The organism is Bradyrhizobium sp. BWA-3-5 (assembly GCF_032917985.1).
Classification (GTDB): domain Bacteria; phylum Pseudomonadota; class Alphaproteobacteria; order Rhizobiales; family Xanthobacteraceae; genus Bradyrhizobium.
This window is the reverse complement of the sequence record NZ_CP136626.1, coordinates 5,250,399-5,308,069: the sequence shown is the minus strand read 5'-3', so window position 1 is coordinate 5,308,069 and position 57,671 is coordinate 5,250,399. Positions and strand designations below refer to the sequence as shown.

General features: G+C 59.4%; 43 protein-coding genes and 12 pseudogenes (2 of these 55 cut by a window edge). 36 read left to right on the top strand and 19 right to left on the bottom strand.

Annotation, left to right across the window (positions count from 1 at the left end):
* On the top strand, positions 1-1,013 hold the 3' portion of the coding sequence (locus RX331_RS25515; RefSeq protein ID WP_317252567.1) for a porin. Its footprint begins 493 nt before the window's first position; the window shows 1,013 of its 1,506 coding nt (coding positions 494-1,506); its start codon lies off the left edge, out of view; its stop codon occupies positions 1,011-1,013.
* A 743-nt stretch (positions 1,014-1,756) separates the two neighbouring features.
* Here RX331_RS25515 and RX331_RS25510 read toward each other — a convergent pair.
* Positions 1,757-2,860 (bottom strand): annotated as a pseudogene (locus tag RX331_RS25510) (IS110 family transposase).
* A gap of 1,285 nt (positions 2,861-4,145) precedes the next feature.
* On the opposite strand from RX331_RS25510, the gene RX331_RS25505 reads away from it, so the two are divergent.
* Positions 4,146-5,195 carry an SDR family oxidoreductase gene (locus RX331_RS25505; protein WP_317252566.1) on the top strand — a complete coding sequence of 350 codons (1,050 nt, stop codon included), beginning with the start codon at positions 4,146-4,148 and terminating at the stop codon, positions 5,193-5,195.
* A gap of 906 nt (positions 5,196-6,101) precedes the next feature.
* Here RX331_RS25505 and RX331_RS25500 read toward each other — a convergent pair.
* From RX331_RS25500 to tnpC, 3 genes and pseudogenes are all read right to left on the bottom strand, one after another.
* A pseudogene (locus RX331_RS25500) lies at positions 6,102-6,794 on the bottom strand (IS110 family transposase); the annotation flags it as partial.
* A gap of 22 nt (positions 6,795-6,816) precedes the next feature.
* Positions 6,817-6,975: a transposase domain-containing protein gene (locus RX331_RS25495; protein ID WP_317258245.1), complete on the bottom strand. Its 159-nt coding sequence runs from the start codon at positions 6,973-6,975 to the stop codon at positions 6,817-6,819.
* Positions 6,958-7,682 (bottom strand): annotated as a pseudogene (gene tnpC / locus RX331_RS25490) (IS66 family transposase); the annotation flags it as partial. The gene RX331_RS25495 and the pseudogene tnpC, both read right to left, overlap by 18 nt.
* Positions 7,683-7,830: 148 nt before the next feature.
* Here tnpC and RX331_RS25485 point away from each other — a divergent pair.
* The gene (locus RX331_RS25485) at positions 7,831-9,204 is read left to right on the top strand and encodes an IS1380 family transposase (protein WP_317252564.1); all 1,374 of its coding nucleotides are present in this window, start codon (positions 7,831-7,833) and stop codon (positions 9,202-9,204) included.
* A 33-nt stretch (positions 9,205-9,237) separates the two neighbouring features.
* On the opposite strand, the gene RX331_RS25480 is transcribed toward RX331_RS25485, so the two are convergent.
* The 4 genes and pseudogenes from RX331_RS25480 to RX331_RS25465 form a co-directional block, all read right to left on the bottom strand.
* The gene (locus RX331_RS25480) at positions 9,238-10,044 is read right to left on the bottom strand and encodes an IS66 family transposase zinc-finger binding domain-containing protein (RefSeq protein ID WP_410708014.1); all 807 of its coding nucleotides are present in this window, start codon (positions 10,042-10,044) and stop codon (positions 9,238-9,240) included.
* 69 nt (positions 10,045-10,113) lie between these two features.
* Complete coding sequence (tnpB, locus tag RX331_RS25475) at positions 10,114-10,467, bottom strand: IS66 family insertion sequence element accessory protein TnpB (RefSeq protein WP_126261795.1); 354 nt, start codon at positions 10,465-10,467, stop codon at positions 10,114-10,116.
* Positions 10,464-10,886 (bottom strand): IS66-like element accessory protein TnpA, encoded by a 423-nt coding sequence (gene tnpA, locus RX331_RS39025; protein WP_247474335.1) that lies wholly within the window; start codon positions 10,884-10,886, stop codon positions 10,464-10,466. Before tnpA ends, tnpB begins: the two co-directional genes overlap by 4 nt.
* A 79-nt stretch (positions 10,887-10,965) precedes the next feature.
* Positions 10,966-11,316, bottom strand: a pseudogene (locus RX331_RS25465) (IS110 family transposase); the annotation flags it as partial.
* 157 nt (positions 11,317-11,473) lie between these two features.
* Here RX331_RS25465 and RX331_RS25460 point away from each other — a divergent pair.
* Positions 11,474-11,905: pseudogene (locus RX331_RS25460) on the top strand (lysylphosphatidylglycerol synthase domain-containing protein); the annotation flags it as partial.
* Position 11,906: 1 nt separating this feature from the next.
* Positions 11,907-12,098: pseudogene (locus tag RX331_RS39020) on the top strand (IS3 family transposase); the annotation flags it as partial.
* 156 nt (positions 12,099-12,254) lie between these two features.
* Here the strand turns inward: RX331_RS39020 and RX331_RS25455 are convergent.
* Positions 12,255-12,695: pseudogene (locus RX331_RS25455) on the bottom strand (transposase); the annotation flags it as partial.
* Between the two features lie 168 nt (positions 12,696-12,863).
* Between RX331_RS25455 and RX331_RS25450 the strand changes: the two are divergent.
* The 4 genes from RX331_RS25450 to RX331_RS39015 all read left to right on the top strand — a co-directional run bounded on the left by RX331_RS25450 (position 12,864) and on the right by RX331_RS39015 (position 16,393).
* Positions 12,864-13,966, top strand: a protein-coding gene (locus RX331_RS25450; protein ID WP_317252562.1) for an IS3 family transposase whose coding sequence is annotated in 2 segments (ribosomal slippage) — positions 12,864-13,125 and positions 13,125-13,966 — 1,104 coding nt in all. Because the reading frame shifts where the segments join, the coding sequence is not laid out codon by codon here.
* Positions 13,967-14,130: 164 nt separating this feature from the next.
* A complete protein-coding gene (locus RX331_RS25445; RefSeq protein WP_317252561.1) occupies positions 14,131-14,682 on the top strand; it encodes a dTDP-4-dehydrorhamnose 3,5-epimerase family protein in 552 nt (183 codons plus the stop codon).
* Positions 14,679-15,905, top strand: a complete 1,227-nt coding sequence (locus tag RX331_RS25440; RefSeq protein WP_317252560.1) for a class I SAM-dependent methyltransferase — start codon at positions 14,679-14,681, stop codon at positions 15,903-15,905. Before RX331_RS25445 ends, RX331_RS25440 begins: the two co-directional genes overlap by 4 nt.
* Positions 15,906-16,105: 200 nt before the next feature.
* The gene (locus RX331_RS39015; protein WP_410708013.1) at positions 16,106-16,393 is read left to right on the top strand and encodes an NAD-dependent epimerase/dehydratase family protein; all 288 of its coding nucleotides are present in this window, start codon (positions 16,106-16,108) and stop codon (positions 16,391-16,393) included.
* Positions 16,394-16,804: 411 nt separating this feature from the next.
* On the opposite strand, the gene RX331_RS25435 is transcribed toward RX331_RS39015, so the two are convergent.
* Together RX331_RS25435 and RX331_RS25430 are read right to left on the bottom strand one after the other, a co-directional pair.
* Complete coding sequence (locus RX331_RS25435; RefSeq protein ID WP_317252559.1) at positions 16,805-17,839, bottom strand: IS110 family transposase; 1,035 nt, start codon at positions 17,837-17,839, stop codon at positions 16,805-16,807.
* 453 nt (positions 17,840-18,292) lie between these two features.
* A pseudogene (locus RX331_RS25430) lies at positions 18,293-18,473 on the bottom strand (transposase domain-containing protein); the annotation flags it as partial.
* A gap of 45 nt (positions 18,474-18,518) precedes the next feature.
* On the opposite strand from RX331_RS25430, the gene RX331_RS25425 reads away from it, so the two are divergent.
* Positions 18,519-18,776, top strand: coding sequence for a hypothetical protein (locus tag RX331_RS25425; RefSeq protein ID WP_317252558.1), 258 nt, complete (start codon positions 18,519-18,521; stop codon positions 18,774-18,776).
* A 486-nt stretch (positions 18,777-19,262) separates the two neighbouring features.
* On the opposite strand, the pseudogene RX331_RS25420 reads toward RX331_RS25425, so the two are convergent.
* A pseudogene (locus RX331_RS25420) lies at positions 19,263-19,691 on the bottom strand (ATP-binding protein); the annotation flags it as partial.
* A gap of 441 nt (positions 19,692-20,132) precedes the next feature.
* On the opposite strand from RX331_RS25420, the gene RX331_RS25415 reads away from it, so the two are divergent.
* Entirely contained in the window at positions 20,133-22,196 is a 2,064-nt protein-coding gene (locus tag RX331_RS25415; RefSeq protein WP_317252557.1) for a recombinase family protein, read from the top strand.
* A gap of 17 nt (positions 22,197-22,213) precedes the next feature.
* Here the strand turns inward: RX331_RS25415 and RX331_RS25410 are convergent, their stop codons facing one another.
* Together RX331_RS25410 and RX331_RS25405 are read right to left on the bottom strand one after the other, a co-directional pair.
* Positions 22,214-22,561 (bottom strand): ATP-binding protein, encoded by a 348-nt coding sequence (locus RX331_RS25410; RefSeq protein ID WP_410708010.1) that lies wholly within the window; start codon positions 22,559-22,561, stop codon positions 22,214-22,216.
* Positions 22,561-23,196 (bottom strand): Mu transposase domain-containing protein, encoded by a 636-nt coding sequence (locus tag RX331_RS25405; RefSeq protein ID WP_410708009.1) that lies wholly within the window; start codon positions 23,194-23,196, stop codon positions 22,561-22,563. The genes RX331_RS25410 and RX331_RS25405 overlap by 1 nt, the downstream gene beginning before the upstream one ends.
* Before the next feature lie 166 nt (positions 23,197-23,362).
* On the opposite strand from RX331_RS25405, the pseudogene istA (RX331_RS25400) reads away from it, so the two are divergent.
* Both istA (RX331_RS25400) and istB read left to right on the top strand, forming a co-directional pair.
* Positions 23,363-24,910, top strand: a pseudogene (gene istA / locus RX331_RS25400) (IS21 family transposase).
* Positions 24,911-24,927: 17 nt separating this feature from the next.
* Positions 24,928-25,704 carry an IS21-like element helper ATPase IstB gene (gene istB / locus RX331_RS25395; protein ID WP_317258244.1) on the top strand — a complete coding sequence of 259 codons (777 nt, stop codon included), beginning with the start codon at positions 24,928-24,930 and terminating at the stop codon, positions 25,702-25,704.
* Between the two features lie 136 nt (positions 25,705-25,840).
* Here istB and istA (RX331_RS25390) read toward each other — a convergent pair.
* A pseudogene (gene istA / locus RX331_RS25390) lies at positions 25,841-26,745 on the bottom strand (IS21 family transposase); the annotation flags it as partial.
* Positions 26,746-26,906: 161 nt separating this feature from the next.
* Between istA (RX331_RS25390) and RX331_RS25385 the strand changes: the two are divergent.
* The 4 genes and pseudogenes from RX331_RS25385 (at position 26,907) to RX331_RS25375 (ending at position 30,314) form a co-directional block, all read left to right on the top strand.
* Positions 26,907-28,127 carry a tyrosine-type recombinase/integrase gene (locus RX331_RS25385; RefSeq protein WP_317252556.1) on the top strand — a complete coding sequence of 407 codons (1,221 nt, stop codon included), beginning with the start codon at positions 26,907-26,909 and terminating at the stop codon, positions 28,125-28,127.
* Positions 28,128-28,389: 262 nt separating this feature from the next.
* A pseudogene (locus RX331_RS39010) lies at positions 28,390-28,638 on the top strand (tyrosine-type recombinase/integrase); the annotation flags it as partial.
* 133 nt (positions 28,639-28,771) lie between these two features.
* Positions 28,772-29,068 (top strand): hypothetical protein, encoded by a 297-nt coding sequence (locus tag RX331_RS25380; protein WP_317252454.1) that lies wholly within the window; start codon positions 28,772-28,774, stop codon positions 29,066-29,068.
* Entirely contained in the window at positions 29,058-30,314 is a 1,257-nt protein-coding gene (locus tag RX331_RS25375; protein WP_317252555.1) for a tyrosine-type recombinase/integrase, read from the top strand. Before RX331_RS25380 ends, RX331_RS25375 begins: the two co-directional genes overlap by 11 nt.
* 461 nt (positions 30,315-30,775) lie before the next feature.
* Here the strand turns inward: RX331_RS25375 and RX331_RS25370 are convergent, their stop codons facing one another.
* Positions 30,776-31,840 (bottom strand): threonine aldolase family protein, encoded by a 1,065-nt coding sequence (locus RX331_RS25370; RefSeq protein ID WP_317252554.1) that lies wholly within the window; start codon positions 31,838-31,840, stop codon positions 30,776-30,778.
* A gap of 200 nt (positions 31,841-32,040) precedes the next feature.
* Complete coding sequence (locus RX331_RS25365; RefSeq protein WP_317252553.1) at positions 32,041-32,856, bottom strand: Crp/Fnr family transcriptional regulator; 816 nt, start codon at positions 32,854-32,856, stop codon at positions 32,041-32,043.
* 393 nt (positions 32,857-33,249) lie between these two features.
* Here RX331_RS25365 and RX331_RS25360 point away from each other — a divergent pair, with 393 nt between their 5' ends.
* The 5 genes from RX331_RS25360 to RX331_RS25340 are packed head-to-tail and all read left to right on the top strand — an operon-like array spanning position 33,250 to position 38,736.
* Positions 33,250-34,167 (top strand): NAD(P)-dependent oxidoreductase, encoded by a 918-nt coding sequence (locus tag RX331_RS25360; RefSeq protein WP_317258243.1) that lies wholly within the window; start codon positions 33,250-33,252, stop codon positions 34,165-34,167.
* 16 nt (positions 34,168-34,183) lie between these two features.
* Positions 34,184-34,549 carry a RidA family protein gene (locus tag RX331_RS25355; RefSeq protein WP_317252552.1) on the top strand — a complete coding sequence of 122 codons (366 nt, stop codon included), beginning with the start codon at positions 34,184-34,186 and terminating at the stop codon, positions 34,547-34,549.
* Between the two features lie 4 nt (positions 34,550-34,553).
* Entirely contained in the window at positions 34,554-35,804 is a 1,251-nt protein-coding gene (locus RX331_RS25350) for a pyridoxal phosphate-dependent aminotransferase (protein WP_317252551.1), read from the top strand.
* Positions 35,801-37,465 carry a thiamine pyrophosphate-binding protein gene (locus RX331_RS25345; protein ID WP_317252550.1) on the top strand — a complete coding sequence of 555 codons (1,665 nt, stop codon included), beginning with the start codon at positions 35,801-35,803 and terminating at the stop codon, positions 37,463-37,465. Before RX331_RS25350 ends, RX331_RS25345 begins: the two co-directional genes overlap by 4 nt.
* On the top strand, positions 37,465-38,736 hold the full coding sequence (locus RX331_RS25340; RefSeq protein ID WP_317252549.1) for an FAD-binding oxidoreductase: 1,272 nt from the start codon (positions 37,465-37,467) through the stop codon (positions 38,734-38,736). Before RX331_RS25345 ends, RX331_RS25340 begins: the two co-directional genes overlap by 1 nt.
* 173 nt (positions 38,737-38,909) lie before the next feature.
* On the opposite strand, the gene RX331_RS25335 is transcribed toward RX331_RS25340, so the two are convergent.
* Positions 38,910-39,650 carry a GntR family transcriptional regulator gene (locus tag RX331_RS25335; protein WP_317252548.1) on the bottom strand — a complete coding sequence of 247 codons (741 nt, stop codon included), beginning with the start codon at positions 39,648-39,650 and terminating at the stop codon, positions 38,910-38,912.
* Positions 39,651-39,955: 305 nt separating this feature from the next.
* Between RX331_RS25335 and RX331_RS25330 the strand changes: the two genes are divergently transcribed.
* From RX331_RS25330 to RX331_RS25320, 3 genes are all read left to right on the top strand, one after another.
* Complete coding sequence (locus RX331_RS25330) at positions 39,956-40,939, top strand: ornithine cyclodeaminase family protein (RefSeq protein ID WP_317252547.1); 984 nt, start codon at positions 39,956-39,958, stop codon at positions 40,937-40,939.
* A gap of 185 nt (positions 40,940-41,124) precedes the next feature.
* Positions 41,125-42,147 carry a mandelate racemase/muconate lactonizing enzyme family protein gene (locus RX331_RS25325; protein ID WP_317252546.1) on the top strand — a complete coding sequence of 341 codons (1,023 nt, stop codon included), beginning with the start codon at positions 41,125-41,127 and terminating at the stop codon, positions 42,145-42,147.
* A 252-nt stretch (positions 42,148-42,399) separates the two neighbouring features.
* A complete protein-coding gene (locus tag RX331_RS25320) occupies positions 42,400-43,518 on the top strand; it encodes a succinylglutamate desuccinylase/aspartoacylase family protein (RefSeq protein WP_317252545.1) in 1,119 nt (372 codons plus the stop codon).
* A gap of 651 nt (positions 43,519-44,169) precedes the next feature.
* On the opposite strand, the gene RX331_RS25315 is transcribed toward RX331_RS25320, so the two are convergent.
* Positions 44,170-44,907, bottom strand: a complete 738-nt coding sequence (locus RX331_RS25315) for a GntR family transcriptional regulator (RefSeq protein WP_317252544.1) — start codon at positions 44,905-44,907, stop codon at positions 44,170-44,172.
* Positions 44,908-45,760: 853 nt separating this feature from the next.
* On the opposite strand from RX331_RS25315, the gene RX331_RS25310 reads away from it, so the two are divergent.
* From RX331_RS25310 to RX331_RS25260, 11 genes are all read left to right on the top strand, one after another.
* Positions 45,761-46,201, top strand: a complete 441-nt coding sequence (locus RX331_RS25310; protein ID WP_317252543.1) for a Zn-ribbon domain-containing OB-fold protein — start codon at positions 45,761-45,763, stop codon at positions 46,199-46,201.
* Between the two features lie 22 nt (positions 46,202-46,223).
* Entirely contained in the window at positions 46,224-47,369 is a 1,146-nt protein-coding gene (locus tag RX331_RS25305; protein ID WP_317252542.1) for a thiolase family protein, read from the top strand.
* Positions 47,370-47,483: 114 nt separating this feature from the next.
* Positions 47,484-48,587: a DUF2817 domain-containing protein gene (locus RX331_RS25300; protein ID WP_317252541.1), complete on the top strand. Its 1,104-nt coding sequence runs from the start codon at positions 47,484-47,486 to the stop codon at positions 48,585-48,587.
* Between the two features lie 31 nt (positions 48,588-48,618).
* Positions 48,619-49,419 (top strand): SDR family NAD(P)-dependent oxidoreductase, encoded by an 801-nt coding sequence (locus tag RX331_RS25295; RefSeq protein ID WP_317252540.1) that lies wholly within the window; start codon positions 48,619-48,621, stop codon positions 49,417-49,419.
* Positions 49,420-50,896: 1,477 nt separating this feature from the next.
* A complete protein-coding gene (locus tag RX331_RS25290) occupies positions 50,897-52,534 on the top strand; it encodes a class I adenylate-forming enzyme family protein (RefSeq protein WP_317252539.1) in 1,638 nt (545 codons plus the stop codon).
* 76 nt (positions 52,535-52,610) lie between these two features.
* Positions 52,611-53,495, top strand: coding sequence for a transporter substrate-binding domain-containing protein (locus RX331_RS25285; protein ID WP_317252538.1), 885 nt, complete (start codon positions 52,611-52,613; stop codon positions 53,493-53,495).
* 12 nt (positions 53,496-53,507) lie between these two features.
* Positions 53,508-54,227 carry an amino acid ABC transporter permease gene (locus RX331_RS25280; RefSeq protein ID WP_317252537.1) on the top strand — a complete coding sequence of 240 codons (720 nt, stop codon included), beginning with the start codon at positions 53,508-53,510 and terminating at the stop codon, positions 54,225-54,227.
* Positions 54,224-54,871: an ABC transporter permease subunit gene (locus RX331_RS25275; RefSeq protein ID WP_317252536.1), complete on the top strand. Its 648-nt coding sequence runs from the start codon at positions 54,224-54,226 to the stop codon at positions 54,869-54,871. The genes RX331_RS25280 and RX331_RS25275 overlap by 4 nt, the downstream gene beginning before the upstream one ends.
* A 100-nt stretch (positions 54,872-54,971) precedes the next feature.
* On the top strand, positions 54,972-55,730 hold the full coding sequence (locus RX331_RS25270; RefSeq protein WP_410708319.1) for an amino acid ABC transporter ATP-binding protein: 759 nt from the start codon (positions 54,972-54,974) through the stop codon (positions 55,728-55,730).
* Positions 55,731-56,352: 622 nt separating this feature from the next.
* Positions 56,353-56,739: an SDR family NAD(P)-dependent oxidoreductase gene (locus RX331_RS25265; RefSeq protein ID WP_317252534.1), complete on the top strand. Its 387-nt coding sequence runs from the start codon at positions 56,353-56,355 to the stop codon at positions 56,737-56,739.
* Positions 56,740-57,056: 317 nt separating this feature from the next.
* A protein-coding gene (locus RX331_RS25260; protein WP_317252533.1) for an MFS transporter crosses the window boundary here: on the top strand, positions 57,057-57,671 show its 5' portion. 1,071 nt of this gene lie beyond the right edge of the window; 615 of the gene's 1,686 nt are visible here — the first part of the coding sequence; its start codon is at positions 57,057-57,059; its stop codon lies beyond the right edge, outside the window.

Below are 57,671 nucleotides of genomic sequence, written 5' to 3'. Positions count from 1 at the left end.
AGGCGGTATCGCAGTTCTCCACACCTTGGATGAACTATCCCGGGAATAACTTCGACGGCCTTCCGGGCGCCGGCGGCTTCAACCCAGTCAACCAGTTCGCCTATACCGCTAACTTCGGCCAGGGCCTCTCAGTCTCGTTCTCGGCCGAGGATCAAGTCCAACAAGACACGACTAATATCTGGAACGTGAGCGGCGCGACGGCCGCAGGTCTCGCCACCGGTGCGTACGGTGCCAACGACATCGGCGGTTCGCGAGCTCCAGATCTAATCGCGATGCTTCGTGTTGACCAGGCTTGGGGGCTCTTCCAGGCGTCGGTCGCCGCTCACAATAATCACGCTGCTTACTACGGTGCCACTGAACTCACGGGCCATCCTGATGACAAATGGGGTTGGGCTGGTCAATTGGCCTTATCGATTAAGAACATCCCAACTGGTCCTGGCGATACCATCAACATGACAGGCGTGTATACGAACGGTGCAAGCCGTTACAACTTTCAGCAGTATATGCCGACCACCTACGCGATGTACGGTGGTACGAGCATCGCGGGCGCTTACCAGAGCGTCGGCCTTGCTAGCGTCTCTGACTCTGTGTTCGTGACTGGCTCCGACCAGCAGCTGACCACGACCTATGGCTTCAACGGGGCCTACAACCATAACTGGGATCCCCAGTGGAACACCGCGATCTACGGTGGGTGGGGTTCTGTGCGGTACAACGACACGGCCAAGGGCTACATCTGTGGTGCCTTCGTCGGAGCTCTCGCGCTCTCGACCGGAGTTGGCGGTTGTAACCCGGACTTCAACTACGCGGTTGTTGGTGCGGTCACGCGCTGGACCCCGGTCAGGGGCCTGACATTCTCGGCCGATCTGACTTACACCATGCTGGACCAGAAGTACGCGGCCGGAAGCACGGTGGCGCTGCCGACGCAAGCAGGTATCGCCAAGCCCGGCGCCACCTACGAGCTCAAGGACCAGAATACGGTGAGCCTGCTGATCCGAGCTCAGCGCAACTGGTGAGTCTTTGTCAAACTAGCGGAAGGAGAAAAGGGACGGCTCAATAGATCAAATTGTAACCTCCAAGAAGGCCTCCGGCATGCCCGCCGGGGGCCTTTTAAGATCAAATTTCCAGATGTATGAAAACACTGGAGGCAGGACGTCGTGCCGGGCCACAGTCGCAAGCCGCCGCCGGCCATTAGGACCGAAAGACTTGTTCTGGTTGGCGCGAGGCTGATGTGTAATCCACAAAGGGATCCAACAAAGCGCGCTCTTTGGTTCTGCCATTGGGAGCACTCCTAGGAGAGGTACTCTTGCGCTCCTCTGCAAGGAAGTTGCGCTCGGTCGTTGCGCCCGCCGCCCTGGTCTTCGTCCGACGGCGGTGGCCGCCATTCTTCAGCACAAAACTCTTCATGTTGGCCCAGGCCTCGATGCGTGTGCCATCGACCGCTTCGCAAACGACTTCTTCAGTAGCCTGTCTCTCATGTTTGCTGTCAAGGGACCCGATCAAGCGGAGCCGCTCCCGGTTCAGCGCCCGGACGCTAGAATTCGAAGGTGCCCACGGTAGGAGGCAGGACCAAAGACGACGGTTGATCAAGCTCTTATGCGCGGGTTGGCTACCGCATGACCGCGGTTTCGTCTTGGGGCTGCCTCGGTCTAGGGAGCGAGCGTCGGCAATGCCGGCTCATAACACATAACAGGCCACGAGGATTCCCCACCGCGCCCTACCTCCTGCCCTGGGCACCGATATGGTCCAGCAGCGCTCTTCAGGCGCCCGGCCCGGTTTGTACTTGACGAGTGATCGCCCACAGGAAGCCGACCATCTCGCGTGCAATGGCGGTGGTGACGATCACCTTGGGTTTGCCGGCCGCCGACAAGCGGCGATAGCGGGCGCACAGCCTGACCTGGGCCTTCCAGGCGATATCGCGGATAGCTTGAGGCAGGCGCTCGTTGCGGTCATGGAGCTTGCGACTGACGCGGGCTTGCATGCGATAGGTCCATGCCCCCCTCGATCAGAGCCCGCCTGGCCAGAGCGTTGCCGGCCTTGGTGATGCCGCCGCGTCGGATGGTGGCGCCGCTCGAATGCTCCGACGGCACGAGACCGAGAAAGGCCATCAACTGGCGGGGATTGTCGAAGCGGGAGAAGTCGCCAACCTCGGCAACCACCGTCACGGCAACGATGAAGGCGACGCCGCGCATCGCCTGCACGGCCTCTACGAATGGCGTCATCGACCATTGTGGCGCCAGCTCCTCGATCCGTTTGGTCAAGCGGTCCAGACGGGCTTCAGCATCGGTCACCGCATGAATATAGTCCTGCAGAACGATTTGGCTCGCCGGGTGATCGAAGCGCACCGTGGTGAGCCAGCGACGATAAGCCAGAGGCCAACCGTTCTTCCCGGCATAGATGCGCCCATGTCGCAGCAGGAAGCCTTGGATATGTTGCCGCGCCTTGCCGAGCACACGCATCGACGTGACGCGGGCTCTCACCAAGTCGCGCATGGCGCTGCATCCGGAACCCACACCACTGTCAGCTCGCCGCTCCGGTGCAGCTTGGCCAGCATCGCCGCATCGCGCCGGTCGGTTTTAACGCGATCCCCGGCCTTCATCGGGATCAGTGAGGGGCCACCACGATGCAGTTGTGCCCAGTCCCGTCAGTTGTCGATGCAGCCCATATCCGCACGGTCCGGCTTCGTAGCAAAAACTTACCTGTCGGCCACTCTTGCCAAGCTTCTTCGCCAGCTTGGCAATTTGATCAGCGCGATTAGGGATGATGCCCAAGTTGCGAACTTCCCCGCCGCGCATCGCTTCGCCACTGCAACCGAAATCGTCGCCTTGTACACATCCAGCCCCACGAAAATGCTATCGTTCATCAGGCCCGCTCCCCATGCTTAAGGCTCGGCGCAGGACCATCCGGCGCAACCCTCGATAAGAGCTTGCCGCGGGGCGGGCCGCCCGTCACCTCAGAGGGCAAACATAGGGTCTAGTCCTGCCTGACCGGGAGAGGGATTACAAGATCCGTTCGGCGGCTCACAAGCCAAACCACGCTCCGTGGCGCCGAAGAGCGCAATTCGTGTCCAATTTCTGACAGAGGCACAACGCCCGTCGGATTCACAACACCGGCCGTATGGGGGCACGATGGAGGTTTTCACAGTGTAATAGACGTTTATTGCGCGCTGACGGCGGTGGCACGGCCGTTGCTGGTGAGGACACAGCAACATGGAGTGAGGGCTGGTGCACGCACACGTGCAAGACGAGCGATGCTCACCTTCTTGACCCGTGTGACCCGTTTCTGACACACAGACAAGCTTGCACATAAAGTCGCACAACGTTTGGCAATAGCTTTGGAGAGCAACATGGTCTTGCGCATTGAGTCCCCGGCTCCTCCGATCAAGGCGATTTATGCCAAACTTCGGCCGCTGATCGCGGCGAAGGACTGTAGATTTTCGGCAGTCGAAGAGGCCGTCGCGGTGATGCTGGACGACATCAACTTCCGCGTGCTCCATGCGGATCTGTTGCGTCACAAAATGCACGACATGCAACCGGCTTGGCGGTCATGCGCCAATTGGTTCGCGACGCGATCAATCGAAAATCCGAGGTGTGGATGGCCGGAGCGATGCGCGAACTCTTCGGCCCGGCGAAGGACAACTCCTACTTCCCGACTGCCAAGTGCTTTAAGATGGGGTAAGGATCTGTCCGCACACATCCTGGCAATGAATCCTCCGCAACGCGACGACGTATGGGGCGGTCGCTCAGTATTACGAGAGCGGCAACAAGGATCGCGCGATCAAGTTGGTCGAACTCGCACTGAAGTGGCTGGGCGGTCCGGAGCCTATCCAGGACGAAATAAATGGCACGTCCTGTCGGCGTTGCTCCAGGCCCTGGCCAACTAAAACGGTGAGAAGGCTTGTTACGGAGGTTTTGTTCGGCTCCGCAGGCCAATTCTCCTGAAGTGCCAAAGCGACAGCCGCCGGCGCAGGAAAAAATGGAAGAAGGGCTGATGATCGGAATTTGTTTACTCCAGGATCTTCGTGACGCCTAAGCGTCGATATTTCCTTCGCCCTTGACCGCGATCGGCGCCCATCGCCAAGTCCGGTGCGAATGGTCTCGGAGGCCTGGGCGGGCAGGGCGCCGTGGAAACAATGGTGAGGAAGTAGTATGCGCATTTTGATCACTGGCAATATGGGATACGTAGGGTCGGTGTTGACCCGGTTTCTAAAGTCGAAGAATCCCGGAATCGAGATAATGGGCTATGATTCCGGGTTTTATGGCCATTCGTTGACTGGCGCGGAATCAATGCCCGAGGCTTGCCTAACACGGCAATACATCGGCGATGTGCGCGAACTAACGCCTGCGATACTCGATGAAGTGGACGTTGTGGTTCATCTGGCTGCCATCTCGAACGATTCGATGGGCAAAGAGTTTGAGAGCGTTACTACCGCAATAAATCGTGCGGCAAGTGTTCGAATTGCCAAATTGGCTGCTGCCCATGGCGTAGGAAATTTCGTCTTTGCCTCATCATGTTCCATGTATGGCGCAACGGAGGGAGGGCCGCGCAGAGAAAAAGATCCTACCAATCCACTGACCGTCTACGCGCGCTCTAAAATTGGCACGGAGGACGACCTGCGGCAAATTAACCTCAACGGGATGGTCTTTACATCGCTTCGTTTTGCGACTGCGTGTGGGATGTCAGACCGCCTCCGGCTTGACTTGGTCCTAAACGATTTTGTGGCCTGCGCTGTAAGCAGCGGCGAAATCACGGTGCTGAGCGATGGTTCGCCGTGGCGGCCTTTGATCGACGTCGAAGATATGGCGCGAGCGATTTATTGGGCGATTTGGCGCCGTCCAGAAAATGGCGGGACTTGGCTGGCAGTCAACGCTGGCCGAGACGAAAGCAATTATCAGGTCAGCGATCTGGCGGAGGCTGTGCAGCGGCAGGTTCCTAATACCAAAGTCAGCATCAATGCTGATGCTCCGCCCGACAAGCGTTCCTACAAGGTTGACTTCTCGCTCTTCAAATCGCTAGCGTCGGATTTTATCCCCCAGGTTTCTCTAGATCAGTCGATTGGCCGCCTATTGAAAGGCTTTGAACGGATGAGGTTCGCCGACCGGGAGCTCCGGAATTCTCCATATCTGCGTCTTAACATGCTGCGGCGGCACATTGATGCTGGACGGCTCAATCGCGATCTACGATGGCTGGGAGTGTGACGTGAAAGTTAACAAGACACCACAAAGCGGCGCACCATCTCACCGACAACTAGATCGTGGTCATAGTGGAGACGATCAAGGACGCACATCCATCAATAGGCGCGGGCACGCCCGGGGAATCCTCACCCAAAAGGAGTGAATGTCAAAAGTTACAGTCTTGCCGTTGGGCAGGATGATCAAGGTCCGAGCGCGCTTCTCTTGGCGCGCAGATCGCCATTCCACACAATGCGAGGGCAGGCCAGATGCGGATCATGCCAGAATGAGAAGCTCGATATGATCGTGAGCGTCGGCTGTAAAGCGTTTGCCAAGCCAAGGTGCTCGGAACCAGAAACGTAGTCATCGAGCTCCTGAGCTTCGGTTCGGGTCGGTCAAAAAACGGGAAGGACATGGATTCGCAACGGGGCATTATTCACGCCCACGAACGGGAGGGTCGTCGAGATCAGCGTGCGCCCGGCGCGCTCACTCCGTTCCAGGCTTTCGAGACGTCATTAACACCTTTCGACGACTGTTCGGCCACCGTATGAGAGAGACCGCAAGGGGTGGGCGCCCGTCCGCTATTAGGGTTACTTCCGAGTGTGTTGCGAAGCTGACCCGGGTACGAGAGCCAGCCCTGACGCTCGAACGAGCTGCGTGAGGTAATTTGGGTCACGTGTGGACGGCGCCTTGGCAAGAACTTTCTGACGTTTTGCAGCATTGGTCGGGTGCGGTCACGTGTCCGGCCTGTTAGTGTGGCAGGTATGGCCGCTGGCCCTAATGCTCTGCGCGGATCGGGTCCCAAACAAAATGGCGCACTTTGGAGGTGGTGCGTTGACCCAAGCGGGTTCTCCCGATCCCCGGAACGACCGTATCTGCATTACGTCGTCATGCCCTCGCCAATTGGTGTTGCCATCTAGTTGTCGGCCTGCCTCATGCCGCCAGCGACAGCTTGGGTTCCTTGTATCTCTCGCCCCGGACCATGATGGCCCACGCCATCCGCGCAATCTTGTTGGCCAGCGCCACGGCCGCCACCTTGGTGGGGCGACGCTCCATCAATCGTGCGAGCCACGGCCGCTTTTCGGTGCCATGCTTACGCGCGTAGCGGATAACGGCCATTGCCCCGACAACCACCAGCCACCGCAAATATCGATTGCCCTGCTTGGTGATGCTGCCGAGCTTGTCTTTGCCACCCGTGCTGTGTTGCTTTGGCACCAACCCGATCCAGGCCGCAAGACTGCGCCCCGACGAGAAAGTATTCCAGTCACCGATCTCGGCAACCAGGGCGGTGGCACCGATCGGGCCGATACCTGGGATCTCCGCCAGGCGCCGGCTTGCCTCACAGGCCTGGTGCAGGGACATAATGTTCTTGTCGATGGATGCTATCTCTGCGCCGATGGCATCATACTGCCGCGCCAACACGTCGAGGATACCGCACACTGCTGGCGACACCCGGCCATCCTCGCCATCCGCGATAATCCTTAGTAACTCCGCTGTCCCGTTGCGCCCCTTGGCCGACACGATGCCGAGTTCGGCCAAGTGCCCGCGCAGTGCATTGCTCAACATTGTACGCTGGCGCACCAGCAATTGTCGGGTCCGGTGCAGCATCAAGGCGGTCTGCTGCTCCGTAAGCGCTTAGCCGGGACCCTTATTGGGGCTGGCTTGACGATTTGCGGAATCGCCACGGCATGAGGTCTTCGATCCTGCTATGAGGATGGCCGTCGATGATCGCCTCGAGTGTTTCGGCGATGTAGGCAGCCGGGTTGACGTCGTTGAGCTTGCAGGTGGCGACGATCGACGCGAGCAAGGCCCAGTTTTCTGCCCCGATTTCATGACCGGCGAAGAGCGCATTTTTCCTGGTCAGGCAAACTGGCCGGATGGCGTTCTCGACCGGGTTGGTGTCGAGCTCGAGGCGGCCGTCTTCGAGGAAGCGGGTCAGCCCCTGCCAGTGATTCAGCGCATAGCGGATGTCTTCGGCAAGTGTCGAGCCGCTGGAGATCATCGACAGCTGCTTCTCGAACCACATTTTCAAAGCGGCGACGAGAGCCAACGAATGCTCCTTTCGCGCGGCGAGCCGGATGTCCGGCGATGCACCGCGCACCATGGCTTCGATGGCGTAAAGCTGTGCGATGTGCCGAACGGCGGCCTCGGCGATCGGCGATTTGCTGTTGCGGGCCAATTTGACGAAGCGCCGGCGCAAGTGGCTCCAGCAATGCACGAGCGTCCAAGGCCCTTGCAGTCGAGCTACTTCGGTCAGCCGATCATAACCGTCATAAGCATCGCATTGCAGGAAGCGTCCGCCAAAGCCGTCCAGGAACTGCTCAGCGAAGGCGCCGCTGCGACCGGGGCATATCGGAACAGCACGATCGGCGGCCTTGGGCCGCTGTGGCCGCGGTCGTCGGACACGATCGCCCAGAAGTAGCCCTTCTTCGTTTGACCACGCCCGGGATCGAGCACCGGCGCCGTGGTTTCGTCCATGAACAGACGCTCGGCCGCTGCCAGATGGCGGCGCATGTGGTCGGCAACGGGTTGGAGATGGAAGCAGGCGCGGCCGGACCAATTGCCTAGCCCGCATTTCTCACAGAGTTGAGGCGCATCGGGGCGCGAATCAGCGAAAGTTCTTTTGCGAGAAGGACTTTGCGATGATTCGAGGAATGCCCCGATGCCAACAGAGTGTAGCGCAGAACGGTTTGATTTTGGAGTGGTGGAAGGCCGGGCTGTGGAAGCGGCCTTTGATGCTGGCTTGGTGACGTCGGATGCTGGAGCACTGCTTCTGGGCGCCACCGATCGAGCGATCGATTTGGTGAGGCGCTTTGCGGGTTGCTTTCGCGATCATCGCCGCCCGGACTTGATCGAGCATACGGTCGGGACGCTGATCGGACAGCGGGTCTTTGGCATTGCGCTTGGCTACGAAGATCTCAACGATCACGACGAGCTGCGGCACGACCCGCTTATGGCGGTGCTGGCGGGCAAGCTTGAAGCCAGGCGCGAGGACTGCGCGCCGGTGGCCGGCAAGTCGACGTTGAACCGGCTGGAACTGAGCCGAAACGAGCCTTCGCGCTATCACAAGATAGCCTACGAGGCGGCGGCGATCGAGGCGTTGCCCGTGACGCTGTTCCTGGAGGCGCACAAGCGACCGCCGCGCCAGATCATCCTCGATCTCGACGCCACCGACGATCCCCTGCACGGGCATCAGGAGGGGCGCTTCTTCCACGGCTATTACGACTGCTACTGCTATCTGCCGCTGTACGTGTTCTGCGGCCGGCATCTGCTGGCCGACTTCGACGCCAGCGCGGGCAGCGTTGCGGAGGTCGAACGGATTGTCCGGCAAATCCGCGCCCGCTGGCCGTTCGTGCGCATCGTGCTGCGAGCGGACTCGGGCTTTGCGCGCGAGGCGCTGATGACGTGGTGCGAACAGAACCGCGTGGACTATCTGTTCGGGCTCGCCCGCAACACGCGCCTGGTCGCCATGATTGAGGAGGAGCTTGCCGCGGCGAGAGTTGCGGCCGAGAAGACAGGCCGCCCGGCGCGCCGCTTCAGGGACTTCCAGTGGAGCACGCTCGGCACCTGGAGCCGAAGGCGCCGCGTCGTTGCCAAGGCGGAGTGGACAAAGGGCGAAGCCAATCCGCGCTTCGTCGTGACCTCGCTCAAGCGGGCCGAGGCGGGCGCGCGGCAGCTCTACGAGGACATTTACTGCGCCCGCGGCGAGATGGAAAACCGCATCAAGGAATGCCAGCTCGATCTCTACGCCGACCGCACTTCCGCGGTGACCATGCGCGCCAACCAACTGCGGCTGTGGTTAGCCTCGATGGCCTATGTGCTGATCTGCGCCCTGCGGCGCATCGGCCTTGCCGAAACCACCTTTGCGGACGCCACTTGCGGCACCATCCGCCTGAAGCTCCTGAAGATCGGCGCACTGGTGCGCGTCCGCCGCATCAAGATCGCCATGGCCTCGGCCAGCCCAGCCGCCCAGGAATGGGGACACGTGGCTCGACGCCTGGCCGAAGCCGCCAAAGCTCGCGCCTCGCCGGCCTGACACGCGAAGCCGCCACACGCCCAATCGCCGGCATCACCAACAAGGTCCCACGCAGACACGCAAAGCTAAATCGCCAGCCGCGCCCCTCCGCGCCATGGCTCCTCGTCGCCTTCGGCAGATACTCCTATCCCCCGTCCCACAGCTATCGGCCCTGTGAGAAATGCGGGCTAGGGTCGCCCGATCAAGCCGGATCCCCTGGCGCGCATAGATCTCGGCCTGACGGTAAAACGGCGTATGGTCGCCAAACTTGGAGACGATCACGTGGGCAATCGCCGCTTCGGTCGGTAGTCCACCAGGCACGACGTGCTCCGGCGCGTGCGCCTGCACGACAGGGCCGGAGCAGCGGCGGCAGATGTATTTCGGGCGGCGTGTGACCAGCACGCGCCATTGTGCCGGGATCACGTCAAGGCGCTTGCTGACGTCCTCGCCGATCTTCGTCATGGCGCCGCAACCGCACGGGCAGAGCGTGCTCGCAGGCTCGATGATCCGCTCCACCCGCGGCAAATGGGCAGGCAAGCAGCCGCGATTGCGATGAGAGCTTTGATCCGTCGCGTTTCGCGATCGGCCCTGGATGACCTTCTCGGCTTTCTCCTGTGCGGCATCCAGGATGCCTTGCGCGATCTCCACGTCTTCGAGCGGCAAGTGATATTGATCTGGTCGCAGCTTCTCGGATTTCGCGCCGAACCTGTCGCGTCGCAATTCGCCGAGAATGACCTCCAGCCGACGTCGGGCTTCCTCCGACGCCGCCAGCGCGCCCTGATGCTCGCTCAAGGCCGCCTGCGTTTGCGCCAAAAGCGCCTTCAGGCGTTCGTTTTCGTCGCGCAGCGCTGCGATGCTCATGCGCTATTTCGAGCATATCGCCGCCGCGCGTGCCACGTTCAAAATAGCTTCCGAGTCATTCTGCCGCAGTTATCCCGCCGCCTGCGGGCGGCGTGCTTCTTCCGGACGGACCAACCTCCAATCCAGCCCCTCGAACAAGGCCGCGAACATCGCCGGCGACATCCGCATCACGCCGTCTGCGATCGTTGGCCAAACGAACTTGCAACCTTCGAGACGCTTGTGCACCAACACCAGGCCCGTTCGATCCCAGACCAAAATCTTGATCCGGTCAGCTCGTTTCGATCGGAACACGAAGGCCGCGCCGCTGAACGGGTCGAGACGAAGCATCTCCTGCACCTTCGTCGCAAGCCCATCATGGCCACAGCGGAAATCGATCGGCCGCGTTGCAACGTAAATCTTCAGATCCGCACCAGCCGCGATCATCGTGACGCTCGCACCGCGCGGATCACTCGGGACAACTGCTCGGCATCAATGGCCATATCCGTCCGCAGCACGACGTCGCCGATCGCGATCTCAAGCTTGATCGCCGGAACCTGACGCTCCTCCAACGCACCTTCCACGACCAGCGGCGCGAATGTCGGCTGCGATGCCTCGCACGGCGGCAACATGCCTCGCTGTCGAAACCGCCGTCGCCAATCGTAGATCTGCCAGCGCGTCGCTCCGTGTTTGCGCGCCACCTCGGACACCTGGGCACCAGGTAACAAACTCTCGGCGACGATCCGAGCTCTCTCAGCTTCCGAACGTACGCGGCGCCCCGATGGTCCTTCAAGAACCTCCAGCCGGCTCACCGACCCCGTCGTTGAGCCGTCCAAATGGACGTCCTTTTTGCTGTCCAATCCCATCCCAAACCTCCGTCCAAGCCCGGAGGCTTCTTTCGCACAACGATACCGATCCCGAAGCAAGGGTTCCGGCTAAGCGCTTACGCTGCTCCGTCGTCTTGATCGGGACAAAACGCATCGACGGCCGCGTCACAGCCTCACAGATCGCAGCCGCATCATTCGCATCATTCTTGCTGCGTTTGAGGTAAGCCTTCACATAGCTCGGAGGTATCAGTCTGACCGTATGACCGAGCGCCTGAAGTTCGCGGCCCCAATGATGCGCTGACGGACATGCTTCGATCCCGACCAAACAACGCGGCAGCTGGCCAAAATACTCCAGCACTTTTGCCCGACTTACGCGCTTGCGGATCAAGACCGCGCCCGCAACATCGATCCCATGCACCTGGAACACCGACTTCGCAATATCCAGACCAATCGTGCTAACCTCGCCCATGGACGGCTCCCCTCAATGTGGTTTGCTCTAACGCAACCACCCTATGGCACTTCGATGCCGCAGAGTGGGCGCCGTCCACAGCATCAAATGAGAGTGATTGAGCCCGGCTGTCATGCGTATTTCTGATTTTTTATAAGCCGGCTGGCGGGGTCACTCGAGCTACGGCATGATCGGCGATGCCAAGGACCGGCTCGCGTTGGTCTTTGTCGATTTCGCCGCACTAGCCGGCGGCTGGTTTTCTGCTGCTCGGCCATCTGCACTGGGCGTGGTTGAAAGGCTGGTGACCTACCAAGAATGTCCACGCGTGCTCGGTGATCGCCAACCACGTGATCTTCAGCAAGAAGAGCGAATCGAAGATTGCGGTGCTCTCGCTCACCATCCATGTGATCGCGGTGGTGATTGCCTGGTGCTGCGTGCGCGCGATCGATGCGCCCGGCGATTTCGAGCAGCTGTTCATGCTGATTCCGCCGATCATGTTGATCACCATGATGCCGATCACGGCTGGGGCGTGCGGGAGGCGACGATGATGGTCGCCTTCGGCTATACCGGGCTGGCGCGGATCGATGGCACCGTCGTCTCGATCCTATTCGAAAGCTGTCGCCCATCGAGAAGCATTCGGGATGAGCGAACGGTGGCCAATGTAAAGTCATCGGCTGCTGCCGCATGACTATGACGTACAGGACGACCGGACCGACGATACCTATCTGCGGCAGCGCTTGAGGGCGATTGCCCGGGAGGGCCGTCGTTTTGGCTATCGGCGGCTGCATGTCCTGCTCAAGCGTGCGCTTGGCGGCTAGGCCAAGAGCAGCACATCCGGCAGCAGCACAAGGCCTGCCGCCGATGATGAAACCGCCCGCATGCTGATCAACGGCCGCCAGCACCGCCGATTGCCGGCTTGCAGGCGCCGGTCACCACTAGTGCCTCGATACAGATGTTTTGACGTGAACCCATCTATAGCTGTGGCGTACCCAAGTCTGGCAAATCTCCCTGATCCGCTGCTCGAGCTTGGCCTGTCGGAAGCGAGGAGATCTGTAGTACTCGAGCAGCAACACGTGACAGGCTCGGCGGATCAAAACGCGCCAGTAATGACGCATCTCATCAACCAGCCGGACAGGTCTCATAGTTTTCGGCGCAGCGCGTCCTGCGGCATTTCTTTGTCGAGGCTCAGTTCGGCGACGTTGCGCAGCTTGGCGTTCTCCCCCTCGAGCTGCCTCAGCCGCCGCATCTCGGCGGGCACCAGTCCATCATATTTCTCTTTCCAATAAAAGTAGGTCAGCCTGGATCACCGCCTAAGGGGGCAGATATCCGCAACCGACATCCCATTGGCTCCCTGCTTCAATATGAACCCTTCGGGCGTCCGAAAATTTCGAGGCCTTCATCGTGCTCCGCTCCCCAAGCCCAGGGAATCACCGGACGGCACTAGCAAAAAAAGGGTCCAGTTTTATGAGCTCAGTCCATGACCACGATGATCTGAGACCGCCAAACTGGACCGTTTTTGGTTAGCGTCTTGCGCTGCCGAATCCCCTCGGCTGGGAGGAGCGGAAGACATGAAGGCCTCGAAGTTTTCGGACGCCCAGAAGGCGTTCATTCTCAAGCAAGGCAACGACGGGGTGCCGGTGGCGGACATCTGCCGGAAGGCCGGGATCAGCCAGGCAACCTATTTCAACTGGAAGAAGAAGTATGACGGGCTGTTGCCGACCGAGATGCGCCGATTGAAGCAGCTTGAGGATGAGAACGCCAAGCTGAAGAAACTGGTGGCCGACTTGTCGCTGGACAAGGAAATGCTGCAGGACGTGATCCGCCGAAAGCTGTGAAGCCTGGCCGGAAGCGCAAGCTCGTCGACGAGGTCCGTGGCGAGTGGCAGGTGTCGATCCGCAAGGCCTGCGCGGCCCTCGAGTTCGACCGCTCGACCTACCACTACAAATCTCGTCGCTCCGGCCAGGCCGTCCTCGAAACACGGATCAATGAAATTTGCCATGCGCGCGTTCGCTACGGTTACCGCCGCGTTCACGTCCTGCTGCGCCGTGAAGGCTGGCGCCATGGCCAGAACAAGACACGGCGCATCTATCGCGAATTGGGGCTGCAATTGCGCAACAAGGCACCCAAGCGGCGGGTCAAGGCCAAGCTGCGCGATGACCGCCGGCCGGCCACGCGCGCCAACGAGATCTGGGCGATGGACTTCGTCCACGATCAGCTCGCGACCGGACAGAAGCTTCGGGTGCTCACGATCGTCGATATATTCTCCCGCTTCTCGCCCGCGCTGGAGCCGCGGTTCACCTTCCGCGGCCGTGACGTCGTGGCGATACTGGAAGGAGTCTGCAATGAAGTGGGATTCCCGGCCACTATCCGGGTCGATCAGGGCAGCGAGTTCGTGTCGCGGGATCTTGACCTGTGGGCCTATCAGCGTGGCGTCACGCTGGACTTCTCAAGACCTGGCAGGCCCACCGACAACGCCTTCATCGAAGCGTTCAACGGCCGCTTCCGGGCTGAATGCCTCAATGCGCACTGGTTCCTGTCCCTTGCGGATGCCCGGGAAAAGTTGGAGGATTGGCGCAAGTACTACAATGAGGAACGGCCCCACGGGGCGATCGGCAACAGGCCGCCGATTTTGCTGCAGAACCACGTCGGCGCAACCAGCCCGCCAACGTGATCAGAGGCGCAAAACTCTAACTCCGGGTGGTCCAAAGTTCGGTCTCGCTGCACGAGGTGATGGACTCTACCAATTCTTGGAGGAGATTGCGGGGGCAGATCAGTATATTTTTCGAATTACTTTCTGCAGACAGCGAGATTTCCTTGGGCCAAGGGCCGTCGAGCATGAAGCTGTTCGAAACAGATATTGCCGGTGTTTGGGTCGCCGAAGGCAACCTGCATTCGGATCACCGGGGATCATTCCATCGCCTGTTCTGCGCCAATGAGGAGCAGAAGGTCGTCGGTGCACGCAGAATTGTTCAAATCAGTCACTCCCTCACAAATTCGGTCGGCGCTGTCCGTGGACTGCACTATCAAAACCCTCCCATGGCTGAGATGAAGATAGTACGTTGCCTAAGGGGGCGCGTCTTCGATGTTGCAGTTGATCTGCGTAAGAATTCGCCCACATTCCTCAAATGGGCGGCGGTCGAACTTACGCCGGCCAGTTGCCGATCGTTCATCATCCCCGAAGGTTGCGCCCACGGGTTACAAGCATTGGAGGAGAACTCGGAGCTACTTTATCTCAATACCGCGTTCTATTCGCCGTCCGACGAAGGAGCTGTTCGATTCGACGATCCGATGGCGGACGTTATATGGCCTTTGCCGCCGACAGATTTGTCTGCACGCGACTCGAAGCACCCGCTTCTTGATGCGGACTTTAAGGGACTGGACCTATGAAGTGCCGTCATTGCCAGACGCAACTACAACACGTTTTCCTTGACCTTGGACACGCGCCGCCATCTAACGCTTATCTCTCGGAAGCGCAGCTCCACGCGCCGGAGACAACCCTTCCGCTGAAGATCTTTGTGTGTCACGCATGCTGGCTCGTACAAACCGAGGACTACACCGTCGCTCACGAATTGTTCTCTAGCGACTACGCGTACTTCTCCTCAACATCGCAAGGTTGGATGAAACACGCCAAGGCCTATTGCGAAAAGATTTCAGAGATGCTGCATCTTACCCGAGACAGTTTCGTCATCGAGATCGCCTCCAATGATGGATATCTTCTCAAAAATTTTGTCGAGATGGGTGTACCGTGCTTGGGTATCGAACCGACTGCCAGTACCGCCGGCGCTGCCGAGCGCATTGGCGTACCGGTGCTCCGCGATTTCTTTGGCGCAGCTACAGCTACTATGCTGGCGGCAAACGGGCAGCGGGCAGATCTAGTCTGCGGCAACAATGTCTACGCCCATGTGCCTGATATCAATGACTTCACATTGGGCCTACGTATTGTACTCAAGCCCGGAGGTACGGTAAACTTGGAGTTCCCGCATCTAAAGAACATGGTTGAGCAGAACCAGTTCGACACGGCCTATCATGAGCACTTCTCGTATCTGTCACTGACCGCGGTTAGCCAAATCTTTGAACGGGCTGGACTGCGTATCTTCGACCTTGAGGAGCTCCCGACGCATGGTGGGTCCTTGCGCATCTATGGCTGCGACAAGGATGATTCACGGCAAACAACGGCAGCGGTTAAAACCTTGTTGGCCGATGAGAAGAGGCTGGGGTTGCAAGACCTAAGTTTGTACCGGGCGTTCCAGCAAAAGGCGGATAAGGTAAAGAACGACTTCCTCGCTTTTTTGATTGAGCAAAAGCGCGCCGGCAAGTTGGTCGCCGCTTATGGCGCGGCTGCCAAAGGCAATACATTGATGAACTATGCCGGTTTGAAGCCCGACCTGATGAGCTTCGTCTGCGACGCGGCAGCGTCCAAGCAGAACAAGTTCATGCCCGGCAGCCACATTCCGATCCGGCATCCAGCGGAGCTCGCGAAGCGAAAGCCAGATTGGGTGGTGATCCTGCCCTGGAACATCTCTTCAGAGGTGATGCAGCAGCACAAGCAGATTAAGACGTGGGGCGGCAATTTTGTCATTGCGGTTCCCAAACTGAAGGTTCTGACGTAAAGAACTTGGTGACTGGTGCGACCAGCTTTCGTCGGCCGGACGCGGTCACTCGTTTTTTGCGCGAGAGCCCATTCCATTGCTGCCATTGCACGACATGGCGATCACGCTTCAACAATGTCGTGGTGCCCGGAGGTCAACTTTGTCGCCTGTGCGACCGCAGATTTCAAGCCAGTGCTCGAGCGTGGGCTTGAAGGTAACCTGTGGTCCACCTCGCATGGCCCAGGCTAGCGAACTATCGTGACTTCTTCCACGTCGGCCGCAACTCGATCTTGCGTTTCCTGGCAGCCGCGGTTGCAGCGGGAACGAGACAATTGATAGTCGCCGGCACTTGCCTTGAATACGGCATGCAACACGGTTTGAACGAGAATATGAAGACGAAGCCTTGTACTCCCTATGTTTTCGCAACGGATGCGCTGCGCAGAGCCCTGGAATTGCTGGAGAAGGAGTATCCTTTCACTCTGCAGTGGATGCGGCTCTTGCGCAATTGACCGCCGGGATATGATCCTCAACATGCCTGATCAGTTGCCGGATTACCTGCCGATTGGGGGACATGGCAGCGGATTTAGTGCGAGCAGCCACCAATCCAGGGCAATGCAATATGTGATCAATTGCGGAGTGGGCGTCCCACTTCGGTACTCGACCTTCTGTAATGGGCCCGATGATGTCAAGCCTCCCGAGTAACGTCACGTCGCCGAGCTCATGCTTCTGTCCGTGGTCAACGCCTGGCCGCCACATCATGCTGTCAGAGGGAGCGGTGAGCCTATCTAGATGCGCGGGGTTCGTCAGAGGACGACCACTGGCCGTGTAACGGCTTCACCGGATCCACCGTCCCGGCGACGGGACTTCGGGCACCGAGCTTCAGTTCAGCCCGGTTGCGTTCTCGATTTCCTCCACGTTTTCTACGCTGCGATCGGGCCGGCGTCAGTCCATCGGTAACTTGTTCCGTCGACCCAGATTCGATGCAGGATCACTGCGAGCTTGCGTGCCAGGGCGACTTTTGCGCGCTTCGAGCCTCGCCGCTTGGCAACATCCATCCCCCAGCGCTTGAGTTTTGAGAACCGTGTGATGCGCGACAGCAGAACGTTGGCGGCCTCATACAGCACCGTGCGCACCGTCTCATCGCCGGCCAACGTGATCCCGCCCGTGACGTCTTTTTCTCCTGATTGGTATTTCTTTGGCGTGAGCCCGAACAGCGCGCCTGCCGCCTTCGATTTTACGATGCGATAAGGGTCATCAATTGCCGATTTGTAGGTGATAGCCACCAGGGGACCGACGCCCGGCACCGTCATCAGCCGGCGACAGACCGCATCGTCACGCACAATTGCCAGCACAGCCTTGTGTAGCCTTCCGTACTCTGCCTTCAAGGCTGATCGTGCCGAAAGCATCGCCGCAGCAATGCGCTCCAATGTCGCCTGACCCGCAACCAACTCCCGGATCCTCGCTTCGAACGTCTTCCGCGTCACCGGACCAACCTTCAGTCCGAAGCCACGCAATATCCCGCGGATACTCAACTCCACGTCGATCAGCCGCCCGAGAAGCTGTTTGCGTGCAATCAGGAGGGCCCGAATCTCCTGCGCATCGACCGACTTCGCGTGTACCGGCCGGAACCATCCCATCCGGATCAGTTGCGCGATCCCGCGCGCATCCTTGCGATCAGTCTTTACCGTCATCGCCGACAGCGCGGCCTTCACATGCCGTGTCTCCAGCAGAACCGTCTCGAATCCTGCTCCTTTCAGGCCCGCATGCAGCCATTGCGACAGCGGCCCCGCTTCCAGCCCGATCCGCTTCACTTCAAAGCCAAGTGCTTCAAAAAATTCAACTAAGGCGTCGGGTTCACTCGCGACCTTCGCTTCTTTTAGGATCTTACCCTGGGCATCCACAACGCACACGCTCGACAGTTCCAATGACACGTCGATTCCGGCATAATTCTCCACGGCTGTCCTCCGTCTCTAGATGCTTGGGGCCGACTCAAGTCGTGACCCCGTTTCATCATCTATCGGGGGACAGCCACCATCATGACCCCTCGCTCGGAGCAGGGCCCATTACGGCATCTAGTGCGCCAGCACTGCGACGGCGAGCCAGTTGCATTCGTCTCAACCGCGGGAACTATCCTTATCCCGATTACGAACCGATGGAATTCTGGTGCGTGCCCGCTTGTGTATCCTGATGAGTCCCATCTGGATATCGATGCTGCGTTCGGTGAACGCCATGACGCTACCGCCTCCGACGCCAAAGACCCTGACGAGGCCGTCCTCGGGGTCCGTTCCACAGGCGACCTCCCACAGCCAGTCGTCGCCAAGACCCCTTGCAGCGCGACCGATCGTGGTGACGGGAATGAACTTTGTTGACGTGCATGCTTGAGCGGAGGGCGTTGACGCGCGAGGCGTCCAGTGCCATGGCAATAGCTCATGCAGATGACTTTGTGGCATGTCCCCGATGCGCCCGAAGACGTCGGCGAGCTCGGCTTTCGGGTCGATGTCGCTGAGACGCTCTGTCATAAATGAACGTCGCTGTCACGGCGGCCCGATCGGAATCAGCGAAGAGCCAGCACTTTCTTCCCAGCGCCATAACCGAATAAACCCTTATCGGGCGGGTAGTCGAGGTCCATTACCGATGACATCCATTATTTCGCCCTCGCGTTCGCTGGCATCACTGTGCGAGCAACCCCTTGCTGGCGACCTGATTCACGTGATCACCCCAGGTGAGGTGATCCCGGTGCCGGCCTGGGTGCTGGATCGTCTGCCTGCGCAGGGATGGTACTTGGTACGCCGCGCATTACCCCTGATCGATGTGCACTGGCTACTCACTGGAGCGAGGGGTCCGATGAAACTCTTCGAGCGATTCCAGAATCATCCGGCAAAGGCTCCCTAGTTAGCCTGCGTCGGGCGGATGGCTGATCGCGCTTAAACGGCGTGGGCGATATCCTGAGGACGCTAATCAAGGCAGAGTTCGTGAATGCGCTTGGCGGGGTGATTCGGCAGGCGGGCAGCACATCGCGAGCCAAGTCGGCGGATCGATGTCGTGAGCTTGAGGTTCATGCCGACTACCGAACTATGGCGAACAGGCTCGTTTTCCCCGGGAATCTCCGTGAGCGGCGTGTGATCGGTGCGGATTCCAATGATCGCGCGCAGGTATTCCAATCTGATGCCGCGCAGCGCTCCGATCTGATCGCGCGCAGGTGAAGTGCCCGATCGTTAAAGGTAACTGGCACTTTCGCTAGCCCGTGGTCAAGCGGCAGTTCCGCAGAGATCACGTCTGATGCTTGATGGTGTCGCTCGACGGAGCGAAGCTGACCGGACGCGCACCCCCAACAGTGCCGTAGCGGCCGGTCAGCTTCGCGGGCTGCAGTCTCGGTCTTCATCGGCCGCCAGCGTAATGAACGGGCGGGCGACGCATGGAGTCACCGTTCAGTTCGAGCCTGTGAGCGTTGTGAAGCAGGCGATCAAGTATGGCATCAGCGTACGTCGGGTCATTTATGAGCTCATGCCATTTGGCAATTGGAAGCTGGCTGGTGACGAGTGTTGACCGACGACTGTAGCGGTCTTCGAGGATTTCGAGCAGATAGTGACGGGCATTGGCGTCGATGGCTTGGAGGCCCCAATCGTCCAAAATGAGGAGCTCGACGGCGGCGATGCTCTTCATCCGCGAGGCGAGTCGGCCATCGCCCCGGCCAAGGCCCAGTTCTTCGATCAACTGCGGCAGCCGGGTGTAAAGTACAGAGTGGTTGTCCCGGCAGGCCTTTTCCCGACACCGGTCGAGCACGTGGCATACTACCCAAGAACAGCCGTTTGAAGTTGCCATTCGATATCCGCATCATCCGCTCGCCGGCGAGCGCGTCATCGTTCTGCGGCGAGTCAATCATGGCGATCGCTTGCATTTCGTGATTGAGCAGGCAGATGGCACCCGGATCTTGGTGCCGGCCTGGATGACAGAGACGTGGGCAGCGACGCTGCCGATGGTTGAAGTCCCTCGGCTTTCCTTGGATTCACTGCGCGAACTTCGCAGCCTCGCGGCGGCACTGCGCGTACCCTCGTCACCGTCGTCCGAAACGAGTCGGACGGTTGGAGGCGATGATGGAACAACAGTGGCGGCAACTTCTGGAGCTGACAACCACCGCAATCCGCGATCAACGACTCGATCCAAAGGTTCGCTCGGAAGTCACAGGTCTACTCAAGCTTCTTCTCGACGAGTGCAGCGCTGCTCTCGCAAAGACGCGGGAGGCGAACAATGAATAAGATCACACCCGATCACTTGTCACGAAGCGCCTACGTGTACGTGCGACAATCGACGTCCGATCAGCTCCTCAACAATCCCGAAAGCCGCCGCCGTCAATATGCGCTTGCCACCCGCGCTCGAGCGCTTGGCTGGGAGAATGTGATCGTTATCGATGACGATCTTGGTCGTTCGGGCGGTGGCACGGCGCGCCCCGGCTTTGAGCGCTTGTTGACCGCGATCTGTACCGGTAGCGCTGGGGTTGTGCTCGCCATTGAAGCTTCCCGGCTCGCGCGCAATGGCCGCGATTGGCACACACTTTTGGAGTTCTGTACCCTGGTGAGCAGCCTGATCATTGATGAAGACGGTATCTATGACCCAAAGCTCATGAACGACCGGCTGCTGCTTGGAATGAAAGGAACATTCAGCGAGCTCGAACTGTCGATCTTGCGGCAGCGGTCGCAGGAAGCGCTGCGCCTCAAGGCCGCGCGGGGCGACCTCCATACGTCGGTCGCTATTGGTTATGTGCGCAGCGCCGACGATCGTCTGGAGCTGGACCCGGACAAGCGCGTGCGCGAAGCGCTCCATCTGGCATTCTGCAAGTTTGCAGAGTTCGGCAGCGTCCGCCAAGTTGTGATTTGGCTGTGTGACGAAGGCATCAAGATGCCGATTGTCGTGTACGGCGAGCGAGGCCGCGTGGTGGAATGGCGGCTGCCGCGCTACAATACGATCCATCGGCTGTTGAGCAATCCAGTTTACGCCGGCGCCTATGTGTTTGGCAGAACTGGCTCGCAGGTTCGAATCGAAGTCGGCCGAAAGCTGATCGCGCGGGGGGTGCGCCGGCTCCAGAAAGATTGGGAAGTGCTGATTCGCGATCACCACGAGGGCTATATCTCCTGGCAAGACTACGAGAGCAATCAACGAATTATCAACGGGAACGCCAACATGAAGGGCGAAATGGTGCCGGGATCAGTACGCAATGGCGGCGGCTTGCTGATTGGGCTGCTGCGCTGTGGACATTGCGGACGCAAGCTCCGAGTGCTGCATAACGGGCTACGGGGAATCGCGCGGTACGTGTGCAACGATGCCAACGTTAATCATGGTCGACGGACCAAGTGTATTGGCTTCGGAAACATGCGGATCGACGCGGCGGTATCCGCGGAGGTATTGTCGGTGATTGCGCCGCTCGGCCTCGACGCTGCCCTGCAGGCGATCGCGGATCGCGAGCGCGCTGGTACCGAGCGACTGCGGCAGATCGAGTTGACACTTGAGCAGGCGCGTTATGAAGCAGCGCGGGCGCACCGACAATACAATGCGGTTGATCCGGAAAACCGTCTGGTCGCCGGAGATCTCGAACGACGATGGAATGAACGGCTCGCGGAAGTGGCGCGGCTTGAAGCCGATCTGGCTGTTGCACGTGACAAGCAACCATCCGCATTGACCGACACGGAGCGCGCCGAGATCTTAGCGTTAGGAGCCGATCTGGAACAGCTGTGGAGGCATCCGGGCGCCTCGGCGGTGATCCGGAAAAGAATTTTGCGAGCGGTGCTCGAAGAGATCATCGTGACCTTAGAACCTGGTTATCTCCATCTCAAGCTGCATTGGAAGGGCGGCGACCATACTCTACTCCACGTCGTGAAGAACCGGACCGGGCAGCATCGCTGGAAGACTGATGCCGCGACCGAACAGCTGATTTGCCAACTGGCACGCATGCTGTCCGATGGGAACATCGCATCGGTTCTGAATCGGCTGGGAGTACGGACCGCCAAGGGGAATACCTGGACGCAACAACGGGTGCGGACTTTCCGCAATGATCATGGCGTTGCCGCCTACCGGGAAGGCGAACGGGCAGAGCGCGGCGAAGTTATTTTGCACGAAGCAGCGAGCCGTTTGCAGGTTAGCAAGATGACTGTTGTACGTCTCATCAAGGACGGAGTGCTGCCGGCCAAGCAAGCTTGCCTGGGCGCGCCCTATGTTATTCGGGAGATGGACCTCGATTTGCCGGCGGTGCAATCCGCGATCAAAAGCGGGCGTGCAGTCTCACCCGACCCACGGCAGGGACTCTTGGAATATCAATGAAGTAGTGAGGTATCGGATCATGTCGCCAGCCCGGACGGCCCAAGCAGCAGCACATTCTCGCCATTGGCAATCCAGCGGGCGCTCGCAAGCTCGCGTATCTGCTTGGGATCCAGCGAGGGCTGGGCCGAGAAGTCGAAGCCCGACAGATCGCGAACGAACGGGAAGCGAGCAAGTTTAAGCGTCATCTCGACGCGCCGCTCATCCTTGCGGGCGATCTCGCGCTCGCACAGCAGCACCAGGGTCTCGCGTAGGCTCAGCTCTCGACGGCTGGCCTCGTCCAACAACCCATCCAGCTGGTCGCGGACAGCCGTCAGCTGCAGGCGCGTCAGCATATCGCTCAGGCGGTCGGGAACAATGGTTCGCATCAGAAGCCCCCTCCCACAATCGCTTCGTACTCCCCGAGCGGCCGCAGCAGCGTCGGCGATGGCGCCGCGACAGGCGATAACGCGAGCTCGCCAGCACGGCTCGGTTTAAAGCCAGTCAGGCCCTCAAAGTGTTTAGGGTCGACAACGCGACGGCGCCGACCTACACAGATCGGATGAACGGCCACCTCATGGATCCCGTGGTGGATGCGCACCACGCCATCGGCGATCGTCGCTCTCACCGTCTCGCCGATCAGCCGCCATGGCACAGAGTAGGCGTTGCCATCGATCTCCACCGCGCAGTCGGCCTGCACGCGGCGGATCAGTTCACGTGCGGCCTGGAAGGGCGGCCTCCCGGCTATGGGCTTCAGCGCATGCGCCTCAGCGCGCCTGAAGCGCTCAATCGGTGCTTCGCCCGTCGTGCCATGCTGGCGTAGATCGGCGATCTCCCGTGTCCAAGCCTCGAGGTGCGCCTCAAAGGCCTCCCAGCTCCGGAAGGTGCGGCCGGCGACCGCGTTCCGCTTGACGTAGCCGACGCCATTCTCGGTCTTGCCCTTGGTGCGGGCGCGATATGGCGCGCAGGCCCGTGGCCGGAAGCCCCAGTGCTTGGCAAACGCGGTCAGCTTGTCATTGAACACGATGCGTGTTTCGGCAATTCCCGGACACTGATTTCGGTAATTCGCGGACAGTGATTTCAGTAATTCCGGGACAGGGATTCCGCTAAATCGCGGACAGTTACGGAGCTGGTTTTTCGGGAGCGCCGTTCAGGCAATGTTCTCTCTCAAGCTGAGTTTGAGAGGGGCGATGCCGAGACGGAAGCAAGCGAAACGAACCACTGTGAAGGACCTACGATCGATCCTGAGGCTGACGTACGAGCAAGGCCTGTCGGTTCGGGCGATCTCGGAACGGCTGCAGATCAGCAAGACCTCGGTTGCCACCTACCTGCTGCGGGCGCGTGAAGCGGGTTTAAGCTGGCCGCTGCCGGCGATTTACGAGAGCGAGGCGGCGTTACAGCGGGCTTTGTTCCGGCGGGTCGGGCGCCCGCCTCAGGACTTGAGCGAACCCGAGTGGCCACGGGTGGCCCAGGAACTCAAGCGCAAGGGCGTGACGCTGACGCTGCTGTGGCAGGAATACCGGACGGCGCATCCCGACGGCTATGGCTACACGTGGTTCTGCGAGAGGTTTGCCGCCTACCAACGCCGGGCGAACCCGACCTTCCGCCACCGCCATGCCGCGGGTGCGGTGATGCAGACCGACTATGCCGGCCCGACGGTGGAGGTGATCGACCCGCAAACCGGCGAGGTCCGTCAGGCGCAGATATTTGTTGCGGTGCTCGGGGCCTCGTCGCTGACCTTCGCTATGGGGAGCTTCGGTCAGCGACTACCAGATTGGATCGAAGGCCAGACCCGGGCCTTGTCGTACTTCGGCGGAGTTCCCAAGGCGATCGTCTGCGACAATCTGAAGGCCGGGGTGGTCAAGGCGTTGTGGTTCGAGCCAACGCTCAACCAAACCTTTGCCGCCATGGCCGAGACTACGACACGACGATTTTGCCGACCCGCAGCCGCAAGCCGCGCGACAAGGGCAAGGTTGAAGGCGCGGTGCTGATTGTCGAGCGCTGGATTCTGGCACGGCTGCGCCATCGGCGGTTCTTCACCCTGACCGATCTCAATACCGCGATCGGCGGATTGCTGGAGGAGCTGAACAATCGGCCGATGCGCCATATCGGCAAATCCCGCCGGCAGCTGTTCGAGGAGATCGAGCGCGAGGCGCTGGCGCCGCTGCCGAGCGAGCCATTCGAATACGCCGAGTGGAAAACGGCCAAGGTACATCCCGATTATCACGTCGAAGTCGACAAGACTTTTTACTCGGTGCCGCACCGGCTGATTGGCCGTCGGGTGGACGTCCGGCTCACCTATCGGGCGGTCGAGATCTTCCAGGATCACGCGCGTGTCGCCCCATGTGCGTCGCTCTCAGCGCAGTGGGCATGTCACCGTGAACGAGCACATGCCCAAGGCCCATCAGCGTTACGCCAATATGACGCCGGCGAGCTTGATCAAGATGGCAGGGCGGATCGGCGTCAACGCCGCCATCCTGGTCGAGCGGATGATGCGTGAGCGCCCGCATCCCGAGCAGGGTTATCGCTCCGCCATGGGGATTATCGCCCTGGCGCGGCGCTACGAGCGCAGTCGGCTGGAAGCAGCATGCGAGAGGGCGCTCGCCATCAATGCGATCAGCTACTCCTCCGTGAGCGCCATCCTCAAATCCGGGCTCGACCGCGCGAGCCCCGCCGCCGAACCCGTCAAAGCCGCGCCCTCACACGCCAACATTCGTGGCGGAGCCTATTATCAATGAAGGAAAGGACCATCATGATGCTGACCCATCCGACCCTCGACGAGATGCAGGCACTCGGCCTTGCCGGAATGGCGGCGGCCTACCGGCAATTAGCCGAACAGGACAATGCCGCCGCTCTCAGCCGCGATGAGTGGCTCGGCCTGATGCTGGATCGCGAAGCCGCCATACGTGCCGACCGGCGCCTGACCAATCGGCTCGCCGCAGCCAAGCTGCGCTTCGTTGATGCCTGTATCGAAGGGATCGACTTCGCGTCCCGCCGCGGCCTTGACCGGCGCAACACCCTGCAGCTGGCACAAGGCGCCTGGCTGAAAGCCCACGAGAACCTGATCCTCACCGGTCAAACCGGCACCGGCAAAACCTGGTTGGCCTGTGCCTTCGGACGCCAGGCCGCCAGGCTCGATCATTCCGTCCTCTATCTGCGTGTGCCGCGGCTGTTCGAGGACCTCGCCATGGCCCGTCTCGATGGTCGCTTCCCGCGCCTTATCGACAAGCTGGCACGTGTTCAGTTGCTCATTCTCGACGATTGGGGAACCCACACCCTCAATGATCAGCAGCGCCTCGATCTCCTCGAAATCTTTGAAGAGCGCTACAGGCGCAAATCTACCCTCATCACCGCCCAGCTGCCCGTCGCCCAATGGCATGACATGATCGGAGAACCAACCATCGCCGACGCCATCCTCGACCGGATCATCCACAACGCCCACCGTATCGCCCTTGAAGGTGACAGCATGCGAAGGAAAAAAGTCCCGCGCCCCTTGACCGATGCCGAAAACAGCGAAACGAATACCAATTGACTTCAACAACCAGGCAACCAAAAGCCAGCGCCGCCACGCTGTCCTCGAATTAGCGAAACTGCTGTCCCTCAGTTAGCGAAACCGCTGTCCCGTTTTTGCGAAATACGCAATCGACCAGCAGACGCAGCATCATCGGGCCGATCCGGGTCGCCTCGCTGCGGATCTCCGCCGGCGTCCACTCGCCATAGCGCCGGTGGCTGGAAGGCATGTGGGCGCTGATCGTCGTGTGCCGCCCGTTGCCACTGCCGCGCATGTGCGCGGCGATACGCTCTCCCCCGAGGAAGATTTCAACCGTTCGTGCACAGATCCGCGCTTCTACCTCCCGACGGGCAAACCGATAGGGCACCGAGTAGTAGTGTCGTTCGATCTCGACATGATAGTCGAGCCCGACCCGGCATGGGCGCCATTCGGCATGGACCCACGGCTCGCCGGGAAGCGGTTTAAGATTCGGCGCATCAATTTCCTCGAACAGCTGGCGCCGCGTCCGGCCATACTGGCGCAGCACCCGTCCGTCATTGAGCTTGGCCAGCCACTCGGCGATCGCACCGTTGAGTTCGGCCAGGCAGTAAGAAGTGCGGTTGCGCAGCCGCCCCAGCAGCCTGCGCTCGACAATTCCGACGCAGGCCTCGACCTTCGCCTTATCTCTCGGGCGACGCGGACGTGCCGGCAAAATCGCAGTGCCGTAGTGCTGCGCTCGCTATAGCTGCGGTACATAGGGTCATAGAAGCAGGCCTTGATCACCGCGACCTTGGCGTTGTCGGGCACCAGCAGTTGCGTCGCGCCGCCAAAAAAGCTGTAGGCCGCGTTGTGTCCCGCGATCCAGTCGCCGAACTGCTCGGTCCAAGTCGCCAGCGCGAACGATAAGCTGGATGCGCCCATGACCGCGACGAAGATGTGCGCGTCAGGCACCTCGCCAGTCTTACGGTCAACCACCGGCACCGTGTCGCCGGCATAGTCGACAAACAATTTCTCGCCTCCGCCGTGGTGCTGACGCATCACCGGCGGCAGCCGGCCCTCCCAGTTGCGGAACAAGTCACAGAACCAGGTGGTATGTTCGCGAGCACATACTTCTCGTTATGTTGCGGCCAAATTTATGTTGTGCACGGAGCTATAATTGCGGGGAGCATGAACGCTGTCGGCATTGTTCACGCAACATAATTCGACGTCTGGATAGCGAACCATTTGCCAAATGGAGGCTCGCTATGGATCAGACGATTTATTCCATCCCCGTGACCGTGCCCCACCGTGATGACGCGCCATTCACCGACGAGCGGTACCGGTACCTTCGCCACTGTGCAAAAGCCGGCGCGACCGCAGCTTCTCTCAGGATCAAACGGAACGAGCTGTTGCGGATTGCCGCATATCTCGGTCCAAATGCTTCGGAGGGCATCGATATCGAGGCGCTGCAACGGATCGCGGCCGAGCGTCTGCGCCTGACGGGGGCTGTCACCGCAGCACGAAGAGTGGTCGACATCGGACGACCTTGGCTTCGATTTCTCGGTTGGTGGCGTGAACCGACCGTCGTGTTCCAGTACCAGAGCCAACGCGACCAGTATGTGACATGGATGCGCAATGAGCGCGGATTCACGCCATCGACGGTGGAGCAGTGGAGTCGGATGATCGGGAGGTTCCTACGCTGGTGTGATCAGATAAACCGGCAACTTAGGGACCTTCAGCCTGAGGACGTTGACGCCTATTTCGTCACCCAAGCGACGGGACGATGGTCCCGCGTTTCGGTGGCCAACACAGCCTCGGCCTTGCGGGCATTTCTGAGCTACGTGGCAAAGCGGGGAATGTGTACGGATCTAGCGGTCTCGATTTGCCGGCCTCGGCTCTATCGTCAGGAGTCGCTGCCATATGCCCCAGATTGGTGCGACGTGCAGCGCATGTTGGCCGACGCCGAGACTGACAACCCCCGGGACATCCGTGATCGTGCGATCTTGCTGTTGCTCGCGGTCTACGGGATGCGCAGCGGCGAAGTGGCGGCATTGCGCCTTGATCAGATTGACTGGGCCGGCAGGCCGCTACGGCTTTTCCGCCTGAAGCGCCGCCAGCCGCAGATCTACCCGCTGGCTCCCTCTGCGGCTGAGGCGCTCGCCCGCTACATCGACACGATGCGGCCGCTATCATCGTGCCCGGAAGTGTTCCTCTGCATGCACGCGCCCCGTCGACCGTTGAAGGCAGGGAGCATCTATGATGTCGCCAACCGCAGATTTGTTGCACTTGGAATCGACGCCGCCCACCGCGGTGGCCATGCGTTGCGCCACGCCTACGCCTCCCGGCTTCTTGCCGAAGGTCTGTCGATAAAGGAGATCGGGGACCATTTGGGACATCGCCGCGCGGCGTCAACCAGCATCTACGCCAAGGTGAACATGCAGGCGCTTCGCGAGGTCGGAGCGTTCGACCTGGGAGGCCTCCAATGATGCTGACCCATGTTGTCGACGCTTATCTGGCCAAGCAGCGGTCACTGGGGGCGCGTTTCGAGTCCGCTGAGGTTCTGCTCCGCAGGTTCTGCCGAGCGATGGGCAATCGAGATGTCGACGAAGTCACCCCAGAGGCGGTAGCCGAGCTCCTCCAAGGCAAAGGATCGCTCAGTGCCACCTGGATGCTGCGATATAGGGTTTGAGCGGCCTTTATAGATTCGCCATCAGTCGCGGGTACGCGGCATCCTCGCCACTGCCGACAATGTTGCCAAAGCTGCCGCCGCAGCAAACGCCTTATGTTTATTCCACGGAAGAGCTCCGCCGCCTGTTGGACGCGACCTCGATCCTGAAGGTTGGGCATTGCCCTCACGTGCCAGCTATGTACCGTACGCTCCTCTTGTTGCTGTACGGAAGCGGCATGCGCATTGGCGAGGCGCTTCGTTTGGTCTTGCAAGACGTGGATCTGACTGATCAGGTCATCACCGTCCGTGACACGAAGTTCTTCAAAACGCGCCTCGTGCCAATCGGACCAAAGCTCAACCAGGAACTGGTCGAGTACGTCGAGCGCCGTCGCCGGCTTCCTCTGCCGCGCGGGCAAGAATCTCCATTAATTCACTACGCGCGGCAGTCGGCGGTGGCACTATGTGCGGGTCATCTCCTGGTTTCAGCATGTCCGCCGAGCAGCCGGAATCAGTTGCCCTGTCGGCGAGCCTCGACCTCCACGGCTGCACGATATTCGCCACACAGCCGCGGTGCACCGGGTGATCGCATGGTATCGCTCCGGCCAGGAAGTGCAGCGACTGCTTCCGCAACTCGCAACCTACCTTGGCCACATCGATATCCGTTCAACCCAGCGCTATTTGCAGATGACGCCGGATCTCCTCCAGGCGGCCAGCGAGCGCTTTGCTCTGTACGCGATGGAGGCCGACCATGAAGGATAAGAGCCTGCTCGGTCCGTGGATCCGGCGGTTCTTGCTGGAACATCTGGTCGCCGAGCGCAATCTCTCCCACAACACCCAAGCCAGCTACCGCGACACGCTGACATTGTTGCTGCCGTTTGCTAGCAAGCAGGGAGGCTGCGCCATCGATCGCATGACCGTGGAAGAGCTGACGCCGGAAGTCGTCCGCAAGTTTCTGGACCACCTGGAGCGCGATCGCCAATGCAGCGAGGTTACCCGCAACCAACGGCTGGCGACCATCCATTCACTGGCGCGCTTTATCGGCACGCATTCGCCGGTCCACCTGGCCTGGTGTTCCGAGATACAGGCAGTGCCGTTCAAGAAGACGGCCAAGACCGCGATCGGATACCTCGAAAAGGCCGAGATGGACGCGTTGCTAAACCAACCTGACAGACGCACGAGTCTTGGGGTGCGCGACTATGTTCTGCTGCTTTTCGTATACAACAGCGGTGCTCGCGCCGATGAGGCCGCAAGATTGACGATCGGCAATCTCCAACTGGGTGCGTCCCCGTCAGTGCGACTTCACGGCAAGGGAAACAAGGTTAGAATCTGTCCATTGTGGTCAACGACGGCAACCTCGTTGACTCGTCTTGTGGCCGACCGGAACAAAAGTGAAGCGGTCTTTCTCGGCAGGACGAACCAGCCTTTGACGCGCTTCGGAATACACCGTCTCGTGACCCAATATGCCGTCCGGATGCTCCGCAATGTACTCGTCCCACAGCACCTGCAAGGTCACGTGCTTGCGCTTGAGCTCGCGGGCAATAACGGACCAGTCAGGCTCGGCCACCTTGCGGCGACCCGACTTCACGCCAGGCACCCCGTACAGCAGTTGCTCCAGCTAGGCGTCGCTTATCGCTTCCGGGACTGGCCATGCCAGACCCGTGCGCGCAAAGCGCTTCAGCGTGTCACGGACCGTCGTGGCCCGACGCCGACGCGCTCGCCAATCACGCGCGTCGAGAGCCCAGTTTCAAGGCTCAACCCCACAATTTCGCGCACCTGGCGCATGATAACCCTCCTCGTCCGCATCCAATTCTCCCAGCTGGTTCCAGCCGAAGAAATGGCCCTACGATCGGGCCTCACACCATCCGAAACTGCGCGCGATCAAATCGGAATGCTGCGCGGAGAATGCTCGGAACGCTGCGCGCGATCATTTCGGAACCCCGCGCGCCATCAAATCCGTACGGTGCGCACCATCATCTCGGAATCCGCAGTGATCGGGTCGGCATAGTTTGTCTTGCTCCGTTCAACTGCGGAGGTGGACATGATCACAGAAGAGTATTTGGGCAAGAGCCGAGATTCGGCCGCTTGGAGATTGGGCGCCCGGGCAGCTCGTCGAGATCTATGCGGCCCGTCTCGTTAACGACGGGCTCGCTGGCCACTGCAGTAGGAATGTCTGAACTTGGTCGACGATCTCTTCAGCTGGACTAAAAAGACGGCCTGAATCTAACCGATCTTGATGAGCGCGTGGCTGAACGGTACCTTAAAGTACCGGACGAGGAAGCGGCGCATCCAGCGGCATTCGCGATGCTGCCGATGCGCTGGCTCGAAGCGCGGACGCGAGAAGCGCGTTTGGCCGCACCATAGTCATTCACTGGAGGCCAAGACGCCTAAGAAGATGCCCCAACTACTGAACGGGCGTTGACGAGCACCGTATTTACTTCGATTTCGCTTTGATGTCTGCGCAAGGCGCTACCTGCTAAGGCATTGTCTGCGTACCAGCTCGATGAACTGATCGACCTCTGCATCCGTAGAGTCGAAGTGAGTCACCAAACGGATGATGTTGCCGGGACGACGATCGAAGCGCGCGCGGGTCGCTATGAGCGATTCGACCACCTGCTCCGGCATCGAGGCGAATACGAGGTTGGCCTGAACGGGTGATACTAAGTGCACTCCAGGTAGCCTCGCGAGACCCTCCCCGAGGCGGCGGGCACGACTGTTCGCGGCGGCCGCCAGCCGCAGATACAGATTGTCCTCAGTATAGGCGATGAGCTGCGCGGCGGCGAAACGCATCTTTGACCAGGTCTGCCCTGCACGGCGTAGCCGATACGAAAGCGGCTCGGCCAGTGCTCGGTTGAACACTACGATGGCGTCCGTTGTCATCGCGCCGTTTTTGGTCGCCCCCAACGAGAGGATGTCGACACCGCGGCGCCATGTCGCCTCGGCCGGTGTGCATCCAAGGGTGACGAGGGAATTCGCGAACCGCGCACCATCGACGTGGAACTGGATGCCGGCGTCGCGGGCACTCTCGCCAATCGCGGCGATCTCGTCGAGCGTGTAGACGGTCCCATACTCGGTCGCTTGCGTGATCGACACCGCATCGGGCTGCGGAGCGTAGCGCGCGCCGCGCTCAGCGCGCCGCAGCGCTTCAGCCAGCGCCGTCAGTTCCAGCTTGCAATCATGGCCGGCTAGAGTAATGAGTTTTGCTCCGCCGGTGAAAGCCTCCGTGGCGCCGCCTTCGGTCTTGTGAATGTGCGCTAGCTCGTGGCAATAGATACCACCCCATGGGCGCGCGATGCTGGCGAGGGACAATGCATTAGCAGCCGTCCCAGTAGACACGGGGAAGACGAGGACGTCCGTCTCGAACATATCCGAGAACTTGCGCTGGAGCAGCGCACTCCATTCGTCTTTGCCGTAAGGAGCCACGCTACCGTGATTCGCAGACGCAAGCGCGCGCAAGATTTCGGGCGCGACAGGTGCGACGTTGTCGCTGTGGAAATTGAACGAGATAGAACCCTGGGTCTCGCTCACGCCCATTTACCCAACCTCGTCGTGCTTATGCGCTCGCTTGTCTTCTGCATTCTGCTATCTTGCGCGGGAATCATTGCAATTCCTCCATATCGTCCACCGCGCTCCGGATCACGCGGTTAGAGAGGTGCTGCGCCTGTGAGTTTTGCCCGATGCCGGCCAAACTCCATCAGGGGAGTATTGTCCGAATGCAGCACCGCGGGCGAGAGTCATGTCGCCCGTGGCCTCGCGCCGTCGCTGGTGATCCCGACAAGTACTGCGTCCAGCGCGAAATCTACGGGCTCAGACGAGGCGTAAGCGCTTGAAATAAGTTTGTAGCAACAGCATGTCTTCTGCTCGAGGCACTTGCGTTCATCTATCTGCAAGACGCCGCGTGTCTTGCGAATCATCCTTTGTTCTTCGAATCGGATCAGCGTCTCTGTTACTCCAGCGCGGCGCAACGCCAAAACCGACGAAAGATAGTCGTGGGTAACTGGGAGCACATTAGCGTTAAGAGCATCGCTCGCCAAACAGAGCCAAGAGGCGAGCCGCTGCTCGCGATCATGCCGAACGCCGCACAATCCTGTCTGGGCGCAATGCAAGGCCAGTGCTTGAACGTACCGAAAGAGATGTTCTCGGATTTCAGGCCGGTCGTTCATCACCCGACGCAAATCCTCGATGCGGATCCTCAGCGCACTTCCAGGAAAGAGCACAACGGATTGGTAGGTTGAAAGATGTGCTCCCAATAAGAGCGAGGCGCCGACCGCGCCGCGATATCCTATCACGGCCGTTTCGAGGATGCTTCCCGGTGCGACAATCCGTAACGAGACCAGACCCGTCTCGATGAAATAGACGTGATCGGGATGCCTTCTCGGCTCCTGCAGAACCATACGTTCTCTCAGGACGATCGGTTCCAGAAACTCCCCTATTGCCGCGAGGTCTTGCAGCGAGAGACCCGCAAGAATCGAATTTTTGACAAAGAACCGCGCATTAGGACGCATGGTACCGGCCCGTCCAAGTTTTATCCCATCGACATATGTTGACATTGCTGCCGTTAGCAGCCGAGTTCTTTGAACTACTGACCTTTAGGGGCCTGTCGTGGTCGCCAACAGAGCTCCTTGCCACGACCGGTAGCCGCACGATTCGTGAAATCGTGCTGTCCTTCGTCAAACATGATGATTCGCGACCTTGCCGCCGGCAGCAAATCGCGCCTCGATCAGGTCTGCAGAAAGATCGTCGGATCATTGCCGGATCTCTGGATTTTGTCGTCGCGCCGGCGCTGATGCTGCATTCAAGAAAGCATGCAGCAATTTGCGACCTTATTTCACCCACTATTCCACATGAGATTGATAGTTGCAATAGTACGCAGTGCTGTATACAGTATGATTTCGGTGGCGCCGGCCTGCGATGGCGACCTTTGCTACGTTGAAGGAGGATCTGTGAGAGCTCTATTTGTCGACGCGAACGACACCCTGGCGGCGGTGACCGAAAAGCTGCTCCGCCCGCAAAACCTGCAGGTCGGCATCAACCGCAACCCAAATATCAAGTCCGACGACATGCCAAGTCTCCTCGACGGCGTCGAGATCATGATCGTCGACCACACGGCGGTGCCGACAGCAATTGCCGCGCGATGCGCGAGTCTCAAGCACGTTGTCTTCCTCGGCACCGGCGCGCGTAGCTACATGAACCCGGAAGAGTTGAGTGGACACGGCATCAGCGTCCACACGATTAAGGGTTATGGCGACACCGCGGTCGCTGAGTGCGCCATCGCGCTAATGTGGGCGTCGGCCAAGAGATTCGGGGAGATGGACCGCGGTATGCGCGAGGGGAACTGGCTCCGTCGGGACGCCGTCCAACTCACCGGAAAGACACTTGGGTTGATCGGCTTCGGCGCTATTGCAGCGGAAGCCGCGCGCCTGGCGCTCGGCTGCGGCATGAAGGTGGTAGCCTGGAATAGGACGCCGAGGACGCATCAGGATATCGAGTTCTTGCCGCTAGAACAGTTGCTCGCGGAGAGTCACGTCGTCTCCGTTCATCTGCTTCTCAACGACGATACCAAGAATTTTCTCTCGCGCGAGCGTATCGCGATGATGCGACCTGGTGCCATTCTGATCAACACGGCCCGCGGCGCGCTGGTCGAGGAGGGCGCCATGATTGACGCGCTGCGGTCGGGCCACATTTCACACGCCGGTCTTGACGTCTTCACTGTCGAGCCGTTGCCGGCCGACCATCCGCTCACCAAACTGCCCAACGTAACATTGTCGGCGCACTCGGCGTTCCGCACGCCGGAAGCGAGCGAGAACCTGATTGGGGCTGCGCTCGAACATTGCCGCCGCATCATTGCCACCGGCCGCTAACGCATCAGGACATGCTATGTCTGACATCATTCGCATCGATCAGAACGCGCGACGCAGCCGGGCCACCGTAGTGGGCAATCTGGTCTTTCTGGCCGGACAGGTCGCTGACAACAAGAGCGGCGACATCGTCCAGCAGACGCGCGAGGTGCTGACGAAGGTCGATGCCATGCTTGCGCGGGCAGGCACTGACAAGTCGCGACTGCTCAATGTGCAGATCTGGCTCAAGAGCATGGACGATTTCGATGCCATGAACGCCGTCTACGATGCCTGGGTCGTGCCCGGCAGCGCGCCGACGCGCGCCTGCGGCAGGGTTGATCTCGCGGATCCTGCCTGGCGCATCGAACTCATTGCAATCGCCGCCGCGCCGATGACGCTCGTATGATCGGATGGCCATCCCAGCGGTGCGTCCCGTGATAGTCCGCGCTTCGCGAACGGGCTTCCGCTCTGCCCAGCGGCTTGCCCACATCGAAGTTTCGGAGATTCTCAAGATCGGCGCGGCCGCGCAACGGCTGAAGCGCGAAGGTCGGCCGGTGATCGTGCTCGGTGCCGGTGAACCCGACTTCGACACGCCTGACCACGTCAAGGATGCGGCGGAGCGCGCCATTCGCGCCGGCCAGACCAAATATACCGTCCTCGACGGCGCGCCGGAGCTTAAGGTTGCTATTGCAGAAAAGTTTCGTCGCGAAAACGGTCTTGACTATGGCACCGATGAGATAACGGTCGGGGCGGGCGCCAAGCAAGTGATCCACAACGCCTTCATGGCAACGCTAAACCCGGGAGACGAGGTCATTCTTCCCGCGCCCTACTGGACGAGCTATGCCGACATGGTGCGGATCGCGGACGCTACGCCGGCCGAGGTAGCGTGCCGCGAGGAGAACGGTTTTCGACTGGGTGCTGACGATCTCGAACGCGCAATCACGCGGCGCACACGCTGGCTCCTATTAAATTCACCATCCAATCCTACGGGCGCTGCCTATTCGGAGACGCAGTGGCGCCCGATCCTCAATGTGCTGAAGCGCCATCCGCATGTCTGGCTGATCGCGGACGACATTTACGAGCATCTCGTTTACGATGGGATGTCCCACGTCACGGCCGTCGCTCTTGAGCCGAGCCTAAAAGACCGCACGCTCACCGTTAACGGCGTCTCCAAAGCCTATGCCATGACCGGCTGGCGCATTGGCTATGGCGGTGGCCCGCGCGAATTGATCGCGGCCATGGCAGTGGTGCAGAGCCAGAGCACGACCAATCCGTCGTCCGTCAGCCAAGCCGCCGCGATTGCGGCGTTGACCGGTCCGCAGGATTTTCTGATGGAGCGGCGCGCCGCTTTCCAGCGCCGTCGCGACCTCGTGGTCCAAGGCTTGAACGGCATCGACGGAATCCGCTGTCGCCAGCCGGAAGGGGCGTTCTACGTCTTTGCGAGCTGCGCTGGCCTGATTGGCCGCCGCACGCCGACAGGTGTGGCAATCGGCAGCGATAGCGCCTTTTGCCATTATCTCCTGGAACATCACGATGTCGCCGTTGTGCCGGGAAGCTGTTTCGGTCTTGCACCGCATGTCCGTCTGTCCTACGCCACCTCAGAGCAAAACTTGCGCGAAGCGATGAAACGCATTGCCAATGCCTGCAGGGAGCTGTCATGACTATTCGGAACGCCCGTACCGGCGGCCAGATTCTCATCGACCAACTCGTTGCACAGGGCGTCGAGCGCGTCACCTGCGTGCCGGGCGAGAGCTATCTCGCAGCGCTTGACGCGCTGCATGACAGCCGGATCGACGTCATGATCTGCCGTGCCGAGGGCGGGGCGGCGATGATGGCTGAAGCCTACGGCAAGCTCACCGGGCGGCCCGGCATTTGCTTCGTAACCCGTGGTCCCGGCTCGACCAATGCCAGCCATGGCGTCCATATCGCGATGCAGGACTCCACCCCGATGATCCTGTTCGTCGGCCAAGTCGACACCGGCATGCGTGAACGCGAAGCGTTTCAGGAGCTCGACTACAAGGCCGTGTTCGGCACGATGGCAAAATGGGCAGTCGAGATCGACCGCCCCGACCGCATTCCGGAGCTGGTGGCGCGCGCGTTCCGCGTGGCGCTGCAGGGCCGGCCGGGGCCCGTCGTCATCTCGCTGCCCGAAAACATGTTGACCGAAACGGCCGCGGTCGCCGATGCGCCGCGCGTTGAGCCCGCTATCAGCTGGCCGGCGCCAGCCGATCTCGAGCGCCTCGCGGCGATGATCGCAAATGCAAAAGCGCCGATTGCCATTCTCGGCGGCTCGGGTTGGACGGCGGAATCGGCTGCTGGCGTCGCGCGCCTTGCCGAACGGTTCGATCTGCCGGTCGCAACCTCCTTCCGGCGCGCTTCGCTGATTGATGCCGATCATTCGCACTATGCCGGCGACCTCGGCATCGGCCCGAGCCCCAATCTGAAAGCGCGGGTCACCGGCGCCGACGTCATTCTCCTGATCGGTGGCCGGCTGTCGGAAATGCCATCCGCGTCCTACACGCTGCTCGACATCCCCGTGCCGAGCCAAAAGCTCATCCATGTCCACCCGGGTTCGGAAGAAGTCGGCCGCGTCTACCAGCCGGCACTGGCAATCCAGGCCGCGCCAGCCGCGTTCGCGGCAGCCGTCGAGTCGCTGAAGCCCACGACCACTCCGACCTGGAAAGGCGAGGCGGCCAAAGCGCATGCGGATTATCTCGCCTGGACCGAAACGCCGCGCGAGCTGCCGGGCCCATTCCAATATGGCAAGGTCGTCACTTGGCTGCGCGACCGGCTGCCGAAGGATGCGATCGTCTGCAACGGCGCCGGCAATTATGCCGGCTGGCTGCATCGCCACCACCGCTTCCATACCTTCGCCGCACAGCTCGCGCCGACTTCGGGCTCGATGGACTATGGCGTACCGGCGGCGGTACTTGCGAAACGGCAGTTCCCGGATCGCGTCGTCGTGGCGTTTGCCGGCGACGGATGCTTCCTGATGAACGGCCAGGAGTTCGCCACTGCCGTGCAATACGATGCCGCCATCATCGTGATCGTCATCGACAACGCGCAGTACGGCACCATCCGCATGCACCAGGAGCGTGACTACCCAGGCCGCGTCATTGGCACGCAGCTGAGGAACCCGGACTTTGCGCTTTACGCGAAAGCTTTCGGTGGCCACGGCGAACAGGTCGAGCGGACGGAAGAGTTCGCGCCGGCGTTCGAGCGCGCGCTCGCTTCCGGCAAGCCGGCGATCCTGCATTGCCTGCTTGATCCGCGGGCGATTTCGGTCGCCAAGAATTTTGTTCCGCAGGAAAAGACCAGCTGATGACAGCATCAACATGCCGCCACGTCGTCATCATCGGAGCCGGCGCCGTCGGCGTGATCAGCGCGATCGAGACACTGCGGGAGGGCCATCGCGTCACGCTGCTCGAGCCCGGTGAACCTGGCGGTACGCAGGCAGCCAGCTATGGTAATGCCGGCTGGCTATCCTCGCATTCGGTGATCCCGCCGGCAGAGCCGGGCATCTGGAAGAAGGTGCCCGGCTATTTGATGGACCCACATGGGCCACTCGCCATCCGCTGGTCCTATCTACCCAAAGCCTCACCTTGGCTGATCAAGTATTTGCTCTCGGGTTGGACCGAAGCGCGCGTCGAAAAGACCGCGTGGGCGCTGCGCGATCTTTTGAAGGATGCGCCGGCGCTGCATAAAAAGCTTGCGGAGGAAGCCGGTGTGCCTGACTTGATTGAGTGCAACGGCGTCATGCATGTCTTTCCCTCGCGCGAGAATTTTGATGGCGATCTCGGCTGGCGCATCCGCAAGCGCGTCGGCATCCAATGGATCGAGCTAAACGCCGATGACATGCGTCAACGCGAACCCGACCTCACTCCGCGCTACACGTTCGGCGTGCTCGTGGAAGAGGCCGGGCGCTGCCGTGATCCAGGCGCCTATATCGCGGCCCTCGCGAACCATGCGGTTTCAAGTGGCGCCGAGCTTGTGCGCGCCAAGGCGACCGGGCTCAAGCTGAATGGCAACAAACTGGTGGCCGTCTTAACCGAGCAGGGCGAGATTGCCTGCGATGCCGCAGTAATTGCCGCAGGTGCCCGCTCCAAGCAGCTGGTGGCATCCGTCGGCGATCCGCTGCCGCTCGAGACCGAGCGCGGCTATCACGTCATGATCGAGAATCCTGAGTCCGGTCCGCGCTCGTCGATATCAGCATCCGACGCCAAGGTCGTCGTGAACTGGACAAACAAGGGCCTACGCGTCACCGGAACCGTCGAGATCGCCGGGCTGGATGCGGAGCCGAACTGGAATCGTGCCGAGATCTTGCGTGATAGTCTCATCAGCATGTTTCCCAAGCTGCCGACAATAACTCCTCCGTCGCGGATCAAAACCTGGCTCGGTCATCGCCCGAGCATGCCAGACGGCCGCCCCTGCATCGGCTATGCGCGCGCCTCGCAAGACATCGTTTACGCCTTCGGCCACGGCCATGTCGGCTTGGTTGGCTCTGCCCGGACAGGTCGGCTCGTCGCGCAGCTTCTGAGCGGCAAGGAGCCGGAGATTGCACTTCAACCCTTCGCGCCCAGCCGCTTTCTTTGATCTTCATTACATTGCGGCGCGACCTCATGGTTCTTGCATGTGTCACGGCCGAAGCTGCTCATGTGATGAGCATTGTTGTTGCTCTTGGCGTGTGGACGTCTTCAATGCCGCCGCAAGCCTTGGAATGCACGATAAGCGCCGGCGGCTAAGTCCCGGCGAGATAGCTGTCCCGCCTAGAACGGATGCTCCGAGCGAATGCTCTTTGGCATGTAGAGAAGTCCATAAGCTTCGCGAATCGACGAGGTGATCTCTTCCAAGCGTCGACCAATATGCTTCTGAAGGACAGCAACACAGCGCTCAACGTCTCTCTTCTTCAGAGCCTCGGCGATTTCAAGGTGCTCATCCTGCGTCGACTTGCGTCCACGACGATCCATGTCGATCCACCGCACACATCTAATACGATCGTTGATATTGCGCAGAGTCTTGAGCATCTCCTTGTTGCCCGTCAGTCTCATGATTCCTTCGTGAAATTGCTCATCATAACCAACGAGTGTTGATGTCGACGCTCCCTCGCAATCAGCTGTTTCCCTAAGGAAGATCAGCAGCTTTTCGACCTCGGCGGGATCTCCCCGCTCCGCCGCAATCTGAACGCCGCCGCATTCGACGGCCGCTCGCAATTGATAGAGCTCGTAAATCTCCTGCGGATCGAGAGAACGACAGAAGAATCCCTTTCCTGCTCGGGCATTCAGAAACCCTTCCATCGAAAGACGATTTAGAGCTTCCCGAAGCGGAGTCCTGCTGAGCCCGAGCTGCTTGGCCAAGTCGCTTTCATTCAGGCGTTCGTCCGGCTTGAGCCGAAACCTCGTCACCATCTCACGAATTTGCTCGTATGCCCGATCAACCGAGCTTTCGATCTCAACTTCTTCCACCTTCGAATCGGACCGCCGCTTTGGCAAGGCAGTTTGCTGAGCCATTCTAACCTCATTTGCTCCAATGAGCTTATCCGTATTCGGGCCAGAATGCAATTCTCCTAACTTGCGTTTTGAGCAGTGGTTGGCACCGCACGGCGGCTGGTTGTGCACCGAATCGTGTCTTGCCCGAAATGTAAGCCAGCCACTCCTGTTAGCAAATTAGCTTGACCGTGATCGCGATTTTTTTGTATGCATGATCGTATACAGTAAACGGAGATGACCATCAGCGCACCGGTCTCGCCTCGCTGGGTTCGTTAGACACGTTGCCCGGTAGGTAGGGCTTGGAAGATCCCTGTGAGGATCCTCATATGAAAGTACTAGCGGTTTCGCCTGAGCTGCTTTACCTGTCGAATGGCGACATCCAAAGCCTGCAAATTTCACCTGCGGATGCGCGTGAAGCGGTTCTTGCCGCCTTTCGTGATAATGCAGCGGGCCGCAACATCAGCTTGCCTAGATCGAGCATTGATATTGCTCCGGGCCATCTCTTTCACTCATTGAGCGCCGCCTCAGAGGTCAGCAGTATAGCGACAGTCAAATGGGTGGCCGTAGTTCCCGTTGAAGCGAAGTCTGGAGCGTACGGAATCAACAGCCTGGTTTGTGTGAGTGATTACAATACAGGGCTCCCCGTCGCGGTTCTCGACGGCAATTCGATCACACTAATAAGGACCGCGGCGATGTCGGCCGCGGCGGCCGTCCATCTCGCTCCCGAAACTCCGACAAGCATTGGTCTTGTCGGCTGCGGCTCGCAGGCGTTCAGCCATCTGGATGCGTTTGTCGATCTGTTTCCGTCGCTGCGCAGGATCCACCTCCTGAGTCGGAGCGTCAACTCCGCCGAGAAGGTAGCGACTGCGGCATCGGAGAAGGGATTGGATCCGATCATCACGAAGGACCCCGATGCATTGTTGGCCCACAGCGATATCGTCATATCCATGGTTCCACGTTCGCCGAGATCGAAACCGTTTCTGAATGCTCGGCTATTGCCATCTTCATCATTTGCCTCAGCCGTCGATGCGGGCTCGAGCTGGTATCCGGAATCCTTCACTGCCTTCGACAGGCTTGTCACAGATTGTTTCGAGCAAGGCGTATCGCCTCTGGACGCATTGGGTCGCCCCATCGAATCCGTAAGGTTCCAGGATGAGCTTGCGCATGTTGCGTCCAATTCATCGCGAGTTGCTGCGCCAACGAGGGCCTTGTTCAGCTTCCGCGGGTTCGCGATTGCGGATCTGGCTATCGCGGAGTTGGCGATCAGAAAGGCGCGGGCAATTGGGATCGGGACGATTCTACCGCGATGAAATGATGCCAAACCTATAGTTGAGAAGAACGGACGGACGATGTTTGCCTGTCAAGTCCTTGGCAATCGCCCGTTCCTGCCGTGCTGTTTAGGGAAAAGGAAAAAGTCACCATGAGAATCAGTCGACTTATCTGCTACGGGACAGTGCTTCTCACGAGGCCTCGCGGCAACCTAGATACAACTGTTGTGGAGGTCGTCGCTGAGGACGGTACAGTAGGATTCGGCGAAGCGCTCACGCACGACGGCTTTTACATCGAGGGATTCCCAGGAAGCGTGCGCGCCGCTGTGCGAGCGCTTGCGCCGGTGGTTCTGGCGCACGACGTTTTTGATCCTGCGGGACTCAACGAAGCAATGGATGTCGCCATTCTCGGTCACCTGCCGGCTAAGGCGGCCATCGATGCGGCTCTATGGGACCTTCGCGGAAAGATCCTTGGACAGTCGACAGCGGCACTCCTCGGCGGATTTCGCCAGGACACTGTCCCTGCGGTCAGACAGGTCATCGGGGCTTCCTCAGAAGAGATGGCGGCAATTGCGGTGGATGGCGTAGAAAGCGGTTTCACTCACTTTCAGGTGAAGGTGGGTGAGGACCCGATTGCTAGCGCGAAGAAGGTCCATGCTGTCTATGATGCCATCCACGAGAGGGCGCAGTTCATCACATGCGATGCCAACAGGAAGTGGACCTTGGCGCAAGCGCGCCTGTTTCTGAATGAGATAGCTAAGCTTAATGTCTATTTCGAACAACCATGTGATCGGTTGACACAGCTAGCGGAACTGCGGAGGATCTCTCCAATTCCGATGTTGGTCGATGAAAGCATACGGGGGCTCGCCGACCTGGTCGATTGTCTACGGCTCGAGGCGGCCGATTCCATATGCATTAAACCCGCAAGGGTAGGTGGGCTCACTAAGGCCGCTCAGCTCCGCGACCTTGCGCAAGCGGCTGGACTCATGGTGATGCTTGGTGAGCCAGGGGGGGGCGAGATTGCCTACGCAGGCCTCCAACAGCTTGCGGCCACGTGCAATCCGTCCTCACTGATTTGTGCTTCCTCCGCCTCCACGTGGCACAAATTTTACCCCTCGATGAAGTCGCTTGCTGTGACTGAAGGAGGAAAGTTAGAACGTGGCCGGATCAACATCTCGCGGGCTCCTGGTCTAGGAATAGAGGTCGACCGCGCCGCGTTGGGCGATCCATTGTTCATCGTGCCAAACTGACATGGGCTAGAGACGACATGTCCTATGGTTGAGGAAGGGTGCGCTGCGACGAAGCGTGTGGTGACGGGTGGGGTAGTCGCGATCGCCCGTCCGTCGGAATCATACATGATGCGCTAGCAGATGTGGTCGGACGTGGTTCCTCGATCGGCAGAGTGAAGCTGAACCCGATCCAATTCATCCGATGTGGACACTTCAACGAGGGCCTGAGGTCCGTCCGTTGGACCACCTAGAACCATAAACATAGGAGACACCATGCATTTCGTTATGAAAAACATTGAGCTTTTCACCTCATCGATCGGTACCCGCCGGCACATTACCGTCTATCATTTTGGCGTTGAGCGACGGGAGCCCAAGATATACCTGCACGCCGGACTGCATGCTGACGAGCCTCCGGGCATGCTTGTTCTCCACCACCTCATTAGACTTCTCCAAGAACGAGATGACGAGCCAAAGGGTGAGATCATCGTAGTTCCGTGCGCCAACCCGATTGGTCTTTCCCAACGAATGCAAGGATACCACACCGGACGCTCCGACCTCGGAGTCGGTGGTAACTTCAACCGCAACTTTCCCGACATCAGCAGTGTACTTCGCGAAGAGCTCTCACTGCTCAGGAGCGAAGGGCATGTTTTGGATGAAGCGGCTGTCAGACTGGCGCTGCGGAAGGCGGTCGCCGCGGTGGTTTCCAAGACCGAGCTCGACAGCATGAAGAACGCGCTTTTGGGCCTTGCTATTGATGCGGATTACGTAGTTGATGCCCACTGCGATGCCGTCGGAGTGGTCCATGCCTACGTCTCTGATCTTGACCATCCTGCCGCGCAGCTGTTGTCTCGCAATATCGGGAGTGTCGTCACCATTGGCACTTCGTCTGTGCCCAGCAGTAGCTTTTCGGCCGGATATCACCGGTCCTGGCGCACGGCGCGAGAGCTTCTTCCGGACGTGCCGATCACCAGACCCTTCGCCGCCGTAGTCGAGTATCGCGGGCAAACAGATGTCCGCGATGACGTCGCCATCGAGGACGCGCGGGGTTTGATGGGCTTCATGGAGGCAGTCGGCATTCTAAAGCCCGCAGGAAAGGCGCAGCCGAAAGCGCCGACGCTCTACACCACAGCTGAATGCCTCGATTACATACAGGCTAGTGTGCCGGGCGTCATCACTTTCTCAAAGATGACTGGCGAAGAGGTTGCGGTCGGTGAAGAGATCGCACAAATCCTCGATCCGACCACAGGTGAGCGCACTTCCGTGACAGCGCGTTCTTCCGGTGTCATCTTCGCGCATACCGGAAGCAGGGTTGCTCTGCCCGGTACGAGCATCGTCTCCATCGCAAGTACCTCCCCGCTCGATAGGGATCGCGCTGATCCCCATCCCGTCTAGATGTCTCATACAAGATGCCAAATGATAACTTCGAGTCGACAGTGACCAACGTTCCCGGCGGATTTACGATGTTAGCCCCCTTGGTGATCTCATGGTGGGGCGGCTCGTGACCGCGAACAGCGTTACGGCTTCGGCTCTATCCTCGAAACAATTCGCAATTACTGATTCCACGTTCAGCAACTTGCAAACGAACATTTTTCGACATCCAAGCGGTCAAGAGGAGCAAAGAAGCTTTACCCGACGATGTCGGCCGCGACATTTCCTACAGATGCCAGCAACCATTGCTGGATATTCAGCCTTCCCTGGAGGGAGACCCCCGGAGGGGGAGGGTCTGTTCGCGTTCAGCGAAACGAAATAGCCCGTCGAGCGCGATCGCGCGGGCGCCAGCAAAAGCAAACCGGGCCGCGGCTTTGGATGCCTACAGCGCGGACGGCAGCCGGCGGCAAGATCGTGCCAACAATGCCCCCGAGCCGCAACGCGCAGCAAAAATATTCGTTCCAGCAGAAGACGAGCGCCTACATACATGAGGAGCGCGACTATCCCGGCCGTGTTGTCGCCACGCGGTTAAACAATCCTGATTGTCTTTGATGCCGCCGCAAGCCTTTGCGCGACAAGCGCCGGCGACTAAGTCCCGGCGAGGAACTGTCCCGCCTAGAATGGATGCTCCGAGCGAATGCTCTTTGGCATGTAGAGAAGGCCATAGGCTTCGCGAATCGACGAGGTGATCTCTTCCAAGCGTCGACCAATATGCTTCTGGAGGACAGCCAGGCAGCACTGAAGGTCTTTCTGCTTCAGAGCCTGGGCGATTTCAAGGTGCTCATCCTGCGTCGACTTGCGCCCGCGACGATCCATGTCGATCCACCGCACACATCTAATGCGATCGTTGATATTGCGAAGAGTCTTGAGCATCTCCTTGTTACCCGTTAGTCTCATGATTCCTTCGTGAAATTGCTCATCATAACCAACGAGTGTTGATGTCGACGTTCCCTCGCAATCTGCTGTTTCCCTAAGAAAGGTCAGCAGTTTTTCGATCTCGGCGGGATCTCCGAATTCCACAGCAATCCGAACGCCACCACATTCGATCGCTGCGCGCATTTGATAGAGCTCGTAAATCTCCTTCGGATCGAGAGAGCGACAGAAGAATCCCTTTCCTGATCGGGCGTTCAGAAACCCTTCCATCGAAAGACGATTTAGAGCTTCGCGAAGCGGAGTCCTGCTGAGCCCTAGCTGCTTGGCCAATTCGCTTTCGTTCAGGCGTTCGTCTGGCTTGAGCCGAAACTTCGCCACCATTTCGCGAATTTGCTCGTACGCCCGATCAACTGAGCTTTCGAGTTCGACTTGCTCTTTCGAACCGGTTCGCCGCTTTTGGCCTAAAGCCTGCTGAGCCATTCTATCCTCATTCTAACCGAAGTAGCTTCTTATTCGTATTCGGACCGGAATGCAATTTCTTCTATTTTGCGTTGTGACTAGGGTGATTTAGTTGATCCGCACCAGGTTCGCAGACTGCATCGCAATTACGAAATTCGCTTGACCGTAATTTGACGGTTGACGATGTATTCAGATCAGTATACGATTTTTATGAGCCGCCATCCTATTCCTAATGACAAGCCCTGGGAACAAGGCAGCCAAGCGCGCCTAACAACTTCTTTCGCCTCACATCCGATCGGAGCAACGAGCTAAAAAAGATGGTCTCAACGAATATGACCGCAACTGCAGCGGTCTTAGCCGGGTGCGGTCGAGGCTTGGCGTGGCGGGCACTGAGTGCCCGAAGGCAACCTGGCGCTCCCGGTAAAATGAGCTTTGTCGAACTCGGCAGCGGCAGGAATGCTGCTCGGGGAGTGCGGCTTACTGTAGGCGGCGTTTGCAAAGGGGTTGGAGCTTCATCTTTCTCCCGAGTGTGTGAGCCCACACACGCGACTTGCCCGTCGGTCCATTTGCGACCGACGGGTGTCTTTTTTCAAATCTCGTCAACGCAGGGCCTCTGTCAATTTACGCTTGATGAAGCCGGGATGCCGGAGCATCGGATATCCAGATTCGTGAGGGGTGTTCACGGTAGGTATCGACGGTTTCCTGTCGTGCGCTTTGATTGGTTGATCGCCCGCCTCCTGTATCACTGATCGGCGGCGAAGATCATGTTAGCGGGCACGCATCAGCAATCCTCGTGGTCGACTAACGAAGCCGGGGCGCAGTGGTTAGTTGGCTGGGCAACAAAGCTTTGGAAATGAAGGGAAAGTCAAACAACATGCCCGAACTTCTCAAGTCCGATCTGTATGCTTCAGAGGGTACTACATCTGCGCCGGACTATCCGTCATTGAAGGGTGGTAAGTGTGCTCATTGCGGCTACGTATTCTTCCCGCTACAGCCTTACGGCTGTGAGGTTTGCGGGCGGGCCGGCGACAGCCTGAAGCCGCTCGCGCTCAGCGGTTGCGGCACGTTGATAGCTTCGACGAAGGTGCACATCCACAAGCCCCGTGCCCCAGCTGAAAGGTCCGATATTAAGCCCCGCGAAGCGCCGTTCATGATTGGCTCGATCAAGCTCGATGATGGGCCGACGATCCGCACTCTTCTCGTCGACGCCGACGAGCGGGCCCTGAAGCCCGGGCAAAGGGTGGTCGGCAAGCTTGTTCCTGTCGGCGAGGGCGCCCAGGTGATTCTCGACCTTCGTTTTACCCCAGCCTCCTGATCAACAGCGGGACGAGATTGATATGGCCAAATTCCTGAAGGACTTACGTCCTGTCTACGTTGTCGGCGTCGGCTGGCACCGGTATCAACCACTAAGCGGGACGCCGTACGTAGCTCTGGGGCTGAAAGCAATCCGACAGGCTTTGGCGGATGCCAAGATCGCTTGGTCGGAGGTCGAATCTTCTTATGTCGGTACGGCTTTTCTCGGCTACGCGGGGGGGCGACCGATGTTGAAGCATCTCGGCGCCCTCGGCCGGCCGCTTGTGCATATCGAGAACGCTTCCGCATCGGGCTCCGCTGCTTTCCGGCACGCCTGCATTGAGGTTGCGGCTGGCATCGCCGACTTGTCATTGGCGGTAGGCGTCGATAAGCCCGGTGACGCACCGCGGGCCTACACGAAGACCGGCATCGGCAATCTCGCCGATGATGCAATCGTTCCATTTACCCACTACGCGCTGCTGACGGATCAATACATTCACAAGTATGGAGCGAAGCCGCAGGACATTGCCTTGGTCGCAGTCAAGAACCATCGCAACGGTTCCCTCAATCCCAACGCCCATCGTCAGCAAGAGCGCTCACTCGACGAGATCCTGGGAGGCAAAGCCGTGTCAGGTACGCTCACTGCATTGCAGTGTTGTCCTGTCGGCGAAGGCGCGGCGGCCGCGATCGTCGCTTCCGAAGATGCTATCAAGCGGCTTGGCATCGATTCAGGTCGCGCAGTCCGCGTAGTGGGGTCGGCCGCCTGCAGTGAGCGCGCTGGATTGGATGCGCCGCCCGACGTGACGATCTCGCAGGCCTGCATCGCCGATGCGTTGCAGCAGGCTGGCTTGAAGCCAAAGAACATCGATGTACTCGAAGTCCACGACGCATTCACGATAGAAGAGCTGCAGTACATCGAGGCCATGGGGTACTGCGAACCGGGCCAGGCTGTCCACTTGCTCAAGGAAGGTGCGTTCGACATCGGCGGGCAAATGGCTGTCAGTGCCTCCGGTGGGCTGATTGCAATGGGGCATCCGATCGGGCCGACCGGCGTCGGCCAGATCGGCGAGATCACGATGCAACTCAGGGGCGAGGCCGGTATTCGTCAGCACAAAGGCGCGAAGGTCGGCTTGGCTCACATGGTTGGCACTGGTCCGGTCGGCTACGCGCACGTGTTGCAGAAGACCTAGCGCCACAATCGGCCTCAGCGGGCCTCAACGATGTGCGCCAGCGTTCGGCGACGAAATCGAGCTCACTATCTTCGTCGGGGATCCTGTGATCTGTAGGTACCTAGGTTAAGCAAAATGAATCTTGATAGCGCAATGCAGCTTGCTCCCGTCTTGTTTTCGAACTCTTATCTGGAAGCCAGACAGAAGTTTTTGGGAGCGGCGCCAACCTCAAAAGCGTATGCGTGCAGCGCGAAGGGTCCATCTGGCGAGGTCCTGTTCACGGATGTAGCCTATTTCGGCAACCCAGAGGCCAAGAGGCTCTTGGTGCTGGTTTCAGGCACGCACGGCGCGGAAGGCTACTGTGGATCCGCCGCACAACTTTCACTCATCCATGCCAAATTTCACGAACAGCTGCCGTCCTCCACAGCTGTCCTCTGCATCCATGCGCTGAACTGCTACGGATTCGCGTGGGACCGCCGAGCGACTGCGGAAGGGTGCGACCTTAATCGGAACTATATCGATTTTTCCAAGCCTCCTCCTTCGAACCCGGGATATGAGGAGTTGGCCGATCATTTTATTCCTGCAGACTTATCAGAGGAGAGACTGCGGGTCGCCGAGGATGCAATCGCTACATATCGATCCGTGCACGGCGACGAAAAAATGCTGACAGCTCGAATGTCGGGACAGTATACGAGGCCCGGCGGTTTGTATTATGGGGGAAGCGAGCCTACCGAAGCTAGGCGACTTCTCGAGCGTATCGCGAAGGACTTCGATATAGCTACCCGCGGTCAAGTCGTCATCGTGGATTACCACACAGGCTTCGGCCCCTATGGCTACGGTGAGCTGCAATGCGTGCAAGCTTCAGGAGCGGCTGGTTACGAGCGGGCGGTAAATATATTTGGCCCGTCAGTAACGTCGCCCGATCTTGGGAACATGACCAACGTCGTCATACATGGCTCGCAAGGCGAATTTTGGCAACGGATTTTGCGGGATCGGCACACCTACGTCAATCTTGAGTTCGGAACTTACCGCCATGAGCGCGGAGCGAAGGTGGTGCGTGACGAACACTGGTTGTTCATGCATCGACCAGAAGCAGCGGATTCCGAGCTGGGCCGCCAGATCCGGAATGCCTGCAAATTGTACTTTTGTCCCGACAGGTTGGATTGGAAGGAGATGATTCTTTGGAGATCTCACCTGGTGCATCGACAGGCGCTAGAGGCGCTGCTCACATCTGAATAGCGGTTGACTGGAGAAAAGGACGTAATCGCATATGAGTGACATACTGAACCTCGGCGGTCGGGTCGCCTTGGTCACTGGGGCCGGCCAGGGCGTCGGACGGCAGATCGCGTTGCACTTGGCGGCGCACAATGCCGGCGGCCTCGTGGTGAACGATTATATGCTCGACCGCGCCGAAAAGGTGGCCGATGAAATTCGCGCCGCCGGGGGGAGGGCACTGGCCGTGCATGCCGATGTGACCGACCTAGAGAGCGTCAAGGCGGGCGTCAAAAAGGGCGAGGATACGTTCGGCAAGATCGGCGTGCTCGTCAACAACGCCGGCAATTTTGGTGCCACGCCGCATGCGGATGCGCGTAAGCCGTTCTGGGAGACGGGGCCCGATGCTTGGAATAGTTCCATTGGCGTCAATTTCTACGGCGTCATCAACTGCACCAGCGCCTGCGTTCCCGGCATGATCGCGCGCGGCGCGCCGGGTCGCATCATCACGATCATCTCGGAATCCGGCCGCTACGGCGACGCCGGGCTCGAAGTCTATGCCGGCGCCAAGGCGGGTGCCGCCGGCTTCATGCGCGCCACGGCGCGCGCGCTCGGGCGTTACCAAATCACCGCAAACTGTGTGGCAATCGCGGCAACGGAGACGGAAGGGGGGTCGGCGAAACGCTTGAAGGAGGAGAATCCCGAGCTGACCAAGAAGATCCTCGAGAAGTACGTGATCCGCCGTTTCGGTACTCCGGACGACATCGCGAACATGGTGCTGTTTCTCGCCTCCGACGCCAGCGGCTGGATCACCGGCCAGACCTACGGCGTCAACGGCGGCTTCACCTTCGGATTGTAGGAGAGAATGGGTCAATGGCGGCGGTCGGAGGGCCACGTCCTCGGCGGCGTGTTGGCGTGTTCTGGTCGTCGCGGCGGACGATGCCAAATTCAGCCTGCACTGCATCTGCTATAATCCCGTGGATGGCCGGCGCTCGTTTTTCGGGCGGCCGCGCGGTTTGCCGTATGACCTCACCGTGGAACTCGCGCTGACCGGGCCCCAAGTATGCGCCCGAACTGGGAACACGCGGTACAGCAGGTTCACGGCGATCAGCGATTGGCGCTAGAAGTACTGCGTCGAATCATCCGTCCCGAGCGCCGGCGGCGATCGTCGCAGCTTCGTCAAACTTCGCGCCGCACCTAGGGTTCGTGAGCCTGGTCGCATGCGCTCCGCCGGTAGGAAGGCCGCGGGCTCGTCAGTAAGGAGAAAGCGAACCCACGGCTTTCGGCCCGCAGCCGATTAGGTGCACGAACTCGACGCGGGATGAGCCTTCGGGTGCGGCTCCGGTCGACCAACCGCGTCGCGAGCCTCGCGACCTCCACCGCGATTCCGCCGAAGCCCAAGAAGGCTTGGCGCCTTGCCCGTGAGCTGGAGGCGATTGCTGTGCAGCCAGTTGCTGGCCCGTAACTTCGGGGTTCATGCGCGTGAAGTCTTGGGCACTCGCCACATTAGAACGAAGATGCATTTTGCAACGGCAGTGTGGCCGTAACCCCAAATGTGGGCTCCGATTTCCCGCTCCGGCCGCAGGGTCCGGAACAACCATGAAGCTGCGCGGAGCTGTGTTAAGACACAACGTGCTTCAAATGGGAGTCCGCTCAGTCTCATCCAAGCACACGATTAGCTGACCATTTGCGTTCTGATCTGTATACAGGCCTGTAGGCCAGATTACAGGGCGTCCAACAATGCGCGACAAACACTGGTGACTGGGCAGCGACCTGCGGAACAATTTCCCAACGAGACCCTGTCTATCCGCATTAGATTAAAATATTGACTTGCGCACTGAACTGAATACAGTCCAGCGTGATGGCTCACGAGGAGCCTAAGGAAAAACGAATATGAGCAGGTGGGAAACGTTCGCGGCCGCGTGGCTCGCGCCAACATGGGCGTCTGTCTTTCGCTCAGACGGCGGGATTCATGTTCGAAAGGATCGACAGCTCGCACGTGATGCGGTTCGCAGTCGTAATTGGGCAGACGCCCTCTCAAAAACGGCTCGCGTTCGATGCTGGCTGTGCGGCCTTCCGGGCAATGCTCCATTTCTTCCACAAAGGCCTCCGGTTGTCCGACAACGCGGTCAGGGCCGGTGCCGTGGCCTTCGTTACTCGCGAGATCATAGCTCGCTCGACGTACGTCGTTGCGGCAGCCACGGCAGTTATCCTGCGCCTGCTCAACGCATCGTCTCCAACGCGTGTGCCGAAAAGGCACCGAGTTTCGGCAGCTCCGCGAAAAGGGAGGCTGCTCTGTTGATGTTCCTCGTATCCTGAATGTAAAGGTTTTTTAGATGCCCCGAACAAACACTGCGCGAAGCCAACTGCAGGAAGATATCGCGAATGCCTTGCGTAGGATTGAGGCGCTGGAATCTGCATATGAGACCACTACAATCGGGCAGCTGGTTTCAATGCGGGCGCGAACACACGGTTCAGCTACTGCGATCGACATCTTCGAGCGCGGCGAACGTGCGACCTACTCCGAGATGGATCGATTCTCCAACAAATACGCTCATGCGCTACGCAAATTGGGGGTGCGTAAAGGTGACCGCATCGGAGTGATGCTGCCCAATCGCATCGAATTCCCAATCCTATGGTTCGCCTTTGCGAAGCTCGGGGCAGTGCTGGTCCCGGTCAACATGCGCTACACGGCAAGGGAGATCGAATATATTCTTGGCGACACGCAGGCAAAATTCGCAATCGTCGACGAATCGGCATGGCCAGTGTTCTCTGCAATGGACTCCTGGCCGCGGGGCCTCGCTAACGAGAGAGTGGTTCTCGTCGGACAGGCTTCCGCCGGCGCCGGTACTACGCTGGATGAGCTGCTCAAAGACGTCGACGACTCGCCACTGGATGAGGATGTCCAACCCGGCGATCTGCTGAATATCCAATACACGTCGGGGACGACGGGTGCTCCAAAGGGCTGCATGTTGACGCATGATTACTTTGGCGTAGCTTCATACCAGCAAGCCTATCGGGACCTTCGGCCGTACAAGACCTATCTGTCTTGGTCACCCCTCTTCTACGCATATGGGCAAGGGGTTCTTCTGAAATCGTATCGACAAGGCGGCACGCTGTATGTGGCTCAGCAACTCAGTTCGACCCGATGCATGGATTGGGTCAAGAAATACCAGATCGAGTATTGCACGTTGCCCGAGCTGATAGCGAAATCCGCCGAAGGCCCGCTGACGAGCCTGAAGCAGGTCGCGCAGTACGACCCTTGGAGTCCTGAGACGGTCCGCCGGTTTCGTGAACGGTTTGGCGCGCGAGGCCTGGATTCTTACTCAAGCACGGAAATGGCATACGCCTTGTTGCCTCCCGACATCGAGGTAATGGACGACTCCGGCTCGGTCGGGATTCGCGCGCCTCTCCGGGCTCTGCGATTGGTGAAGGAGGACGGCGCGCCGGCTCCGGTCGGTGAAGTCGGCGAACTGTGGGTGAGCGGAAGGGGAATCTTCAAGGGCTATTGGAATCTCCCCGAAGCCGATGCTGCGGCATTCGAGGGCGAATGGTATAAGACAGGTGAACTTTTACGTTGCGACGAACTCGGCTTTTATTGGTTTGTGGGACGTAAGAAAGACATGATCCGTCGGTCAGGCGAAAACATCGCTGCTGGCGACATAGAGGCGGTTATCCGAGAGATCCCCGCGGTCTTGGATGTTGCCGCGATACCCGTCCCCGATGCCAAGCGCGGCGATGAGGTCAAGATATGCGTGGAGCTGAGAGAAGGTGTCACACCGGACGATCGGCTGGTGGAGCGCATTCTCGAGCATGCTCGCGCGCGCCTTGCCGTGTTCAAGGTGCCAAGGTACATCGCCTTCACTCCTGAACTTCCAAGAAATACCAACAATAAAGTGCTCAAACGTGAGCTGTTAACCGTCAGCAATCCGCTTGCTGGTGTCTACGACGCTGCGGAGAAGCGCTGGCACTGAAGCTGTTTTTTGGGCCAGTTCGCGCAGGCGAACAGGTAACTGGTCGATCAGTCGATCATCACGAGGAGATAAAACTATGCGTTCGAAATTGAAGTTCTCGCAGCTAGTCCTGCTGGCTGTATCGTGCACTTTATTTCATCCGACCTTGGCACAAACCGACGACTCTCTGGTTGCCAAGATCCGCAAAGCTGGCGAGATCAAGGGGGCGCTGGCCTCGGCGCCCCCCTACCTTGTCATTTCGCCGGACGGGAAGGCCACTGGCTATACAATTGATTTGGCGAATCTGGTGGTCAAAGGCATGGGCCTGCCAGAGATTACGCCGGTGCAACTCGGATGGAGTGCACAGATTCCAGCAATGCTTGCCCGTCAAGTGGACTTCGTAAGCGTCGGCTACACGTACTTGCCGGCCTCTTGTGAGAACGTGGTGTATTCCGGTCCCATATTCGCACAGCACTACGCATTCTACGTACCGTCCGGTAACCCCGCGCGTATAACCGGTAGTCCACAGATTGGCCAGAACCCAAACATCAAGATCGCGGCAGTTGCACTGGGACCGGAGTCACCTCAACTGCGGTACATGCTGGAGCAGGGAATCAAGCGTGAGCAATTGATGAGCGTTCCCGACTTTAACGCTGGCGTCGCGGCGGTCCTCGCAGGGCGAGCTAACGCGCTATTACTTGGTCAGTTCATCATCTCCCGTCCGGAGCAGAAAGGCCTCGACGTAATCGTCGACAAAGGGGGGCCGGTGTCAGGGAATGGTTATGTCTTCCGCAAAGAGGACGTAGCCTTCCGCGACGCATTCAACAAGCAGCTTAACGAATTGCGCAGTAATGGCACGATGAAGGAAATGCTTATTAAGGCCTTAGAGGAGAATGGGGTTGCCAAGAAGGACGCGATTGCCAACTGGGATGTCCTGTCCAAGCTCACCAAGGCCAGCGACCTCCTGTCCAGCTGCGAATAAGGCGCAACGGTGATGAAAGCCGTGTTGGAGTACTGGCCAGCTTTCTTGCAAGGCTTGTGGGTCACCGTCTGGGTATCGGTGTGCATCATTCTCCTTGGAGCACTCGGCGGTGTTGTTCTCGGCGCGCTGAGGCTCTCCAAGACGCCAGTGATACGAGCGGCGACCACGTTTTTCATCGAGTGCGTCCGGGGCCCGTCGGGCCTGGTTTGGATGTTCTGGGTGTTCTATGCGTTGCCGTTGATACCGGGAATGCCACAACTCAGCGCTGTCGGGGCATCGATCCTGGTACTGGCAGTCGGCGGAGCCGCGTATGGCTCAGAGATCGTCCGCGCTGGCATCGAGAGCGTACATCTCGGGCAAAGCGATGCGTGTCATGCACTTGGGCTGAGCAAACTGCACAGTTTCACGAGGGTTGTTTTACCGCAGGCCCTTTCTCAGATTGTGCCCGCTTTCGGCAGTATGGCAAGGGATATGATCAAGTGGACCGCCATCGTGAGCTTCGTCGGTGTGCACGACGTGCTCTATGTGGCGGACTACGTTCGCAGCCAAACCTTTCAGACGTTCACTGTCTATTGTCTGGTTGCCGCGGCCTACTGGATTCTATGCCTCATATGCGCTCTTGCATTTCTTGCACTTGAGCAGGTGCTGCCGTTGAATCGTGCGTTGCGAGCCGCCCGGGTATCGGCTCAGTCGGCAGCCAATGCACATGCACTTGGAGGAGCCGCTCCATGACGTGGGACTGGAACTATGCGCTGAAAATTCTCCCAGATCTCATGCTCGGTGTCTGGTATACCGTCCTGACAACTATCGCGAGCTCGGCGATCGCATTGGTGGGTGGTCTCCTGCTTGCAATTTTCGAAAGCGTGAGCGCGACGTTCGGGCGGGCGTTCGTGCGTTTCTGGCTTGAATTCTTCCAAGGTGTGCCCGTCCTCGTGCTTCTGTATATGGGCTTCTATAACCTGCCCGAAGTGGGACTCACCCTCCCGGCAATGCCCATTGGCATCGGGATCTTGGGAATCGTCTATGCGGCCTACTGCTCAGAGGTATACCGCGGCAGCCTGATCACGATCCCAAGTGAACTGCGCGACGCGTGTGTTGCTCTGAGTTTGAGTCGGCTCGTTACGTGGCAACGGGTACTCATTCCGTTGATGGTCAGGCGATCAGTTCCCGCGCTGGTCAACTACATACTTGAGTTGTTCCGGGTAACTGCTTTGCTCTTTGCAATCGGAGTACCGGTGCTGATGGGTGTGGCTCAACTGAATGCCGACGCAACCTTCCGATATCTCGAGCCCTTCACCCTAGCCGGCGTTTTCTATATCTGCATGAACTTGCCGTTTCTCTACCTCCTTTCCAGAGTCAAGGCCCAGCATGTCTAGCACCGTCGAACTTAGCCCAGCAGGACTCCTCACAGGTCGGAACAGCGCAGCATCGAGCGAGAGGGAGACTGAAGTGGCGGCAACCAACCAGCCAGAGGCCATGTGGGCCATTGAATTCAAAAAGATCTGCAAATCGTTCGGCGCTCATCAAGTGCTGGTAGACCTAGATCTGCAAGTGCGGCCCGGCGAGAAGGTCACCCTGATCGGGCCGAGCGGTTCGGGAAAGACGACGGTGCTGCGTCTGGCAATGACGCTTGGAAAGCCGACAAGCGGAGATATCAGAATCTTCGGGGAAAGCATCCTCTTTGATGGAGCCGGCAAGCCCCTTTCCGGCAAACGGGAGGCGCGAATCCGCCGCCGTTGTGGCATGGTCTTTCAGCAATTCAATCTGTTTCCACATCTGACCGTGCTGCAGAATCTGATCTTGGCGCCAACGACGGTTTTGGGACTGTCCAAGGAGAAGGCCGCGGAGAGCGCGATCGAATACCTTTGTATGGTGGGCTTGGAAAGCAAAGTGCATGCATATCCTGCGCAGCTTTCCGGAGGTCAGCAGCAGCGCATCGCGATCGCGCGGGCGCTAATCCTGAAACCTGAGATACTCCTGCTCGACGAAATCACCTCGGCGCTGGACCCTGAGCTCGCCGGAGAAGTTCTCGACGTAGTGCGAGGTATAGCGCACGAGGCGAAAGTGACGTTGCTGATCGTTACGCACGAGATGCGCTTCGCACGCGAAATCTCCGACCGGATAGCCGTGTTCGACGCTGGCCGCATCATCGAGCAGGGCTCGCCTGATAAGATCTTCACAAACCCCGAATCGGAGCGCACGCGCGCGTTCCTGCAATCCGTCTTGAATCACTGAACCTGCAAAGGCAGAAGGCATCTCCACTGGTACAATCAGTCCCGCAACTTGGCCATCCAAATGCAGTCAGTATCCTTTCGCTAACAAGTATCCTTTCACTAATAGAAAAGATGATGAAAGGAATGACTATAGTTGAACTCTCCGCACGCGGGATTGCTCGCCGTATCAATGCAGGCATCGTCAGTAGAGAGCGGGTAGCACGAGATCACCTCGAAGCAGTAACGACCGTGAGGCCAACATTGGAGCGTTCGCGTTCCTTTCAGCGGAGCGCGCGCCTCGACGGGCTTGGTAGGATGCTCGCGGAGGTACACCCTTTGCTGCGGAGCACGTCATCGACACGGCCGATGCCTACTGCATTCGGCTCCGTGACTTACGTGGGCAACCAGTCCGCGTTGTACGCCTCTATGATCGCCCTCGCGCATGGCGCAGGTGCTACGCTCGTACGCAGGCCAACTACGATTCAATTGGCGATCGGCGCATCCTACCGAAACCCCGCAACCCTCGTCATTGGGAGCATACGCGTGGGGCTCCTCGAGCGGTTCGGCCGCGACGGTCTCCCGGCCTTCTCGTGAAGACATAGCCGAGCAACCTTGTCATTGATAATGCAACGGGAGCGCCTCCAATGAATCTAAACCTGGGCGGCAGAACGGCGCTAGTTACCGCCTCAACTGATGGATCTGGCCTCGCCGCGGCTATCAACCTGGCATCTTACGGCGCGCGCGTTGCGATCTGTGGTCGCGACGAAGCTAAACTCGTCAATACGAAGAAGGAAATTGATGATGCTGCTGGAAAGCAAACGACCGTTGCCATAGCAGCCGATCTAGCCAAAGCCGCATGCTGTTTGCAGAAACCCTCAAGCATCTTGGCCACATCAACACCGGTGATCATTCAGGCCACACGGCCTATGGAACGGTCGATGATCTCGACGACGCGTCCTGGTACGCGGTCCTTGAACTTGTTCTCTGAGCGCTGTTCGGCTTACTCGATCAGCCGTGCCTCATATGCGTAGACGGAAAATCGGCGACACTGCCTATATCACTGCAGCTGGTGTACGCCAGCCAACTCCTCAGGCAGTCCTTATGGCGTTGCATGAGATCTGGCCCCAGCAGTCGGAATGTGAACTGGCTCTGCTGACGCTACCTAAGATGTAGGTGCGGCGGTTGATGGACGGCTATGTTGTCGAAATTGAGGGATTGCTGAATCGCTGGTTGCCGAATGCGCAGCTCGTGGTGACCGAATCCAATGGCGGGGGCGCTATTCCATCGCAATGCAGATGGCGACTGCTGCACGTGACGCGTTCGACGCCGACTGTAGGCACGAGCTGATATGACCGATCCGCCCAAGCCCCGGACGTTCAACGCCAAGGGCATCACCGCGCCTCTGCGGCATGCCGTCTTCCGGCGCATCTGGCTCGCCAGCCTGGTCTCCAATCTCGGCATCCTCATTCAGGGCGTCGGCGCCGCCTGGGCTATGACACAAATGACGTCCTCGGCCGATAAGGTAGCGCTCGTAACGTCCGCCCTGACGCTACCGATCATGCTGATGTCGATTCCGGCCGGCGCGATCGCCGACATGTACGACCGGCGTGTGGTGGCGCTGATCGGGCTCTTGATTGCGCTCTTCGGAGCGACCGCTCTGACGATGCTCGCCTGGCTCGGCCTTGTCACGCCGAATCTCTTGCTGGCACTCTGCTTTGTGGCTGGCAGCGGCATGGCGCTGATGGGACCGGCCTGGCAATCCTCGGTGAACGAGCAGGTGCCGTCGGAAAAGGTGCCAGCGGCGGTCGCGCTGAACGGCATCAGCTACAGCATTGCGCGCAGCGTTGGCCCAGCCATCGGCGGCATTGTGGTGGCGAGCGCCGGTGCGGTGATCGCCTTCGCGCTGAACGCGCTCTTCTATTTACCGCTCATTGCTGCGTTGCTTCTGTGGAAACGCATCGCC

Coding starts and splice junctions, on each gene's coding strand:
- RX331_RS25320 (WP_317252545.1), top strand. CDS start 42,400: ATGCATTTCGTTATGAAAAACATTGAGCTTTTCACCTCATCGATCGGT.
- istB (WP_317258244.1), top strand. CDS start 24,928: ATGCTGACCCATCCGACCCTCGACGAGATGCAGGCACTCGGCCTTGCC.
- RX331_RS25355 (WP_317252552.1), top strand. CDS start 34,184: ATGTCTGACATCATTCGCATCGATCAGAACGCGCGACGCAGCCGGGCC.
- RX331_RS25335 (WP_317252548.1), bottom strand. CDS start 39,650: ATGGCTCAGCAAACTGCCTTGCCAAAGCGGCGGTCCGATTCGAAGGTG.
- RX331_RS25370 (WP_317252554.1), bottom strand. CDS start 31,840: ATGGGCGTGAGCGAGACCCAGGGTTCTATCTCGTTCAATTTCCACAGC.
- RX331_RS25365 (WP_317252553.1), bottom strand. CDS start 32,856: ATGTCAACATATGTCGATGGGATAAAACTTGGACGGGCCGGTACCATG.
- RX331_RS25410 (WP_410708010.1), bottom strand. CDS start 22,561: ATGCGAACCATTGTTCCCGACCGCCTGAGCGATATGCTGACGCGCCTG.
- RX331_RS25330 (WP_317252547.1), top strand. CDS start 39,956: ATGAAAGTACTAGCGGTTTCGCCTGAGCTGCTTTACCTGTCGAATGGC.
- RX331_RS25305 (WP_317252542.1), top strand. CDS start 46,224: ATGGCCAAATTCCTGAAGGACTTACGTCCTGTCTACGTTGTCGGCGTC.
- RX331_RS25265 (WP_317252534.1), top strand. CDS start 56,353: ATGAATCTAAACCTGGGCGGCAGAACGGCGCTAGTTACCGCCTCAACT.
- RX331_RS25300 (WP_317252541.1), top strand. CDS start 47,484: ATGAATCTTGATAGCGCAATGCAGCTTGCTCCCGTCTTGTTTTCGAAC.
- RX331_RS25415 (WP_317252557.1), top strand. CDS start 20,133: ATGAATAAGATCACACCCGATCACTTGTCACGAAGCGCCTACGTGTAC.
- RX331_RS25295 (WP_317252540.1), top strand. CDS start 48,619: ATGAGTGACATACTGAACCTCGGCGGTCGGGTCGCCTTGGTCACTGGG.
- RX331_RS25375 (WP_317252555.1), top strand. CDS start 29,058: ATGAAGGATAAGAGCCTGCTCGGTCCGTGGATCCGGCGGTTCTTGCTG.
- RX331_RS25290 (WP_317252539.1), top strand. CDS start 50,897: ATGCCCCGAACAAACACTGCGCGAAGCCAACTGCAGGAAGATATCGCG.
- RX331_RS25480 (WP_410708014.1), bottom strand. CDS start 10,044: ATGAGCATCGCAGCGCTGCGCGACGAAAACGAACGCCTGAAGGCGCTT.
- RX331_RS25485 (WP_317252564.1), top strand. CDS start 7,831: ATGCCAACAGAGTGTAGCGCAGAACGGTTTGATTTTGGAGTGGTGGAA.
- RX331_RS25385 (WP_317252556.1), top strand. CDS start 26,907: ATGGATCAGACGATTTATTCCATCCCCGTGACCGTGCCCCACCGTGAT.
- RX331_RS25270 (WP_410708319.1), top strand. CDS start 54,972: ATGTGGGCCATTGAATTCAAAAAGATCTGCAAATCGTTCGGCGCTCAT.
- RX331_RS25285 (WP_317252538.1), top strand. CDS start 52,611: ATGCGTTCGAAATTGAAGTTCTCGCAGCTAGTCCTGCTGGCTGTATCG.
- RX331_RS25280 (WP_317252537.1), top strand. CDS start 53,508: ATGAAAGCCGTGTTGGAGTACTGGCCAGCTTTCTTGCAAGGCTTGTGG.
- tnpA (WP_247474335.1), bottom strand. CDS start 10,886: ATGGGATTGGACAGCAAAAAGGACGTCCATTTGGACGGCTCAACGACG.
- RX331_RS25445 (WP_317252561.1), top strand. CDS start 14,131: ATGAAGCTGTTCGAAACAGATATTGCCGGTGTTTGGGTCGCCGAAGGC.
- tnpB (WP_126261795.1), bottom strand. CDS start 10,467: ATGATCGCGGCTGGTGCGGATCTGAAGATTTACGTTGCAACGCGGCCG.
- RX331_RS25315 (WP_317252544.1), bottom strand. CDS start 44,907: ATGGCTCAGCAGGCTTTAGGCCAAAAGCGGCGAACCGGTTCGAAAGAG.
- RX331_RS25440 (WP_317252560.1), top strand. CDS start 14,679: ATGAAGTGCCGTCATTGCCAGACGCAACTACAACACGTTTTCCTTGAC.
- RX331_RS25350 (WP_317252551.1), top strand. CDS start 34,554: ATGGCCATCCCAGCGGTGCGTCCCGTGATAGTCCGCGCTTCGCGAACG.
- RX331_RS25425 (WP_317252558.1), top strand. CDS start 18,519: ATGACATCCATTATTTCGCCCTCGCGTTCGCTGGCATCACTGTGCGAG.
- RX331_RS25310 (WP_317252543.1), top strand. CDS start 45,761: ATGCCCGAACTTCTCAAGTCCGATCTGTATGCTTCAGAGGGTACTACA.
- RX331_RS25275 (WP_317252536.1), top strand. CDS start 54,224: ATGACGTGGGACTGGAACTATGCGCTGAAAATTCTCCCAGATCTCATG.
- RX331_RS25505 (WP_317252566.1), top strand. CDS start 4,146: ATGCGCATTTTGATCACTGGCAATATGGGATACGTAGGGTCGGTGTTG.
- RX331_RS25340 (WP_317252549.1), top strand. CDS start 37,465: ATGACAGCATCAACATGCCGCCACGTCGTCATCATCGGAGCCGGCGCC.
- RX331_RS25345 (WP_317252550.1), top strand. CDS start 35,801: ATGACTATTCGGAACGCCCGTACCGGCGGCCAGATTCTCATCGACCAA.